Raw genomic sequence first — 56,815 nt, forward strand, 5'->3', positions numbered from 1 at the left:
ACCTCGACGACGAGACCGCCGAGATCGCCGACGAGCACGTCGCCGTCTTCGACGCGATCCGCGCCCAGGACCCCGACGCCGCCGCGGCCGCCGTCACCGGCCTGCTCCACACCCTCGCCCGATAGCCCAGCGGCTCCGGTCCAGGAGCCCTACCATCGCCGCATGATCGAGTTCGTCAAGCTGATCGTCGATGTGGTCCTCAGGGCCGTCCCGGGGATCGTCAGCAGGAACGAGCGCGACAGGGCGGCACAGCTCGGGGCGGACCTGTTCCTGCTCTACGTACAGATCAACGAGGTGCTCGTACGGGCGGAGCAGATCGTCACCGAGATGGAGCGCTACGACCGGTCGGCCGGCCCAGAGCTCGCCGGGGCGCGCCGGGCGCTGCTGCGGCTGGTGCCGGAGCAGATCGCCGACATCCAGGTGATCGCGGAGCGTCTCGACGGCCTGCGGTGGGAGCTCCAGGTGCTCGACGGCCAGTCCGCTCTCGCGCTCGACCTCCTCCTCGACCTCAAGTTCTCGGCGCTGGATCTGCTCTCGCACGCGCTCAGCCTCGACCACCTCCCGCTCGGAACGACGAGCGTGGAGGTCGACGACGAGGGGATCCGGTTGCCGCAGATCCGGCCGACCCACGAGGCCCGCTGGATGGTGTGCCGCAACCTGCGCGACGAGCTCGGCGGGGACCACCCCACCCGGGACGACGAGGCACGCCGCATCCGGGCTTATCTCGCGCACCGGCAGCCACGGGAGGAGATGCGGGCGATCCGGGAGAGCCTGGAGACGCTGCGCGAGGCGATCGCGGCCAATTTCACGATCCAGGACATTCTGATCCGGGCCGGCGACCCACGCCTCGACCGCAGGCGCCGGCGCCGGTTCCGCTAGCGGTCCGGGAGATCGACGCGGATGAACTTCGGCCGGTACAGGAGCGGGTTGCGCAGCACCGCTCCGAAGTCGGTGCTGTTGCGGCTGTAGGACACGATCACCGAGTCCGGCTCCTCGAGGATGTCGGGGTGGGCCAGCGGCATGTAGCGCAGCTCGCCACGTGCGACCCCGGAGGGCAGGGTGCCGACCGGGGGCTGTGCCCGGAACGGTCCCGTCGGTGACGACGAGGTCCAGAAGACCAGGTCGTCGCCCAGGAACTCGCCGCTCTTGCTGAACGCATACCAGCGCCCGCTGCGCTCGAAGACGCTCAGCGTCTGGGAGACGCCGTCGGCTGCAGGGATCAGCTCGCTCGCGGCGCCCGGCCGGCGGCCCCAGCGGGCGCCGTCCCAGTAGGTCCAGCGATCCGGCTCCGCGACGTGGTCAGGCTCGACCCGGGCGACGTGGAGCGAGAAGCCGGTGCCGAGCTCCGGGTCGGGCTCGCGGGCGGTGCCGTAGAGGTAGAGCCACTCCCCCGACACCGCCGCCGCGGCTCCCCACATCGGCCGGCGGGTGTCGGCGTCGTCGGCACCGACGTCGGTCACGGCGATCAGCTGCGGCACTCCCCCGTCCGGGACGACGAACTGGGCGATCGCCGGGCCGAGCGCCTCGAACCCGAACACGTCCTTCGAGGTCGTACGCACCCGCTGAGCGGCCACCACGACCAGGGCATAGCCGGGCTTGTCGAGCGTGGTCACCGACATCGGCCAGTAGCCCACGCCGTCGTCGCGGTCGGGGATGATGGCGCCGCCGGACTCCGGCAGGACGACGCGCAGGCAATCAGGCTCGACGAGCAGCATCGAGTTGCGTACGAAACCGGCCCCGGGGAGCTTCTTGTCACGCAAGGTGTCGCCGAACATCCAGATGCTCCGCCCGTCGGCCAGGGTCGCGCTGACCCCGACGTCACCGCCCTGCAGGGCCGGCTCGGCGCGCAGCCTGGTGATCCGGTTGAGGTCGTCGACGTCCTCGACCGGCCCCGACGGTACGCACTGGGTCGTCGAGGCGAGGCTGGCCAGCGGTCGCGGCACGGTCTCCGCGTGCAGTGCGGTGGTCAGCGCGGTCGCGGTCACCGTCAGGCAGGTGGCCGAGACCAGGACCACGCCGAGGGTCCTCCGCCACCCGCTGACCGAGACGGGATGGCCCTCGGGCTCGACGAGGCCTCGGACCAGCCACCGGCTGGCGACGAGCACGACCAGCCCGAGGAGCGCCGAACCCACGATGGTCACCACCGGTTGGGCGATGCCGGTCGGAGCCTCGACCGCCCACAGCAGCGACTCGGCAGCCCCGGCGATCGTCCATCGGGAGCTGGTCGCCCACGGCTCGGCGAGCAGCAGACGGTCGCCGGCGACGACGAGGGGCACCGGGCCGGCGACGATCACCGCGGCCGCGAACAGCAGACCCGGCAACCTGCCGATGACCTCGCAGGCGAAGGTCAACGCCCCCGCGGCGATCACCGTCGCCGCGAGCACCGATGCGACCAGCAGCCGCTCCCCTGCCGGTGCCGGCGCGGCGAGCAGCCAGCCCCAGACGCCCGCTCCCACGGCCAGCGCGGCGAGCGCGGTCAGGCGTGCCAGGAGCCGACGCAGCGTACGTGCCAGCGGTCCCCACACAAGCGAGACGACACACACCAGCAGGAAGCCGGCCAGCGCGCTCACGAACGTGATCCCGGTCCACGACCGCTCCTCGTGCCGGTCCTCAGCCGGGACGAGCGCGACGGTCCTGCCGCGCGTCTTCTCGATCCGCGTGACCTCGACGTGGATCGCGCGGGCGAGCTCGGGCCGGTGCGCGGCCGCGACCCGCAGGTCGTCGCGCGTCCCGGACAGATCGAGGTGGACCGCCGCGACCACGTCACCGCTCTCCAGCAGCTCCGCCGCCTCGGCCGGGTCGTCGACCGCGCCGGCCGTGAACGGGCGCCCGGGCACCGCGTTCACCTGCTTCACGAGCGGCGCGGTCACGACGTCGGGACCGACCAGCACCACCGGCGCCTCGTGCAGCTCACCGGAGTCGGTACGCAGCCCGGTGACGATCCACCCCAGGGCGATCAGCACCAGGACGGCACAGAGCACGACCTCACGACGACTCCCCGGCCGCACCGCTCACCGCCCTCCTCGGTCACCGCACAGCGCGGCGCTCATCGAGGGTCATGTAAGCAGTGCGACCGGGTCGCCCGCCACCGGCCTAGTTCGGAGTGGCGCGCCAGCGCTGCGAGCCGGCCGCGGAGTCGGTCTGCTGGATCACCAGTCCGTCGGCACGGGCCACGAGACTGAGACCGCTGTGCTTGGCGGAGATCTTCAGGGCAGCGCCGTCGGCCGCGATCACCCAGCGCTGGTTGGCCGTGCCGGTGCAGGTGTACTCCACGACCGGGTCACCGCTCGTCCTCGAGCTGTAGGCGACGTCGGCGCACAGCCCGGTGCCGGCGTTCTTCAGCTGGTAGCTGCCGTCGTCCTCGTTCCGGGTGACCACCCACTTCTGCGACGCCGCCGCCCCGACCGCCGACGTGGTCAGCTGGCCGTCGCTGGTCCCGGTCGCCGCGTCGAGCGCGAGCCCGGAGGCGGCGTTGCCGAGCGAGTACTGGCCGTCCGCCAGCGCCGGCGGGACGACCTCCTCGTCACCGACCGTCATCGCGAACACGTGCACCGCCGCGTTGGCGGGCAGCGTGACGGCCGCGATCTCCTTGGCGGGGTCGGTGCGCAGGGTCTTGGTGAACAGCCGGTAGGAGACGGTCGGGTAGGCCGGACCGCTCGGGGTGTTCTTCCCCAGGGTGGTGACGGCCACCTTGGCGCCGTAGCTGTCGGTCGCCGCGCAGCACCAGTTGGGGAAGCCGAGCGTCCCCGTGGACGAGGTGCCGTCGGCGTAGTGGACCGTTGCCTTCCCGGCTGCCGACAGGCTGGTGCCGGTCCCGAGGAACGCCAGCGCGTTGCCCCGTCCGCCGATCCTGATGGTCTCGCCGCCGGAGGCCACGTTGTCCTTCGTGCCCGGCACGGAGTCCGGCCAGGTGAAGTCGAAGCCGTTCGCACTCACCCTCGCTCCGGGGGTGACGCCCTTCTCGGCGAGCTTGCCGGCGAGGAAGCTGCTGCCCCCGCCGTCGATGTCGCCCGGGGCCGGGTCCTCGGCCCTGGTGACACCCACGTTGTCGAACGCCGAGGCCAGGTCCGGGTGAGCGACGGTGGTGGTGGCCGAGTCGGTCACCGCGTACGTCCGGTCGTGGGTCACGTACGTCGCGTTCACGTCGATCCGGACGCGCCCGGGTTCGGCGTCGGCCGGCGGAGTGACGCCGAAGGTCGCGGTGCGGGAGGCACCCGGGGCGAGACCCCCGGAGACCTCAGCGGCCGGGCGTACGTCCCAGCCCTCGGGTGCGGTGGCCGTGATCGACTCGAGCTGCACGCGGGAGCCGGTGTCGTTGGTGAAGGTGGCGCTGACCTCAGCCTCCTCACCGGCGACCGCGATCGCGGAGGTGGTGGCATCCAGGCTCACATTGCGGTCGCCCGGGTGGCCGCCGCCGACGGCCGAGGAGCCGTTGAGCGAGACCACGGCCGCCGCGGACGTGGACAGCTTCCCCGTCTTCACCGACGTGATGCCCGTCGCGGCATCGTGGAACCATCCGGTCGCGGCGCCCTCCAGCTCAGCGGCGGAGCCCCGCTGCGGCAGCTCCTCGCCGCCCAGCTCCACGCTGCCCGGCTCGGCATCGGCATGCACCGCGAGGCCGTACTCGCGCGAGGCCGGCTTGCCGGCGTAGGAGCCGTCGACCTTCCCCAGCCGCACCACGACGCGGCCGCGGCCCTCCTCGGGGGCGTCCACCTCGAACTTCTGGGTGGCGGACTCGCCCGAGGCGTGCGCCTGGCTGCGACCGTCGTCCTCGTAGTTCACGAACGACGAGGACCCCTGCGGGTAGATGTCCAGGTCGAGGCGGCCCGACTTCTTGCCCTGCTGCCAGTCGAGCGTGCCCTCGGGGAACTGCGGCACGACCGCCCCGGCGCGTACGAACAGCGGCAGGGTGTCCAGCGGGGCCTTGTAGCCGTCGATCGTGGTCGGCCCCTGGTGGACCCGGCCGCTCCAGTAGTCGACCCAGGTGCCTTCGGGCAGGTAGATCCCGTCGCGGGTCGTGGCGTCCTCGTAGACCGGGGCGACCAGGAAGTCGTCACCGGCGAGGAACTCGTACTTCACGTCGTCGCCCCAGGTCTTCGGGTCCTCGGGGTAGTTCAGGTAGAGCGGCTTGACCGCACCGACGCCGTTGCGGTGGGCGCGCATCGTGTGCGTGTAGAAGTAGGGCAGCAACCGCTCGTGCAGGCTCAGATACTTCCGGTTGATCGAGGTGTACGGCTCGCCGTAGCGCCACGGCTGCTTGTCGGAGGCCGCCCACCCGCTCATCAGGTAGGTCATCGGCAGGAACATCTTCCACTGCATGTCCCGGACGTACGTCTCGGCGCTGCCGCCGAAGATGCCGTCGACGTCGCCGGTGGCGAGGTGCTGGCCGGACATGGTGGAACCGGCGTACGTCGGGATCTGCCAGCGGATGTAGTCCCAGCTCCCGGACTGGTCGCCGCTCCACACCGCGGCGCAGCGCTGGGTGCCGGCCCAGCCTTCGACGGTGAGGACGGTCGAGCGGTCGGTGCTGTTGGTCTCGATGCCGTCGCGGGCCTGCTCGCAGGCGTCGAGCGCGAAGCGGTAGCCCGGACCGACCCAGGCGACGTCGGTCTTGCGGACGCGTACGCCGGCCTGGACCTCGCTCTCCTGCTCGGTGAGGTCGTCCTCGGTCCACAGGCCGAGCTCGGCGCCGTGATCGTTGAGCATGTCGCCGGTCTCGGCCAGGTCCTCGTAGCCACAGCCGTAGCCGTCGTTGACCAGCATCCAGCCCAGCGGCAGGTCGTGCTCGGCGTAGCCCTCGGCGATCGCGGTGGAGTCGCGCAGGGTCTCGCGCTCGCCACGGTTGGCGTTGTGGAGGTAGCAGTCGGCGTCGCCGACCTCGAGGGCGTACATCGGGACAGCGACCGGCCGGCCGGTCAGCTCGGTGTAGGAGTCGATGACGCGCTCGGCGTCACCGACGAAGTAATAGGCGTCGAAGCGCTGCTCGTCGTGGGTCGTCGTGGTCGGCGCGCCGAAGTCGTAGCTGCCGGGAGCGAAGGTGTTGCGCAGCACGCCGTAGCCGCGGGAGGAGACGTAGAACGGCACCGCGTTGGGGTTGCCGCCGTCGTTCCAGTTGAAGTCGCGCGAGATCTTGATCGTCTCGCCGCGGTGGCTGAACCGGCCGTTCTGCATCCCGCCGCCGAAGAATTGCTCCTCGGCACCGCGCTCCAGGTGCTGCGCCGTGCCGTTGTCGTCCCAGGTCAGTGGCGAGGACTCCGCCATCAGCACGCGTCCGCTCGGGTCGGTGAGACGCAGCGTGATCGGCCGCTTCGTCACGGTCAGCACGGCCTCGCCGGTGCTGATGACGTACGCCGCGTCGGTCTCCTTCACCTGCGACCGCCCGCCGGGGTAGTCGCGCTTGACGACGATGTCGGCGTCCGGAGCACCGGGGTCGGTGGGGTCCTCGTTGGCCGGGTCGTCGAACTCGCCGTTCGGGGCCAGGCGTACGCGCACCATGTCGGCGTCCTCGAAGGTCACGCGCAGTGCGGCCTCTCCGGAGGCGAAGGTGTAGCTGTCGCCGTCGTGCTCGAAGCCGGTGACGTCGCCGAGCTCGTTCGTCGCCTCGGCCGCCACCGAGCTCACCGGGCTGAGTGCGACCAGGCCTGCGGCCAACGCGACGCCCGTGACCAGAAACCGTCTGAATGATTGATTGAACATGATCACATCACGCCCTAATTAGTCAGAATCAATCGAAGCCGAGGGCGAGCGTAGCGTGGGTCACACGGCGCGGTCCACCCTCGGTCCACCGATCAGGGCGAGCAGGCGCGCGGCCTCGCCGGCGACCGCGTCACGGCCGGCGCCGAGGTACTTGCGGGGGTCGACCTTCGTCTCGTCCGTCAGCGCCGCGCGCACGGCTCGGGTGAACGTCGCGTTGAGGTGGGTCGCGATGTTGACCTTGGTCATCCCCGCGGCGATCGCCGCGACGATGCCCTCGTCGGGAACCCCGGAGGAGCCGTGGAGGACGAGCGGCACGTCGACGGCATCGGCGAGCCGGGCGATGAGCTCGTTGTCGAGCGAGGCCGTACGCGTCGTCATCGCGTGCGAGGAGCCGACCGCGACGGCGAGCGCGTCGACCCCGGTGGCCTCCACGTACGCCGCGGCCTCGTCCGGCCGGGTGCGGACCCCGGGTGCGTGCACGCCGTCCTTGCCGCCCACCTCGCCGAGCTCGGACTCGATGGAGGCGCCGCGCTCGTGGCACCAGGCCGCGACCTTGGCCGTGGCGGCCACGTTCGAGTCGTAGTCGAGCTTGGAGGCGTCGAACATCACCGAGGGACAGCCCAGCTCGACGGCCTCCTCGACGAGCTCGACGCGGGTCGCATGGTCGAGATGCACGCACACCGGCACCGTGGCCCGCTCGGCGATCGCGAGGGTCGCCCCCAGCAGCGGCCCGAGAGCACCACGGTAGTCGGCGGTGTTCTCGGAGATCTGCAGGACGACCGGGCGGCCGGCCTGCTCGGCGCCGGCCACGATCGCCTCGGCCAGCTCGAGCTGGATGACGTTCATCGCGCCCAGCCCGCGTCCGGTCCCGCGGGCGTTGTCGAGCAGCAGCGACATCGGTACCAGCGGCATGTCAGGGCTCCTTGTGGTCGATCCGTGCGACGCTGAGGCTTGCCAGGACCGAGGCGTACGTCTCGGTGTCGATCTCGCCGGCGACCGGCGTGGCCACCGCGGCGGCGCCCAGCGCGGCGGCATCGCGGAGGATCTCCGGCCACGGCCTGCCGTGGGCGAGGCCGCGGGCGATCCCCGCGGCGGTGGCGTCGCCGGCACCGGTCGGATTTCCGGCGATCCCGGCAGGCGGGCTCACCTCCCAGCAGACGCCGTCGGCGCATGCGATCAGCCCGAGGCGTCCCCGGGTCAGCACGATCGGTCCGCCGTGTCGGGTGGCGAGCTCGGTGACCGCTGCGACCGGGTCCTCGGGGGCGTGCCAGAGAAGGCGTGCGGCCTCGTCCTCGTTGGGCGTCAGCACGGCGCCGGTCCCGACCGCGGCCGCGAGGGCGGCGTCGTCGAGATCGAGGAGGACCGGGACCCCGGCGGCAGCGGCGAGGCGTGCGATCCGTGCCGGCAGGTCGACGGGCACGCCGGGGGCCAGGCTGCCGGAGACGGTGAGAGCCGTCGCGTCCACGACCCAGTCCCCAAGGAGGTCGAGCATCCGCAGGTCTGCGCCGGGCGCGGCCTGCCGGCCCGGCTCCCACAGCGAGGTCGTCGACCCGGTGGCGGCGACGACCACGGTGCGGCGTACCTCCTCGAGCTCGGGCAGGAAGGTGGAGGGCAGCTCGCTCGCCAGGGCTTCGGCGAAGGCATCGTCGGCAAGACCGACGGCATGCGTCGGCTCGCCCAGCTGGTGCAGCACCCGGGCGACGTTGACGCCCTTGCCGCCGAGGCGGCTGGTGACCTCGGCGACCCGGTGGACCTCGCCGACGGTCAGCCGGGGCAGCCGGTAGGTCACGTCGATCGCCGGGTTGAGCGTGACCGTGAGGATCATGGGTTCGTCCTCACCGCGGCCAGGGCCAGCCGGGCGGCACCGACCAGACCGGCTCGGCCGCCGAGGGCGGAGAGGCGTACGGGCGGGACCGCCGTGACGCCGGCCCGCTCGCGCATCCGGGCCTGCAGCGGGTCGAGCAGGGCTCTCCTGGCCTCGGCGACGCCGCCGCCCAGGATGATCTCGCCGGGCGCGAGCAGGGCACCGACCGCGAGGAACCCGTCCGCGAGCGCGGTGATCGCCGCGGACCAGACCTCGGCGGCGAGGCGGTCGTACTCCGCCCGCGCGACCAGCTCGGCCACGCCGGAGACCCTGATGTCGCCGCCCAGCGACGCATACCTCTCCAGCATCGCGCGCGCACCCACGTACGCCTCCACGCAGCCGCGCAGCCCACAGCCGCACCGCGGCCCAGCCGGGTCGACCACCAGGTGGCCGATCTCGCCGGCCTGCCCGGAGACCCCGAGGATCGCCCTCCCCCCGACGTACGTCACCGCAGCAACACCCGTCCCGAGCACGGCCACGAACGCGGAGGCCGGCGAGCCGGCGTCCTCCCAGATCGCACCCGCGGCAGCGGCCGTGTCGTGCACGACCGTGACCGGAAGACCCAGGCGCTCGGCGAGCGGGGCCGCCACGAGGGTGTCGACGAGACCGAGGTTGACCGCCCTGCGGGAGATACCGGCCTCGGCGTCGACGAGACCGGGGAAGGCGACCCCGACGCCGGCCACCTCCGCGCGAGCCGCGGGACTCAGGCCGGCGAGGAGCCCTTCACCCATCCGCGCGATGTCGTCGAGCACCGCCGGACCGGTCCGGGTGGCCACCCGCGACTCGGCGATCACCACGTCTGCGGCGCCGACCACCGCTCCGCGCACCGAGGTGCCGCCGACGTCGAAGGCCAGGGCGAGCGCCGGCATCACGCTGGAGGGGCGGCAGTCGGGTCGAGGATGATCGAGCGCGTGAGGTTGCGCGGCGCGTCGGGATCGAGCCCGGCTCGCCGGGCCCGCTCGACGCAGAGCAGGTGCACGCGCACCAGCTCGGCGAGCGGGTCGACCTCGTCGTGGATCAGGTCGGCGCCGGTGACCGCGACGTCCTCGGCGAACCCGGGCACCAGGTCACCGAAGGCCCACACGACCCGGCCGGGTGCGCTGATCGAGAGCGGACCGTGGCGGTACTCCATCATCGGGTAGGACTCGGTCCACAGCTGCGCGGACTCCCGCAGCTTGAGGGCCGCCTCCTGGGCCACGCCGTTGGTCCAGCCTCGGCCGACGAAGGTGAGCTGGTCGGCGGTCAGCGCCGGGCCGAACCCGCTGACGCCGGCGTCGATGATCCGCTGGGCCTGCTCGGCGGCCAGGCTCAGGTCGCGGCCGAGGTGCCAGCGCAGCATGGCGAGCGCGGTGGTCGCGAAGCGGGTCTGGACCACCGACTTCTCGTCCACCTCGGGCATCAGGATCGGCTCCGCCAGCTCGAGCGCCGGGGTGCCGGGCGAGGAGGAGATCACCGAGGCCGGGATCTTGCCGTTGACGCGGGTGAGCAGGTCGATGACCTCGGTCGTGGTTCCGGACCGGGTGATGGCGAGCAGCCGGTCGTAGCCCCGGTCGATCCGGGCCTCGGTCGGCGTCCAGGCGTCGGTGACGCCCTGGCCCTGCTCCTCCCGGAGCGCGGCGTAGGCCTGTGCCATGTAGAGCGAGGTGCCGCAGCCGACGACCGCGACCTTCTCCCCCGGCCGCGGCAGGGCGCCGGCGTTGCGTTCGGCGGTGCTCCTGGCGGCCATCCAGTTGGCGGGCTGGGTCGCGATCTCGGCAGCGAGATGTGTCGTCGGTGCTGGTCCGGTCATGGCTGAATCATCCAACGCATTGATCGTTTATGTCAATAACGGTGCTTAAATGATCATTTTCGCTCACCAGCAATCACGATCTCCGCCCCCTGCTCGGCCAGCGCCTTTGCTAGCGCCTCGGGCACCGCACGGTCGGTGACCAGCATGGAGACGCTGTCGAGGTCGCGGATGCGCGCGAAGGTCGGGTGCTCGAGCTTCGTGCTGTCGGCCACGACGATGGTGCGCTGCGCGGCCGCGATGAAGTCGGCGCTGATCTTGGCCTCGGCCGGGTGGATCGTGGTGAGCCCGGCACGGGTGCTGATGCCGTCGACGCCGAGGATCGCGGTGTCGATGTTGATCTTCGACAGCACGCCCTCGCTCAACGGGCCGACCAGCTCGTAGGACTGGGTGCGGGCGGCGCCACCGGTCACCACGATGTTGACGTTGGGCCGGATCGAGAGCTCGTAGGCGATGTTGAGCGCGTTGGTGACGACCGTGATGCTGTCGTCCTCGGCCAGGTCGGGGTGGCGCCCGATCGAGCGGGCCACCTCGCTGGTCGTCGTCCCGCCGTTGAGCGCCACGGTCTCGCCCGGCACGAGCAGGTCCGCGACCGCGGCCGCGATCGCCCGCTTGGCCTCCGCCTGGCGGCCGATCTTGTACTGCAACGGCAGCTCGTACGCCGAGCCGAGCGCCGTCGCGCCGCCATGTGTCCGGGTGACCAGCCGCTGGTCGGCGAGGTGCCCGATGTCGCGGCGGGCGGTCGCCGCCGAGACACCGAGCGCGCTCTCCACCTCCGCGATCGAGACGTGCCCGTGCTCGCTGATCAGCTCGAGCAGCTGGTTGAGTCGCTGTTGTCTCATGGGCCCCCTTCCTGGGTCCCGGACAGCCTACGCAGATCTCACCCTCCGCAGTGGAAGGTCGCGTCGGCCCAGTCGCCGTGGTCGTTGCCGTTCCCGTCGCCGGCATCGCCGACCACGAGGTCGACGTAGTCGGCGCCGGTGACGTCGGCGGTGATCGACGCGGTGGCGCTGGCCGGCCCGAGCGTGCCGGTCTCGGCGACCGTCCGGCCGTCCGCGACGACCGAGAACCTCACCGAACCCCGGGTTGTCTGGACGTCGTCGACCCCCACGTCGGCGGTGAAGCCGGTGCAGTTGCCGGCCAGGTAGTAGCGGACCGTCGAGACGGCGTGCGCGCCCAGCCCCTTGGCGTAGACCTTGCCGGCGAGCGTGATCGGCCCGCCGTCGCCGGCGGCGTTCTCCCCCACGCTGGTGTCGCGCTCGACCGGCCCCCAGCCGTTGCTGGCCGAGATCCAGCCGAGATCGCTGGCATAGGTGTCCGCGGCCGGCGGGGGCGGTGCGGTCTGCACCGTGGCCGCGCGCGTCACCGTGCGGGTCTTCCCACCGACGTCGTACGTCGCGGACGCATCGAGCCGATAGCTCGACTCGGCCGCATCGGCGGGCGGCGTGACCTTCCAGGTGACGGCATGACGCTCTCCCGGAGCGAGCGCGTCGAACGCCGCCGGGGTGGTGGCCTCCGCCGTCCACCCGTCGGGGACGTCGAGGGCGATCAACCCGGTGCCGGTCGCCGACGCCTCGTCGCTGGTCAGTGTCGTGGTGACCTCGGCGGCCGCGCCCGGCAGCAGCTTCTCCTCACCGGCGTCGACGGCGAGGGTGGCGCAGGCCGGCAGGTCGCCGGCCTCACCGAGGTCCTCGACGGTGAAGTCGTCGATGCTGATGTCGCCGCTCGCTCCGTTCTCGTCCGCGGTCCGCAGGCCGACCCAGTAGTCGCCGCAGCCGCCAGCCACGAGCTCGTCGCTGAACCGGGCCGTCTCGACCTGTCTGCCGATCGGGCGGGCAGCGACCTCGACCGAGCGCGGCTCGCCGCTCGCGACCGAGTCGTAGCCCGTCACCCACTCGTAGTCGTCGGCCCGCTCGGTCTGGTGGTCGAAGGAGACCCGGTAGCGGTGGCCGGGCTCGAGACGTACGGTCTGCGGGACCGTGCGGTAGACGAGGCCGCCGTTCTCGGCGTGCGACTTCAGCGACCAGTCGCCGCTGATCACGTCATCGGTGACCTTGCCGTTCCAGCCGCTCTGCGTGTACGGCTCGTGCCGCTCGGCCAGGTGGGTGCGCGGGTCGGTGACGCCGCCCGAGGTGCCCTTGACGAACGGCGACCACCCCTGGACGACCTCCTCGAAGTCCTCCTGGGCGACGACCTTCGCCCCCGGCGCGGCGGGCAGATCGCGGTCGATCGGGACGACGCGTACGTCATCGAGACGGACACGACCCGAGCCCGCCTCCGCGGAGATCTTGACGGTCGCGGTGCCATCGTGGGCGGCGTCGAAGGGCACCTCGACCCGCTGGAAGTAGGTGCTGTGCAGCTCGTCGGCGGCGACCAGGTTCTTCGCGGTCGAGCGCTCGACGCGGTTGGTGTAGGTCTTCCCGCCGGAGGTGACGGTGACCGTGGTGGCGCGGCTGTGGCCGGGCTCGACCTCGACCCAGACGCCCAGCGCGTTGCGGCCGCTGCGCAGGCCGGTCAGGCGCTGGCTGATCGCGGCCTTCCCGCCGGCGCCCAGGACGGCGACCCGCTGCCCGGTCGAGGTACGTCCCGTCGCGGCCGACCCGCTGGGGTGCCACGCGTCGAGGGTGCCGGCGTTGAAGCCGGGGTCGGCGATGTGGCTGCCCTGACCCCACTGCGGGTCGGGCGAGCCGCCGGGAGACTTCGTGAGGACGTACGCCGTCCCGGGCTTCGCGTCGAGCGTGACCTTCCCGGAACGGACCGGCACGCTGCCGGCCGCGACCCGGCCCTGCTCGGTGAGCCGGTAGACGTTGAGCCGGCTGCTGTCGCTCCACCCGTCGGTGAGGCTCCAGGTGGTCCGGCCGCCGTCGGTGTTGTAGTGGTAGAGCTTCGAGTCGTTCTTCCACGGGAGCAGGTAGGCGTCGCCGTCGAGGACGAGGTCGCCGTCCTGGTAGATCTTCCGGGTCGCCGCGGTCGTGCCGGTGTTGACGACGCGGACGCCGCCGTCCTGGACGACCTCGTCCGGGCTCCAGCGCAGGATCGGGTTCTGCTGGAGATACTTGGTCGGCAGGTTCGTCCGCCAGATGTTGTCGTAGAAGGCGTCGACGTCGTTCTCGCCGGTCCAGCCCTCGAACTCGACGATCTCGGTGTGCCCGAGCAGCTTGTCGGGGTTCCAGGTGTCCTTCTGGCCGTTGCGTACGAACCGGATCAGCTGGCTGTTCAGGCCCTTGTTGGTGGCACCACCGTAGGACTCGTCGTTGGCCCAGTGGGACCAGAGCGCGTCCTCCTCGAAGTGGTAGGACCACTCGGTGCCGATGTTCCAGCCCTGGCCGCGCAGCTCCCGGGCGAGCCGCTCCTGCAGCCAGCCGTAGGAGTAGTAGACGTCGATGTAGAGGAAGTCGAGGTTCGGGTGCGTCTCGCGGCGCAACTGGGCGAAGCGGTCGACGATGTTCTTCGTCGCGAGGTCGGTGCGCTGGTCGATGTAGTAGGACTGGTCGATCCAGTCCCAGCCGGGGCTGTTCTCGTTCACGAGGGTCTCGTCGAAGGTCTTGGCCTCGGGGTAGGCCTCGGTCGCGTTGACGTGGACCCCGAAGTCGGCGCCCCACTTCTCGCCCTCATGGGCGAGGGTGTTGAGGTCCTCGAGACCGCCGGCGCGGGTGTTGTAGTTGCCGCCGTAGTCGGGGTGCGCGGAGTCGTGGCCCTCGGAGCCGTAGCCCTTCAGCACCGCCAGCTGACCCAGCCCGTCGGTGGCCAGCGAGACCCGCTTGACGTCGTCGAGCGTACGCAGGAACGGATGCGTCGCCTGGCTGGCGAAGTTGAACGGGATGTGGGTGACCACCCGCTCGGGCGTCTCGTCCGCGCCGTTCACCGGCCGCTGGATGTCGCGGAGCGCGATCGCGCCGTCCTGCCAGTCGACCCGCTGGTCGTCGTTGGCGTCGGGGGTGATGGTGACCTTCGCCCACGGGAGCTCCTCGGTGTAGGGCGAGCCGGCCGCGCGGTAGGTCCACTGGCCGCTCCACAGCCCGACCCGGCGGCCGTCGTCGGTGGCACTCACGCTGCGCCAGATCCGGCCGCGCTCGTTGGTCGCGTCGCCACCGCTCTGGTCGTAGACCGAGTTGGTCTCGATGGCGGCGGCCAGCTGGTCGGTGTCGACGATGGCGTACGCCGATCCGACCGGCTTCTCGGTCGTGGCCAGGTCCGCGGTCACCTCGGTGTGGGTGTCGCCGTTCTTGGTGCGGTCGGCGCTGACGACGGCGGTGCTCACCGTCGCGCCGGCCTGGTCAGAGCTGACCGACAGGAGATCGTGTCCGGGGATGTCGAGGGTGCCGACCCGGTGCTCGGCGGTGTCGGTGATCTCGGTGACGGCGAAGGTGACGACGTCACCGGCGACCTCGAGCTTCGCGTCGAGCTCGACGCCGGGCACGTCGGCGAAGGTCAGCCGGTAGGTCGCGGTGTCGGCGTCGACCTGGGTGCCGGTCACGGTCGCGGTGTGCACGCTGCCGTTGATCCGTACGGAGGTGGGCAGCGTCGAGGCGCCGCCGACCTCGCCGCCGGCGGTGTGCCGGTAGCCGAGCACGGCCGGGAAGTCCTCGGCCACCTGGACGGTCAGCACGGACGAGGTCAGGGTGAAACCGCCCGCGGGGGCGGCGTGGCCTTCGGGCGCGACGGCGACCACGCCGGCGAAGGCCGTCACGGACGCGAGGAGGGCGGTGGGGAAACGCTTCGGCATCGAGACTCCCGAGGGTGGGGGTGGGCCTGAGGTTCCGTCCATCATGCAGAGTTTTGCGCGGATTGGCTACGTTATGAGCAAAAGTTGTCATAGCCTCGGGCGGGTGACCCCCACCTTGGCCTGGCAGGACGGCGAGTTCCTGAAGCACGGCGTCCAGCACCGGATCCTGTCCGGCTCGATCCACTACTTCCGCATCCACCCGGACCTGTGGGAGGACCGGCTGCGCCGGGTCGCCGCCACCGGCTTCAACACCGTCGACACCTACGTCGCCTGGAACTTCCACGAGCCGGACGAGGGGTCCCCGGACTTCACCGGACCTCGCGACCTGGCCCGTTTCGTCACGATCGCCGGCGATCTCGGGCTGGATGTGATCGTCCGCCCCGGGCCCTACATCTGCGCCGAGTGGACCAACGGCGGGCTGCCCTCATGGCTGACCGCGCGCACCCGAGCACCGCGCAGCAGCGACGCGGTCTATCAGGACGCGGTCGCTCGCTGGCTCGACGTCCTGCTTCCCCGGCTCGTCCCGCTCCAGGCCGGCCACGGCGGACCGGTCGTCGCGGTGCAGCTCGAGAACGAGTACGGCTCCTACGGCGACGACGCCGCGCATCTCGTCTGGCTCCGCCAGGCGCTCCTCGACCGCGGCGTCACCGAGCTGCTCTACACCGCCGACGGTCCGACCGACGTCATGCTCGACGCCGGCATGGTCGAGGGCACCCTCGCCGCGGCGACGTTCGGCAGCCGCGCCACGGAGGCCGCGACGAAGCTGAGCGCGCGACGGCCCGGCGAGCCGTTCCTGTGCGCCGAGTTCTGGAACGGCTGGTTCGACCACTGGGGCGAGAACCACCACGTCCGCTCCCCCGAGAGCGCCGCCGCGACGCTGCGGGAGATCGTCGACCTCGGTGGCTCGGTCAGCGTCTACATGGCCCACGGTGGGACCAACTTCGGGCTCTGGGCCGGGTCCAACCACGACGGCCGCCGGATCCAGCCCACGGTCACGAGCTACGACTCCGACGCGCCGGTCGGCGAGGACGGCCGGGTCTCGGAGAAGTTCCGGCTCTACCGCGAGATCCTCGCGCCGGCCACCGGGCGCACCGTCGACGAGCTGCCCGCGCTGCCACCCACTCCCGCGCGGCACGCGCAGGCCTCGGTGCCGCTCGTGCCCGGCGCCGACCTGCTCTCGTTGGTGACGCGCAAGCCGGCGACCCGTGCGGCGCGGCCGCTGAGCTTCGAGGAGCTGGGCATCGACACCGGCCTGGTGACGTACCGGTCCTCGGTCACGCTCCCCGGCCACGACGTCCATCTCACCGTGCGCGGGCTGCACGACCGGGCGTACGTCTTCCTCGACGGGGAGCCGCTCGGCATCCTCGAGCGCGACGACGCCGAGCCCGCGATGCTCACGCTTCCCGGCCTCGGCAGGGTCGCCGAGCTGACCCTGGTCGTCGAGGCGCTCGGCCGGGTCAACTACGGCCCGCTGCTCGGCGAGCACAAGGGCATCCTCGGCGGCGTCCAGGTGGACCGGCGCCTCGTCCACGGCTGGAACCACCACCTCGCTCCCCTCGACCGCTGGGACGACCTCGACGGTCTCCCCCACGCCACCTTCGAGGTCGAGGCGCCCGCCGACGGCTGGCTCGCCGTCCCGGGCGACGGTGACCGGTTCGTCTGGCTCAACGGCACCCTGCTCGGCCGGCTCTGGGCCCGCGGACCACAACGACGCCTCTACGCCCCCGCTCCCCTGTGGCGCGCCGGCGCCAACCAGGTCGCCGTCCTCGACCTCACCACCCCGGCGACCCACGTCGAGGTGCACCCGGACCCGGACTTCGGACCGAGCGAGGAGTACGTCGAGTCGCTGCCGACCGGCACTCAGCCCAGTCGCCGCAAGGCGGCCTCGGCCGCATGGAACCCGCCCATGCCGTGAACCCCGGCTCCGGGCGGCGTCGCCGAGGAGCACAGGTAGACACCGGGCACCCCAAGAGCGTAGGGATCGAGCGCCGGGCGCGGGCGCAGCGCGATCTGCCGAGCGGTGTTCGCGCCGGCGCTGATGTCGCCGCCCACCCAGTTCGGGTTGTACGTCTCCAGCTCCGCGGGATTGCGGGTGGAGACGGCCACGATGCGGTCGCGGAATCCAGGGGCGAAGCGCTCGATCTGGCCGATGATCGCGTCGGTGGCGTCCCCATCGTAGGCGTGCGGAACGTGGGCGTAGGCGTAGATCGGGTTGACCGAGCCCTGGGAGCGGGACGGGTCGGCGAGATATTGCTGGCCGAGCAGGACGAAGGGACGCTCGGCCATGGTGCCGCGGCCCGTGCGCTTCTCGACAGCCGCGATCTCGGAGGCGGTGCCACCCAGGTGCAGCGTGCCGGCGCGGCGGCAGGCCTCGTTCGTCCACGGGATGTCGCCCTCGACGGCGAGGTCGATCTTGAACGCCGCCGGGCCGTAGCGATAGCGCCCGAGCGCACGGCGGACGTGGCCGGGCAGTGCCTCGCCGACGATGTCGAGCACCCCGCGCGGTGCTGTGTCGAGCATGGTGACGTCGGGCGCGCCGCCCGCGAGGTCCCGCAGCTGGTCCAGGGAGGTGACCCGGACGCCGGTGACCATCTTGCCGCCGAGCTCCTCCAGCTCGGCCAGCAGCGCCCGGGTGATGTTCTCGGTCCCCCCTTCGGCCACCGGCCACCCCACCACGTGCGCGGCCGCGGTCAGCATCAGGCCGACCGAGCTGCTGAGCGGGGTGTCGAGGCGGCCGAAGGCGTGGGCGGCCACACCCATGAACAGCGCCCGCGCCGGGTCGTCGCGGAAGTGGCGCGCGGTCCAGGTCGCCGGCTGGAGGGCGCCGACACCGAACCGGCCCAGCACGACGGGGTGGCGAGGCAGGTGCAGGGCCGACTGGAACACCTCCTCGATGAGCGCCTCGAAGTTCCGGGTGGGGTTGTCGAACAGACGGTCCCACCGGTCGGCGTCCGCGCCGAGCGAGTGTCGGGTCAGCTCCCGGTCGCGGGCCGCGACTCCCGCCCGGCCGTCGTCGAGCGGGTGGGCCAGGTCGATCTCCGGCCACAGCCACCGCAGCCCGTGCCGTTCCAGCCCGAGGGAGGCGAAGAACGGCGAGGCGACACCTGTCGGATGGAACGCCGCGCAGTCGTCGTGGAGCACGCCGGGGACGGTGCGCTCGCTGGTCCGGGTGCCCCCACCGGGACGCTCGTACGCCTCGATGACGGTCACCTCGACCCCGGCCTGCGCGAGCCTGATGGCCGCAGCGAGCCCGTTGGGCCCGCTGCCCACCACCATAGCGGTGCTCATGCCATCATCTCCCTGCCGCTCGAAGGCCCGGCCGTCAGCGTACGCCGGCGACGGAACCCCGGCGCGCTCCAGGACACCTTCAGCGGGACCGGCCCGTTCGGCAGCCACGGCTGCTCGGCGACGCAGTCTTTTACGTTCCAGGTGCCCGTCTCCACCACGCCGAGGGCGGCGTCGATGACGCGGTAGGCCTGCGGCGGGTTGGCCCAGGGGATGGCCTGGGACTCGCAGTAGGCCACGACGAGGTCGCCGGGAGCCAGGTTCAGGCGCTTCTGGACGGCCGCGACCAGGCGTTCGTCGTGGAGGTGGCCGTCGCCGAAGTTCCAGCCGAGGACGGCGTTGCAGACGAATTCGCCATCACGGACCGTGCGCGTCTCGATGTCGTCCAGGTGCTCGTAGAGCACCGAGAGCAACCCTCGCCCCTGGCTGTGCATCGAGCGCCACGCGAGCACCTTCTGCATGGTCATCTCGGCGTCGTCGGGCTCGTAGGGCGTGGGCAGCATCCGCTGGAGCTGGTCGACCTGGTTCTCGACGAGCGGAAGCTCGTTGAGCCGCTCCTCGACCCCGGGCCTCATCGTCCAGACCGCGGAGGCCCAGTTGCCGGCGTACTGCCGCATCGAGGGCAGGAAGGACACCAGGTCCGGGCGCAGGTTGCCGAGCACCGGGCCGAAGCACAGCAGCGCGAAGATCGGGATCAGCAGCAGCGGCTCGGAGAAGTTCCAGATGTTGTAGACCTCGGCGTCGAACCCGCCGCCGAGCCCGCCCCACAGCACGATGGCGATGTAGCCGAAGTAGACGTTCCACTCCAGCGGCACGGCCAGCGGGAAGGTCGAGGTGATGTAGATGTGGAAGACGAGCATCGCGACCGCGCCGAGCAGGGCGACGGTGTTGTTCGTGGTCAGCAGCAGCACCAGCGGGATCAGGATCTCGACGGTCGTGCCGCCGACGTGTGCCATGAACCAGGCGAGCCGGCTGGGCCGGATGTCGTCCGGTGCGTCGCGGTAGTGCAGCCTCTTGACGAAGCCCAGCTGGCCGGGGCTGTTGGAGACCATCGGCGGCACCACGTTGATGAAGTGCTCACCGAGCTTGGAGACGCCGGCACCGATCCAGACGACGCAGATGATGATCTTGAACACGACCACGAGGTTCACGAAGGCCGCGCTGCCGGCGTCCTCGGCCATCACCAGCGCACCGAACGTCGCGGACATGAGCATGATCGGGAGGTACTGCTCGGAGCGCGCGGCGAGGAAGATCACCTTGTCACGCAGACCCATCAGGGGCATCACGATCAGGATCGGGACGAACGCCTCGGGCGGGACGAGCTCTTGCGGGCTGGTGCCCTCCGGGAGGAACCGGACCGGTTCGGCCCCGGCCAGCAGCGGGTAGGCCAGGCTCGCCAGCACCGCGACGTACAGGACGACGTCGAGGACCGTCCGCTCGTCGCCTCCGGTGCCGGGCACGTGTCGCCCCCATGGCGCCATCCGGATCGTGCCCGGTCGCAGCCAGTAGCGGATGTTGCCGAGCATGGGGGCGAAGTGACCGCACAGCGGCCCGAACGCGCCACCGAGACCGATCACCTCGAGCAGCATCAGCCACACCGCGAGCTTCTGGTAGACGACCACGTTGTCGAACCAGGACGCGGGGTCGGTGAAGTGCACGTGGTCGGTCGTCCACGAGGTGATGGCGAGCCCGAGCGCGAAGTAGAGGCCCAGCATCTTCAGGATGTAGACCACGTGCAGGACGCGCGGGGTCCCGAACCCGTCCTCGACCCAGTGGGCGGCGAGGATCCGGATGCGGTCGCGCAGGGGCAGGCGTACGAAGTCGGCCGGCGGCACCGGCTGCGGCGAAGGGGTGAGGAATCCCATCTCAGGCTCCTTGGAGTGCGAGCTCGGCGCGGAGCGCCGGCTTGTCGGTCTTGCCGACCGGGTTCTTGGGAAGCGCCTCGCGCACGGTGAGCGAGACCGGGACCTTGATCTTCGTGAGCTGCTCGCGGCACAGGGCCAGCAACTCGTCCTCGGTCGCGGTGCGCTCCGGGTGCAGGGCGACGTACGCCACCGGCACCTCGCCGTAGGTCGGGTGCGGCGCGCCGACGACGGCCGCGTCCAGGACGGCCGGATGGGTGTGGAGGACGGTCTCGATCTCCTTGGGGTAGATGTTCTCCCCGCCTCGGATGATCATGTCCTTGATCCGGTCGACGATGGCGAGGTAGCCGTCCTCGTCGAGGATCCCGACATCGCCGGTGTGCAGCCAGCCGTCGCCGAGCGCGTCCGCGGTGGCGTCCTCGCGGTTGAGGTAGCCCTGCATGACGTTGGCGCCCCTGATCACGACCTCGCCGCGCTCCCCCGGCGGCAGCAGGCGGCCGCCGGGGTCCATGATCGCGACCTCCTGGCCGGGGAGGGCCACGCCGACGGTGCCGGCCTTGCGCGGACCGTCCACCGGGTTCGCGGTCGAGGCGCAAGTGCCCTCGGTCAGCCCGTACCCCTCGATCAGCGGAAAGCCGAACCGTTCCTCCGTCGCCCGGATCAGCTCCTTGGACGCGGGTGCTGCACCGCAGAACGCGAACCGGACCGAGCCGGTGTCGCGTACGACCGCGGCGGGGAGGGAGACCAGATGGGAGTAGATCGTCGGCACCGCCGAGAAGTACGTCGGGCGCAGCCGCTCGATGGCGTCGAGGAACTCGACCGGGTGGAACCGCCCCAGGATCGTCAGCTGTCCCCCACCCAGCATCGTGGCGATGAAGCTGACGCAGATCGCGTTGACGTGGAACAGCGGCAGGACCAGCAGACAGTGGTCGCGCTCGGTGAGCGTGAAGGCCTGAGCCATCGACTCCGCCATCGCGGCCACGTTGGAGTGGCTGAGCATCACGCCCTTCGGCCTGCCGGTCGAGCCGCTGGTGTAGATCAGCAGCGCGAGGTCGCCGCTCGACGTCGCCGGGCGCAGCAGCGCGCTGCCGGCGGGAGCCGTACGCAGCTCGTCGACGAGGAGGCTGCGACGGCCGCCGTCCGGGGCGTCGGGCGACGCCTTGATCACGAGCGTCGCCCCCGCGTCGTTGATCTGGTAGTCGGCCTCGTTCGCGGTGAAGACCGGGTTGACCGGTGTCGCCACGGCACCGAGACGCCAGGCGGCGACCAGGCTCACCAGCAGCTCGACCCGGTTGGGCAGCATCACCGCCACGACCGAGCCGGGCCCGACACCGTGGTCGGCGAACTGCTCGGCGGCGCCGTCGACGCGGGTGGCGAACTCGGCATAGGTCAGCTCGACCCGGTCATCACGCATGCAGGGTCGGTCCGCCCGGTGGTCGGGCTGGTTCCAGGGCACATAGTCGAGGTCCATCGTCGCGCTCCTCAGCTGCTGGGCGGGTGTGGGACCAGACGATAAGAACGAAGGCCGGTTCGGCGTTTGGTTCCTGAGCACAAAGATCCATCGCACTCTTGTGACAGGCTTCACACCATGGGACGCATGAATGGGACCCCCGCGGAGCTGGAGGTCAGAGCAGCAGCTCGGGCGGCGGAGACCACCAGGCGGATGGGCACCGGGCTCACCGCGATCGCGACCGCGCTGCACACCGAGATCGCGGATGCGGTCCCCGAGCTGGGCGGCGACGACGTCATCCTCGAGCTGCTCCGCGCCAGCGTCGAGAGCAACGTCGAGACGTTCTTCCACATGCTCCAGCACGGGATCGCGACCGAGGAGATCGGGGCTCCGCCGGCGGCGATCGAGTATGCCCGGCGACTGGCCCAGCGCGGCATCTCCTCGAACGCGTTGGTGCGGGCCTATCGCATCGGCCAGAGCCGGGTCCTCGACCTGGCCATCGCGGAGGTCACCCGCCACGAGCCCGACCGCGAGGTCGCGCTGGCCGCGACCCAGATCCTCCAACGTGGTGGCTTCGCCTACGTGGACCGGGTCGCCGAGCAGGTCGTGGCAGAGTACGAGTCCGAGCTCGAACGGTGGCTGGCCAACCGCAACACCGTCCGCGCCAGCACGCTCGCCAGCCTCCTGGCCGGCAGTGACATCGAGCTCGGTGTGGCGGAGAACGCGCTCGGCTACCGGCTGCGGCAGCACCACCTCGGCCTCATCGTGTGGGACGCCGACGGCGACGGTGCCGCCTGCGGGCTGCGGCTGCTGGAGTCGCTGGTCGCGGAGGTGGGTGAACAGGTCGGGGCCGTCGGGCAGCCCTTCTTCATGCCCCAGGACAGCAGTCACGCCTGGGCGTGGATCCCGTTGGGCAGGGCGCCGCGTACGGACCCGCTGAACCTGCAGGCGATCGTCGAGCTGGTCACCGCGACCGCCGACGGCGCCAGGATCGCGATCGGTCGCCCGCGTCCGGCCGTCGCCGGGTTCCGCACCTCCCACGAGGAGGCGGTACGGGCTCACACGGTCGCCGCCATCGCCAACGAACGTGCCGGAGCTGTGACGGTCTACGACGACCCGGGCGTCCAGGTCGCCTCGATCCTCGCCCACGACCTCGATGGGACCCGACAGCTGGTGGCGACGTCCCTGGGACGTCTGGCCGTCGACGACGAACCGCACCAGCGCCTCCGCGAGACCCTGCTCGCCTTCCTCGGCGCCAAGAGCAGCTATCTCGCCACCGCCGAGGTGCTGCACGTCCACAAGAACACCGTGAAGTACCGGGTCGACAAGGCCGCCGAGGTGCGTGGCCGCGCGATCGACGAGGACCGGTTGAATCTCGAGCTCGCGCTGACCGCGTGCAGGTGGCTCGGCGCCGCGGTCCTCGTCAGCGGCGACCGCGACGGCACTGGCCGGCCCTGACGGCCGGCTTGTGCCGAGGGAACAATCGGTCGGTCGAACTTCGTCGTCCCGTGCGTGGATGACCGCTGCCGGCGGTTGGCATGGTCCCCCCATCCCGACCTTCGTGCCGTAAGGAGCTCCGTCATGGCCGATGCGCTGACCACCTGCCTGCCGATGATCGCCTTCATGTTCATCCCGGTGTGGATCCCGATCATCGGCACTGCCGTCGGCGGTCTCGTCGACCGGCTTCGACCACCGGTCTCCTCGCCCGCCGAGCGCGCGGTGGCCGCGGCGAAGAGGCGATCCAGCGAAGCACGCAGCGCGACTCAGCCCGCTGCCGCTGCGACAACCACCTGATCACGGGCAGCCCAGCTGATTCGCGAAGCTCCGGCCCGGCGATGCCGACCTCATCGAGGTCACCACGCGGTTAGCCTCGTACCTGTGAACCCACCAAGCCCCGACACACCTGACATCAAACCCAGGTCGCGCGCCGTCACCGATGGCCTGGAGGCCACCGCCGCCCGAGGCATGTTGCGGGCCGTCGGCATGGGAGACGACGACTTCGCCAAGCCGCAGATCGGTGTCGCGTCGTCGTGGAACGAGATCACCCCGTGCAACCTGTCCCTCGACCGGCTGGCCAAGGCGGTGAAGAACGGCGTCCACGCGGCCGGCGGCTATCCGCTGGAGTTCGGCACCATCTCCGTCTCCGACGGGATCTCGATGGGCCACGAGGGCATGCACTTCTCGCTGGTGTCGCGCGAGATCATCGCCGACTCGGTCGAGACCGTGATGAACGCCGAGCGGCTCGACGGCTCCGTGCTGCTCGCCGGCTGCGACAAGTCGTTGCCCGGCATGCTGATGGCGGCCGCTCGCCTCGATCTCGCCTCGGTCTTCCTCTACGCCGGCTCGATCATGCCCGGGCAGCTCGACGGTCGCGATGTCACGATCATCGACGCCTTCGAAGCGGTCGGCGCCTGTATCGCGGGCAAGATGAGCCGCGACGAGGTCACCCGTGTCGAGAAGGCGATCTGCCCCGGCGAGGGCGCCTGCGGGGGTATGTACACCGCCAACACGATGGCAGCCGTCGCCGAGGCGCTCGGCATGTCGTTGCCCGGCTCGGCCGCTCCGCCCGCGGTGGACCGGCGTCGCGACGGCTTCGCCCACCGCTCCGGCGAGGCGGTGGTCGGGCTGCTGCGGAAGGGCATCACCGCGCGTCAGATCATGACCAAGGATGCCTTCGAGAACGCCATCGCCGTCGTGATGGCCCTCGGTGGCTCCACCAACGCCGTGCTGCACCTGTTGGCCATCGCCAACGAGGCCGAGGTCGACCTGACTCTTGACGACTTCACCCGGATCGGAGACAAGGTCCCCCACCTCGCCGACCTCAAGCCCTACGGCAAGTACGTCATGAACGACGTCGACAGGATCGGCGGGATCCCGGTCGTGATGAAGGCGCTCCTGGACGCGGGCCTGCTCCACGGCAGCTGCCTCACGGTGACCGGGAAGACCATGGCGCAGAACCTCGCGGAGCTGAGCCCGCCCGCACTCGACGACGACGTGATCCACTCCTTCGAGCGGCCGATCCACCGCACCGGTGGTCTCACCATCCTGAAGGGCTCGCTGGCGCCCGAGGGTGCCGTCGTCAAGACGGCCGGCTTCGACGACACGGTCTTCCGCGGCACCGCCCGGGTCTTCGACGGGGAGCGGGCCGCGATGGACGCCCTCGAAGCGGGGCTCATCGTCGCGGGCGACGTCGTCGTCATCCGGAACGAGGGCCCGAAGGGCGGCCCGGGCATGCGGGAGATGCTCGCCATCACCGGAGCCATCAAGGGCGCCGGCCTCGGGAAGGATGTCCTGCTGATCACCGACGGCCGGTTCTCGGGAGGAACCACGGGCCTCTGCGTCGGCCACATCGCCCCCGAGGCCGTCGACGCCGGCCCGATCGCCTTCGTCCGCGACGGCGACCCCATCGTCCTCGACGTCGTCAACCGCACCCTCGAGGTCGAGGTGGAACCCGAGGAGCTGGAGCGGCGGAAGGTCGGCTGGGAGCCGCTTCCCTCGAAGTATCGTCGCGGCGTGCTCGGCAAGTACCGACGTACGGTGCAGTCAGCCGCCGTCGGCGCCGTCACGAGCTAGCTGGCTGCCCGGGCCGGCGGGCCGTCGAGATCATGACGCGAGGTCCGCGAAGGCATCCTCGAACGCCCGCCGGACGACCGCTCCCGGCGTACGGTCGAGGATCCCGAACACCACCTGCTCGAAGGTTCCTTCGAACCGGCCTCCTGGACCGAGCAGGTCGCGGAACGACCCGGCGACCATCGCCGGGTCGTTCTGGAACACCCCGCATCCCCAGGCGCCGAGGACCAGGCTGCGATAGCCGTTGGCCGCCGCGGTCTCCAGGACCCGCTCCGCGCGTCCGGCGAGCACGGCCGGGATCTCGTCCACACGCTCCGGAGCCTTCTTGCGGATGACGCCTGCGTTCGGCGCCGGCGAGGTCAGGAAGCCGACCTCGAACGGCTCGTCGAGCAGCTGGCCGCGGTCGTCGCGGAAGACGGGCACGCCCGGCGAGTGGATGACGCGGTCGCTGTAGAACGGGTCGCGCATGGCGCGATGATGCACGTAGTAGGCGGGGGCCTCCAGCAGGCAGGTGTAGAGCGCCGAGGCCCGGCACAGCGCCTCCTCCTGAGCCTGAGCTCCGTTGACGTACCCGCCTCCGGGGTTCCTCGCCGAGGCGAAGTTCAGCACCGCGACCGGCCCCGGCAGCCGCCGCGCCTCCCACAGACTGCTGCCGCCGGTGACCGCGAACCGCGTCTGCACCGGCTCGGTCGCAGGCACCTCGACCGGCTCCGGCCCATACAGCCGGGTTCCTTCCCGCGCCGCCCGGACGGCTTCGCCGATGACCACCTTCGTGCCATCCGTACGCCGGTAGGAACCGGCCTCGATGAGGTGCTGGTTCTCCCGCGCGAGCGCGCGCAGCCGCGCGCTCATCCGGTCACCCTCGTGGTGACCGCCGTCGCCCCTGCGACGGCCCTTTCGATCTTCACGGTACGCATCGTCCGGTCCTCGAGGTTTCCATTGCAACCAGGTTTCTTCGACCGCCTAGGGATCCATCACCACGATGTCGAGCCCGTGGGCGAGCATCTCCGTGGCGGTGAGTCCGAACATCGCCCGGAAGGTGTCGCTGAAGTGGCTCGGGGAGGCGAACCCCGCGTCGCTGGCTGCCGTCGACAGGTCCGCACCCTGGGCGACAGCCGTTGCCGCACGACGCATCTTCGCCCACAGACGATAGCGACGAAAGCTGGTGCCCGCATAGGCCGAGAACAGGTGCAGGAAGCGCGACTGCGACAGGTTGACCGAGGCGGCGAGCTCGGCCGCGCTCCCCCACTCCCCCGGCCGGTCGCGCAGGAGCTGCAAGGCGACGCGGATCCGCTCGTCGGCCGCTTCGGGCTCCCCGGCATCGAGGAGACGTCGTCGCAGCATCTCCGGATCCGTCACGGGACCCTGGCTCCATTCTGTGATCAGCGCTGCCTCCTCGCGATGCCGGTAGGCGATCGCGTCCGCGCGATCGGTCATCCGGTCCAGCAGCGGCGCCGTCCGCGAGGCACCCGGGTCGACGTAGAAGAAGAGCATCCTGTCCCCCTCGGCGGCGACGATCTGATGAGGCGTACGCGCCGGGATCAACGCGCTCCGCACCGACCGTGACTCCCGCCCTGATCGCAGCACGAAGGGCGCATCCAGCCCCAGCGCGAAGCAGGTGACCGACCCGGAGTGAGTGCCCAGGCGCAGCGACGGACCCCGATACGCCGCATGCCCCGACCAGAGCCACACCGTCGGCCGCTCGTCGTCGCAGCACGAATCCGGAAGCGGCTCGGTCGCCATGCGCGTCATGATCCCACGGTGAGCACCGTGGCCAGCCTGACCATCGCCGTCGTCGGCGTCTTCTTCCTCGCGATGGGGACGTACGCCCTGATCTCTCCGGCCGCCCTCGTCGCCCCGTTCCGTCTTGCGGCGCAGTCACCTGAGTCCCGCTCCGAGATCCGAGCGGTCTACGGCGGCTTCGGCATCGCCATGGCCGCTGTCCTCGGCACCGCTGCTCTCGACATCGGCGGCATCCGGACCGGTGCGGTCACCGCCGTCGGTCTCGCCCTGATCGGGATGGCCGGAGGTCGGCTGGTCTCGCGCCTGTTCGACACGGCCGTACGCTTCTATCCGATCTGGTTCTACTTCGGAATCGAGGTTTTGACCGGAACGGCCTTGCTTGTGTGCGCCTGAGGTCGGCTGATTCGGCTATGCTCGCGCCCGTGGGATCTCGGCCAACCATCGACGCGTCTGTACAACCGCCACGTCCTCGCTCCCCTGAGGTGAGCAGCACGGGCCGACGAGTCGACTGGCACAACGATCCCTCGGCCCCCGAGGTCAACACCATCAGGCCGAGCGCCAGCGTCTTCGTACTCGACGACCCGGGCCGGATGCTGCTCGTCCGCCGCGACGACACCGGCAACTGGACGATGCCGGGCGGCGCGATGGACCCCGGCGAGTCGCTCACCGCCTGCGCGGTCCGCGGGACGTTTCAGGAGACCGGCATCACCATCGAGGTGACCGGCCTGGTCGGGATCTGGACCGATCCCCGCCACCGCATCGAATACACCGCCAACGGCGAGGTGCGCCAGGAGTTCAGCATCATCTACGCCGGCCGCTACCTCGCCGGCGAGCCCACCCCCTCGGCCGCGAGCACCCACGTCGAGTGGCTCTACCCCGAGAGCGTCCCCAGCCTCCAGATGGACCGCAGCCAGCGCATGCGGATCGACTGGGCCCTCAACCGCAACTTCCCCCACCTCGACCCCAACCCCTGATCACCTCGGCCGCGGCTGCCGCGCGAGCGATCTTCTCCTCCGGCGCACCGCAGATCCGCAGGCAGGTCGCCGCGATCGCCTGCCCATGGGCACCGGTCACCTCGTCGCCGCGGGACCGGATCCTGGTCACCACCTCGACCACCTGAATCAGCAGCCCACCCAGCTGGTCCACGCCCACCGTCACCGCAACAGGGCTGCTGACGACAGCAGCACCCAACCGGCCGTACGCAGCGACCAGCTCGCGAAGGGCAGGCTGGAACTCCTCGAAGACCTCGCTGCTCCTGACGTCCGGCATCCGGTAGAGCCGGCCGATGTTGTGCGGCACCGTCGCGAGCGTGTCCGCGTCGATCAGCGCGAGCAGGTAGAGCGCCGCCTCCGGGACGTCCGCCGGGCACTCCCGCTCGATCCTCTCGACCTGGTCGAGGCTCGGCCGCACCGAGAGCTCGAGGAGCTCGGCGAGGATCCCGGGCTTGCCCGCGAAGTGGTAGTACAGCGACGCCTGCCGGATCCCCACCTTCTCCGCGATGTCCCGCGTCGAGGTCGCCGCGAACCCACGGATGACGAAGAGCTCCGCCGCCGCGTGGAGGATCTCCTCCCGAGGAGCACGTGCGCTGGCCAACCGCGGGATCACCCGAGGCCGGCCCGGTCGGGTTGCGGTGGCTAGCGCGTACTGGCTCATCGCGATCCTTTCGCCGAGGTCTTGTCACACTCACGATTGCCGCGGACGACCGCGGCTGGGAGAGAGCAGCTGGGGAGCACCGCCGTTGATCCCAGTGGTCCCCCGGTCCTCGGCGTTCGTTGTTAGGTTGGTGCGAGTCGTCCTGTCGCCTCGGAGCGCGCGACGAGACACCGAACGCACCGGGAGGCCGGATGGCTGAGCAGTGGCACGAGAGGTTGATCCGTCTTCAGGCCGCCAAGGGCTGGAGCAACCGGGAGACCGCGATGCACTACATCGCTCTGTCGCCGTTCCACGAGGAGACTCAGCTCGACTCCGTGCTCGCGATGTTCAAGCGCTACCGGCGCGGCGAGATCGCCAACCCGTCCCCCGAGACTCAGCAGGCCATCGCCGCGATGTTCGACCTGCCGGTCGCCGACCTCTTCGCCCAGCGTCCGCTCGCGAACCAGAACGTCCCGGACCGGTTGAGCCCGACCGAGTTCACCGACCTGGTGGCCGCGCTGCGTATGCCGAAGGTGGGCGAGGCTCATCTCGCTCAGGCGGAAGCTGAGGTCGAGCGCCTGTGCACGGCTTATTCAGCCCAAGACGCCCGCTCGCTGACCATCGAGGTCGACGACTGGCTGAAGGAGCTCGCCTCGCTGGTGCATGAAGGGCGAGTGTCCCTCGCCGGCCACGAGCGAGTCATCCACCTCACCGGCTGGTTGTCGCTTCTCCGGGCTTGCCTCATGTGGGACCAGGGCGACGAGCAGGCCACCCACCAGGCCCGCGTCGCTGCCGAGGGTTTCGCGGCCGACCTGGGCGACAACGTCATGGCCGCGTGGACGTGGGAGATCCGTGCCTGGATGGCACTGACCCAAGGCGACATGCCCAACGTCATCGCGGCCGCCGACGCCGGCATCCGCTGCGCCCCCAACGCCTCGGTCGCTGCGCAGCTCCACGCGCAGAAGGCCAAGGCGTACGCCCGGATGAAGGACAGTCACAAGACCGAGGTCGCCCTCGACCGGGTCCGCGAGGTCCTCGACGGCAACGACCTGCCGTCGAACGTACGCAACCACTTCACCGTCGACCCGACCAAAGCCTCTTTCTACGCGATGGACGCCTACCGCACCCTGCACGGCCGTGAACGCATGGCCGACGCCATGGCCGACACCGTCATCGCCACCAGCACTCGTCCGGACGGCACCGTCATCAGCCCGATGCGACTCGCCGAGGCACAGCTGACCAAGGCCGTCCTCGCCGCCCGCGACGGCAGCCCGGTCACCGCACTCGAGCTCGCCGAGACCGCGCTCAACCACGAACGGCGATCGCAGCCCAGCCTGCTGCTCGTCGCCAGCGAGGTCGCCCACGAGCTCGAGTACCGCTCCCCCGCCGACGGCGCCGAGTTCCGCAGCCACCTACGTGAGCTCAACGGGCGAGCATGATCAGGCCGTACGCAGCAGCCTGAACTCGTGCTTCTGCAGAACCTGCAGCACCAGCTTGGCCGGATAGCCGAAGGCGTCGCGCCCGGCCTCGGAGGGATAGGGCTCGATCGCGGACACCTGATGCCACTGGCCGTCGACGAACACCTCGCAGCGCCCGGCGGCGACGATGTTGCGATACCAGTTGACGTCCTCGCCGTAGGTCAGCTCCGCGATGAACCCTTCCGGCACCCGTGCCAACATGATCGGCGTCTCGTACGTCTTCCCCGACTTCCGCCCGACGTGCCGGACCAGCGAGAACGGACCGTGTCCCGAGCGGGCCACCCGGATGGTCACCCGGTTGAGCGTGTTCTTCATAAACCACAGCCACTTGCGACGCATCTCAGTCTCCTATGAGCTTCAGGTTCACCATCGGCAGTCCGTCTACCTCATGGCCGACCGCCGTCTCGATCGCGCCGTGCAGGCGCTTCCAGGCCCTCGGATGTGCCCGCTGATAGCGACCCAGCGCGGCGGCGGACTCCTCCTCGTCGAGGAACCGAGCCTGTGCCGTGACGCTGGTTCGTGTCCCGATGCTGACGCGGCACGACGGCTCGGCCAGGAGGTTCTGGTACCACTGCGCACCCGCGCCGAACCCACTCACCACCACGATCTCGTCCGCGGTCGGCCGCTCGACCACCTCGAGACACACGTACCGCGCGACACCTGATCGGCGACCGACGTGCTCGAGCATCAGCATCCTGGACCCGAAGAGCCAGCCGGCGTTGTGACGGTAGAGCCAGATCGGCGCACGTACGACGGCCCGGGCCCGCAGCAGCCGGGACACGATCGAGTCGATCATCGACGTCACGAACCGACCTTACCGACCGGCTCGGTCGATCCGCCCCGATCTGGCGGCACCGGAGTTACGCTCCAGGAATGGCAACGCTCGAAGACCTCGCCCGGATCATCGGCGAGCTGCCCGAGGTCACCGAGGGCGAGCGGCACGGACACCCGACCTGGTCCGTACGCGGCAAGAGCATCGCCTGGCTGCGGCAATTCAGCAAGGCCGACATCAAGCGCTTCGGCGACCAAACCCCGCCGTCCCCGCCGATCCTCGCGGTCAACACCGCCGACCTGCACGAGAAGGAAGGCGTCCTCGCCGCCGCCATCGACGGAGTCTTCACGATCGAACACTTCAACAACTACCCCGCCGTGCTCATCGAGCTCAGCGTCATCGCCCCAGGAGATCTCCGCGACCTGCTGGTCGATGCCTGGCTTGCCGCCGCCCCAGCCGAGCTTGTCGAAGGGTTCGACGGCTGAAGCGCTGACTCAGCGTGACCACGTGAGTGACAGCGCGCGACATACCGCCCAGAATGACCCGGTTCACTTCGCCGTCTCGAAGTACTCGAGGATGAGTCTGTTGCCACGAAACCAGGAACATGCGACTTCGGACCAACTGGCTACTGGGAACTGTCCGTCGATGCGGAAGAGTTTGCGGTATCTATCGCCCTTGCCTCGGGTCCGAAAGCCCTGCTGTGACGTTGGGTAGCCAGCACCCGCAAATGCCTTGACTGCGCCGTCGCAGTGTACGAAGGCCTTCGTCTCGGTGTCTCGGATTGCGTGCAGGTACCGAGCGAAGACCCATTCATTTCCAGGCTTCGGCGGCGGCATGAATTCTTCGATCTCAACACCCTTGAGCGGTCCGTCGGCGGTCCACCGGACGGATAGGCCCGCGTAGGGGTGTAGCCAAGAGGTTCCTCCGTCCCGGTCGCCGTAGAACGTCTCCCCCACCGCCGAGAGGTTGTCGAGATCCTCATCAGCAAGGCTGCGCCCGTACCAGAAGTCTTTCTCCTCCCACTCCTGGTACTCGTCCTTGTAGCGGAGGCGCCGGTCGTCGAGTGCGAACCGGGCGATGAGGTCATGTTGCTTGGCTAGGCGGAGAACTGTGCCGATGAGTTCGTAGTGAATGTTGGAGCTGTATCCGCGTCGAAGGAGTTGGTGATACTGGAAGGCGTAGTTGCCGGTGTGAAGACCCCATGGACGGGCGTCGAGGTCGGTGACGGTGACGAGTCCGCTCTCGTCGAGCAGGGGGACGAGATTCGGAGCGGCTGCGAAGACTCTGGAATCAGAACTCGGGTTCTCGAAGAGATCAATCGACAACTTGGACTGCGTTGCCCAGGTGACGGCCACCAGGAGCGACTCGGACACCGACGGCGTCTGGAAAACGTCCATGAGTCGGTCGAAGATGCCTGCGACGACGTCGGGCACCTCAATGGCCCACCGGTCGAGGGCCGTCACGGCTTTGTCACGGACCTCCACGAGCCTTGGAGTCTCCGTCGAGAACAGAAAGATGGGGGCCGCGTCGACGTCGAGCATCACCTGGTGCAGTTCATCATTGAGGGGACCAAGTCTCCCCCGGATCGCTGCCATGTCGCTGATGTTCAGGTCGTCTGCCATCATCCCTCCGATGGTTCCCTTGCCGGCAAGATTGCATCATTCCGGACACTGTCGGCGGCCGATGCGGATCGGACAACTCGTCCGGACCCGGCCGCCGGCTTCACTCCGCCGCTTGTTGGGCGTACTCGTGGGTCGAGGTCGAGACGTGAAGGACACACTGGCCATTAAACACACACCCCCGCGGTGAGAAACGCCGTCGACGTCCATGAGGCCGACGAGGTCTGGATCAACCACCCGTCTCTGGTTCGTCAGGCGTAACCGATGGCCCGCGTTTCCCCGACATGTCGGTGCCACGTTCTACGCTGCCTGACATGAGCCAAGACGAGGGAAAGCACGTCTTTGTGTCGTACGTGCACGAGGACAACACCGAAGTCGACAAGCTGTGCGCAGTGCTGGAGGCAGCCAAGATCCCGTACTGGCGTGACCGCAACTCGCTCGGTCCTGGGGACGCTTGGAAGGCGAAGATCCGCGAGGCCATCCGGGGCGGCTCCCTTGTGTTCCTAGCCTGTTTCTCGGACAACTCGCGGGCCAAGGAGAAGTCGCACATGAACGAGGAACTGACGCTCGCGGTCGAGGAGTACCGCAAGATGCCTCCGGGCCGGACCTGGCTGATCCCGGTCCGCTTCGACTCCGACGACGTCCCAGAGTGGGACCTGGGTGCAGGTCGAACTCTCAGCGATCTCAACTACTCCGACCTCTTCGGCGAGGGCTACGCCGCGCAGGCCGCAGCTCTCGTGACCACAGTGCACGGCGTAATGGGCCAGAAGCAGCTCGGCCCCGCCGCTGCCCTGGAAGCGGTAGAGCAGGCAACGTCCGCCGACCGCGCCGACCTCCTGAAGAAGCTCACTAAGGAGATGCTGGTCGACCCCACGCGCCGGATCGAGCTGGACGACCTCGTCTCGCAGGAAGTCCAGCGCGTCTTGAAGGCGATCAGCGACCCCGACCGGGTGAACAAGCCCTTCGGAGGGACCGGCAACGAGCAGATGATCTCTCTCGCCACCCAAGCGCGGGAACTGTGGGAGCTCACCAAGCCGTTCTGTGCGTCGCTACAGGTGGCCGCCAGGTGGGGTTCGCCTGATCTACTCGCCCCGTGGACGAACGGGCTGCGGTCGTTCGTGCAGGCGCCGCTCAAGGCCCAGGGAGGGGTCACGGCGCTGCTGGAGCTGAGGCACCTGCCGGGCATGGTGTCGCTGATGACTGCGGGACTGGCCGCTGGGTCAGCTCGAAAGTGGGAGAACCTGAAGGCGTTGGTCGCTGACCTCTCGGTGCGGGATCGCTACGAGGCTAAGCCGCAAGCGCTCCTCGAGGCGACCAACCCATGGGCACCGTTCGACCACGACGGCTGGACCGCCAACATCCTTGCCAAGAGTGAGCTGGCAGCGAAGCCTTTCGATGAGGCTCTCGCGGACTTCACTGAGAACCGCGTGGGCAAGTACCACACGCCGGTCGGGGAATGGCTCCACGCCATCCTGCGCCCGATCTTCCTGGATCAATGGCCGGACGATGACGCGTACGCCGCCGAGTTCGACCGGGCAGAGGTCGTGCTTGGAGTGCTAGCACAGGATGCTGTGAACGTGCGGATTGCCGCTGCGACTGACGGTCGAGGCTGGGGGCGGTCGCGCTGGTTCGGACGGTCGACCTGGAGATCGGCGCACTCGTACGGTAACCCTGTGGAAGACCTGCAGCACGAACTCGCCACCGAGGGTGCGCTTTGGGGACCGCTACGCGCGGAGCTATTCGGGGGCGACCTTGGCCGCGCGCAAGCAGCGGTGGAGAAGTACGCGGAGAGCTTCGCCGAGACCGCCCGGCATCGCTTCTGAGGGGCTCAGCATGGACGTCCTCGCGCTGGTTCTCTCTGGTCTGCCCCTGGCCGATCAGTCTGACCTACTGGCGGGAGCCCGACCCGAATTCAGTAGAAGCTGGCAGCAAACGACGGATCAGTCGTCGATGTTCATCCGGGCACTGCGCAGGACATCCAGTGCCAGACTCGGTACCTCGACGACTGCGGCGGCCAAGAGTTGCTCGACTGCAGACGCCTCATCGTGACGGTCGATATCGAGGAGCTTGACCCAGGCATCGGGGTGATAGCGAGCGAGTGATGAGAGCACCAGCAGGACTGCCCACCAGAGCGCGAGCGGGTGATCTGGCGTGCCACAGCCGTCAACATCCGGGTGAACGAACAGTCCTCCGTTGAAACGCTGCGCAATCCGCGTCGGCATGTCTAGGTTGTGCTCGCCCTCATGCAGGGGAAGCTCAAGCGCAAGCGCAAGGCCACCTGGTTGGTGACGCACGATCGGAACCGTGGCAGCGGTGTTCATGTTGAAGCGCCAACCCGACAGCCCTGGATACTGATCGAGCAGTCCAGTGAGCGCCTCGCGAGCGGTGACTTTGGAGGTGCCGACAAGCGGCTGATCCAAAGGCGTGCTGACACCCTGTGGGGCGAGATTGCGTGGCACAGGGTGGACCACAAACCGTACCATCGCCGGCCCCTGCGTCATCCACGGGATGGCACCAGCACCGACAGCGCCTGGATCATCGAGAAGGAACGGATGGAGTGTGTCTTCAGGGAGAGTGTCACTGCGCAGGAACGTCTGGCCGATAGGGATGCGAGCGATCAGGTCGTCGAGACGACGCCCACGGGATAGGTCACAGCAGCCGAGCACACGAGCGAGCGATCCCAGGGACGAACGCGCGTCGCCATCTCCCATCACAGACATCCTGGCGAGACTGACCGGACGCTCATCCAAACCCCGCGGGGTGGCGCCGTGGCCCGCGACTCGGGCTTGAGCGTTGGGAATCTCCGGCGAGGCCGCCACGATCGCTCGACCAAGCTGAGCCGTGCCGTAGAAGAGCAAGATGGGACTCGTAGCCACGCCGACGCGCTCGGCAGCCGAGAAAAGCTGCTCGGCCTGCTCCAGCGCCGCCCCGTAGATGCTGGCGCGATTGCCGGAATCGCGGGCAAATCCTGGGCGCGCGGCCCTGGTGGCGCGCAAGTCGTTCCATGTCATGAACTCTCCAGTCAGTGAGTCAGGCGGCGGCGGCGCCGTGGGTCGAGGAGTCAGGCGACCATCGCCTTCATTCAAGCGCCTTCGCGCCGACCAAGACCATCGGCCAGCGAAGGGCCATTCGTTGAGAAGGAAAGCTGTGATCGCAGAACCTGAATCATTCCGCCGCTAAGCGGCGCCGTGGCCAGAACTTCGGCGGTTCGGTCGATCGGGTCGATAGTGGGCAGCGCGCGCGTCGCCCATAGCAGGTGGCGCATGGACCCGACGAGATCCCGACGAGATCCCGACGCCACCGGGTGGCTTCTCCGGCTTGGCCCGGGTCCGCCTTTTGGCAACCGGCCACCCAGCCGTAGGACCGAACCTCACGAGGTTGAGAACGCCTCCAAGTCCTGAGCGGAATGGCCCATGGAAAGTACGGGACGAACGTGAGCAACGCTTCGCACCGACTTAACTGAACGGACCGATTTCACGCTCTTGACCGGCGACACGCTGACCACAACCGGAGAGCGCGCGCCGATGAACCCGATGCGGCCGCCCCGACCGTCGTACATGACGCCGTCGACAAACCACCCGAGGTGATTGCCGCGCCAGCTGTAGACCTTGTCATGCACCAGGTACGCGACTGCCCTTCCTCGCCAGGTGTAGATGGTCTCGCCGTCGTCGGCAATGTAGACGCGCGGCTTTCCTCGTCCGTCGTAAATCGTCGTTTCACTCACGCCCTCCACTGTAGGTGTGGGCACCGACATACCTATCCGCCATCGCGTCATTCCGCCGCGAGTCGGCGTGATCTCGAAGCGCGCTTACGTGCCGGGAAGGGCGAGGGCTCCTGGGCGCGGCCGTGGTTGATCTTCACGTCAATGTGACGCCAGGTGTTTCCAGATCCGCACAGCTGCAGCATCAAGCCTACGCGGACGCTAGCGTTCAGGCATGGCCTACGATCTCCATCTCTTCCGCGGCGACGATTGGTCTGATCCGGAGCCGTTCTCGATCGAGGAGTGGGAAGAGTTCGTCGCTGCGACGAGCGACGTGCGTAGGACTGGGCTCGTGGAAACAACCTCCCCGACAGGTGAGGCGATCCGAATGGAGGATCGAGGTCTGACCGAGTGGACAGGTCATAGTAGCCGCCAGATCATCCTGCTGTTCCGCAACAACAGGATGACGGTCACGAACCCCGATGACGAGACGATCGCGTGGCTCATCTCGATCGCCAACCCACTCAGGGCGCGCGTCCAGGGCGACGAAGGCGAATTCTATTCCGACGACAGTGATACCGATTTCCGAGTCGCCGCGCGCGGTTGGTTACACCGTCTCCGCCGCCGTACATGACCGACGTGAGCACGGCCCAACCGCGCGAAGCCCTCTACGAGTGCTCAAGCGCTTTCGCCGTCGTGGCCCCTCGCGGGATCATCGAAGCCGTAGGGCCGATGTCTTGCCTCCAGGATCTACGACGTGGTGCCGCTTCCGTCCCTGCCCCTCTCCCCCCGTTGCGACGATCCGTCGGGCGCGTCACACCGCCGCCTGACGGACACCTTGATCTGCAGCGAGAAGCTACTCAGCCGGTCGCAGGTGTCGCTCCAGCACCTGCGCCGTTGCGTACGGCCCGTCGCCATCAACGTCGCGTTGCGGCTCGTCGAACCGGATCCACCACATCCGCTCGATACCTCGTCGAGTTTCGACAACACTGAACGGCTCGCCTGAGGGCAACGCCGTGATCTGGCCAGTCGGCTCGGCTGGCCACGGTCCTGGGCCGAAGTCCGGGTCCTGCATCACTTGGACGCGCGATCCTGTCTCGTACGTGGACACGGTGAGGAGTTTGACATGGACCCTTTGTAGGGCAGGTCTTAGCCCGATGAGTCCGTCATTCCGCCGCGTTTGCCGACGATCCTTCGGAGACCTGGCCCGCCCACTGCTGCCAGCGTCAGGTCCCCGTACGGTTCGACCGTGGACATTGCGACCTGGATCGGCCTTGGAACCGGCCTTGGAACCCTCGTCACCGCCATCATTGGATTGAGATTCGTCGGTCGGCAGCTCCGCGAACAGCAGCGGACGCTGCGGGCGGAGTTGGGGAACCTCTACATCGAACGCTACTGGCAGATCGATGATGATCTACTCCTCGAGCGCAAGGGGTCGAAGCGGCACCGACAGCACCGGCACCGCTACCTACGCCTCTTCGAGGACGAGTTCGATGTCGCGAAGCTCGGGTTCCTAGACCCCGAACAGTGGCGAGCTTGGCACGGCGTGCTAAGCGACGAGGGCGCTCGTGAGCTGATCAGGGACGACCTTCGCGTATGTGATCCGAAAGGTGACTCGTTTCGTCGACTAAGGGCATGCATCACCCAGCGCGAGCGGGACGGCGCGGACCACGATGTGCGCCATTGTGAAGGTAACTACGCAGAGTAGCGTCAGGGATGGATCTCTCCCGGACCGGGTGCTTTCGGACCTCAAACTCCGCCGCGATCTCATGCCGTCGCGCTAATCCGCCACAGGGCGTCACCCCAGACCCGAGCCAAGTCTCCGGTTAGCTTTCCTTCGTGAGATTCCGTGAGCCGATGCCGCTGTTCGAGGTTCCCGCCGGCGCGCGCCGCTGACACCTCAGCTGAACGTCCCTTCCGTGCCCCGATCCACTCGCGCAGTGGTGCGTCACACCGCCGCGCCTGATCGCCCAGATTGTCGCGGGCTGGATCGAACCGGTCGAAATCTGGTGTCACCCGCGGTGACGATTGGCCTGTGGGCAGGCCCGGACTGGCGATAACATGGCGACGTGCCAGGGATGACAAGTGAACCCATTGGATTGCCAGACGATGGGCCGCCCGAAGGGTACGAAGGCCACTCGTCGATTGGCTTCGACTGCCTAGTCTGCGGTGCCCACGTGAAAGCCAAGCACGTTCGCCGTCACTCGGAATGGCACGAGAAGGTGGAACACCTCATACGGCGCATCCGCGGTGAGGGCTGACCGTCCGGCCTGTGCCCGGAGAGGTCAGCATGCATCGCATCATCGGAGAGGCCGTCTCGCCTCAGCCCGGTAATGATGAAGCGGTGCCCGGGCAGTAGTTCGCCGCAGTCGAGTGCGATGCTCATGACGCTCCTCCCCACGGTCCTCGCGGTCCACCAACCTGTTCTGGTCCTTGCATTAAACCGGTAGCGAGACTCGGCGGGAAGGAACGGGTGCCTGACATAGCACGGACATGCCGCGGTCCGGTCGGGCGGCGAAACGTCCACTCGTGCCGCAGGTCATGTGCTTCAGAGGTACGTCACTTCGCCGCGAGCGCGCTACATCGCCGCGATGGATCAGCCACCGAAAGGGGGCTGTCGAGGTCTCCCTTTCCTACGGCGTCGTCGTGGCGAGGAGGCGTCGCGCACGACGACCCAGATCGCTCAGATCCACGCGACCCTCCTCAGCCGCGGCCGCCAGACGCGCGGCGAGGTCCATTGCCTCGTCGAGCTCGGGTGCGGTGACCGCGGACTCCTGGCCCATATCGCGAAGGATCGTGATCTCGGTCCTGGACGCGATCAAGGGGTCGGTGACCCCGTCGATCCAGACTCGAGTGCGGCGGCCATCGCCGCGTTCCTCCCCGGTGATGCGCTCCAGGGCGAAGATACGGTCGGCGCGCGCGAACTTTCCGAAACCCAATGCCACCATCCGGGAGTCCGATGCCATGTTGTCATCTTGCCATCACGCATCGAACTTTTGATCTGGCGTGCAACCCCGGCCGGCGCGTCTACTTGATGGGACTATCCCAACAGGAGGTTCCGAGATGCCGCGTCAGATCATCACGACACCGAACGCACCGAGCTCGCCGCTTTTCAGCCAGGGAGTCAAAGCCGGCTCCCAGGTGTTCATCTCGGGAACCACCGGCGTCGACCCGAGCACGGGTCGCATGGCCGGCGACAGCATCCAGGCCCAGACCCGCCAGGCGCTGGCGAACTGCGAGGCCATCCTGCGGGAGGCGGGTGCGACCCTCGACGACGTCGTTGAGGTAGGCGTGCTGCTGACAGACCCGGGGGACTTCGCAGGAATGAACGAGGAATACGCCCGCTGGTTCCCGTCTGATCCACCAACTCGCTACGCGGCCAAACTGGGAGCCGAGATACCAGGACTACGTGTCTCGATTCGCATGACGGCGTGCGTTGCCTGACCAAGCCTCATCCCGCTCACGTACACGACCTTGTGGCTCACTGGCATCGTCCTCTCCCCGGGAATGATGATCTGCCACCTCGGGCCCGACCACTCCCGACGAAAACCACTAGCGTCGCGAGCGGGGAACGGGGGGCGCGATGGCGCGGAGGCGGTGGGTCGGCATCGCGACAATGGTCGCGATCGCAGTGCTTGCCTCGACCGGCTGCGGCTCCGACGACGCTCAGGGCAGCGAAACCCCCGACACTTCCCCGACGTCCGTGACATCGCCGGAGGACGAGTCGTCTCTTCCTAGCGCTGCGTCAGAAGAGGTGCGGTGCCCCAGCGAGGAACTCACCGAGCTGTACGTCCCGCAGGACTGGACAGCCTCGAGCATCAACGTGTGCCACGACGTCGGCCAGAGCAAGGTGCTGGTCATCAACGTGTCGGCGGTCTTCCTCAGAGTTGCTCCGGGTGCGGGTTCCGCACTCGCCTCATGGGGTCACGCCGAGACCGGCTCCTTCGAGAGCATGGTCTACGACGAGATCGTTGCCAGCTCCGACACAACGGATGCGTGGCTGATCCCTCCTGGTGGCTGGGTGGTGGTGAACGGTTCTCCAGCCTCGGCGACTGTGGGCCTACCGCTGACCGAGCTCGCAACCGCGTACGCATTGGACAAGCTCGTCGGTTATGTCCTTTCCAAGCTGACCAGTCCTGACCTCGCTGCCGCCCAGCGCGTGTCGGCATGCGCTGTGGAATTCGGCGTGACCATCGCCAACACGCAGGACCCATCCGTTGACCTCGATTACCTGCTGGCCGACGCGATGCTGGGGGCCGGCGTTCAATGCGGGCCGTTGTTCCGGGAGCTTGCCACCGAAACGCCACCACCGGCTGCGCTCCAGGACGAGCTCGCCCGCTTCCGCAGCAGTATGAAGGCGAGCGTGGCTGACGATCTGATCCGGGCAGCGCGGAACTCTGTCCAAGTGCTTCGGTGAACGCAGAGTGGGTATGGCATCCACGCGCCTAGAGGAGTAGACAGGGAAGAACCGGCGGTGCCGGTTCGGGCACTGCCCTGTCCTAGAAAGGAGCGGGCTGTGTACGCACGTTCCACTACGTTCCACGGGAGTCCCGGCAACATCGACGCGGGCATCACGTTCGTCAAGAACGAGGCCGGGCCCATGCTCGACAGCATCGAGGGCTGTCGCGGCCTGTCGATGCTGGTCGACCGCGAGTCCGGGCGATGCATCGCCACGAGTTCGTGGGAAGACGAGGCGACCATGCGCGCCAGCGATGGGCAGCTTCGTGCGCTACGCGATCGAGGGAAGGACATCCTCGGTGGCGACATGCAGATCGACGAGTGGGAGATCGTCGTCATGCACCGTAGCCATCACGGCGAGTGCGCCCGGGTCAGCTGGCTGCAGGGTGACGTCGACGCCATGGCCGAGATCTTCCGGGTCGGGATCCTTCCCGAGCTCGAGCAGACCGATGGGTTCTGCAGCGCCAGCCTGCTGGTGAACCGGTCCTCCGGATTGGGGTGCGCCACCACGGCCTGGGAGTCCCGCGCCGCGATGGAAGCCAGCCGCCCGGCGGCCGACGACATGCGCAACCGGGCCGCGAGCGACGCGCGCGGCGAGATCGTCGACGTGCAAGAGTTCGACCTCGCGTACGCCCACCTGCACGTCCCCGAGATGGCCTGAGTCCACGTCTCTTCGCCGAGCCCGCCCCGCCGTGGCCCGGGCTCGGCCAAGCCATCACGCGTCTCGCGCCAGCGTCCCGTCCGATGACCTCAGGTGATGCCGAGCATCGCAACGTCCAGCTCGGGCAGGGCGGACATCTCCGCGGCGACCTCGGCCGCGCGCTCGCGGACCGTCTCTGAAGCCATCGTCTCGGCGACGAGCTCCTGCAGCCGTTCCACCTCGCCGCCCTGAGGAACGTGGAAGGCGGAGGCTCCGGAGCCGGGCAGGGCGGTCCCCACGCCTGCCTTCACGATGGCAGAACCGTTCGCGCCCTGATCGGCGAAGAGGGGCACGATCACCTGCGGGACGCCGGCGGCGAGCGCGTCGAGAACAGTGCCCGAGCCGCCGTGGTGGAGGATCACGGCCGCGTGGGAGAGGACGTCGGCGTGGTCGGCCCACGGTTCGATCCGTACGTCGGGGGCAGCGGCGATCTGTGCGGGGTCGAGGTCGTGGCCGATGGTGAAGACGGCTCTGACCGGAAGAGCGCCGAGAACCTCGGCGACGATGTCGAACCACGGTCGCATCGGGAGCATCGTGGGCGCGACGGTGCCGAGGGTGGCATAGACGAAGCGTGGGTCGACGTCGCGTACGAGGGGCTCACCGACCCGGTAGCGCACGACAGCGGAGAACGGTGAGGGGTCGAGGCTCGCCGGGAACCTGGTCAGGACCGGCGACTCGACGATCTCGCGGTGCAGCCCTGGTCGCCAGTCGTCGAGCACCGGTGCCGCCGTGCTTTCGAAGAACGCGATCTCCGAGCAGAGACTGACGCCGAGCCGCGCCTGGGGAACGCCCGCTTCGGCGGCGGCCAGGGCAGAGGCGTACTCGGCAGGATCTCGCAGGACCAGGTCGGGCCGGAGATCATCGATCGCGGCGCGAACGGCCGGGATCATGGCCCCGGAGTTGACCCGCGCGAAGAGGTCCCGCAGCACCAGCTCCCGCGACACCTCCATCGGCGATTCCGCCACCCGTTGCCAGATCGCTGCCACCGACGCCGGGTCAGGCGCAGCCCCGGCCCGGAAGTCGAACCCGCTGGCGGCCGCAGCCAGCCCCGGCGGCCCCACCACCGTGACCTCGTGCCCGTGCTCGGCGAGGCGTTTCAACCACGGCTTCATCGGGTTGAAGTGGCCCGCGCCTGCCGTCGACACCGCCAGGACGCGCATGCTGGGCACCGTGCCGGGCACCGGCGCGGTCCGGTCGGCGTCTGTCCCCGTCATCAGATGGGTCGGCCCTCGCCGGTCTGCGCTCCCACGGGAACGCGGATGGAAGCCACGATCTCCTCGTCGGGGTCGTCCGAGTCGAGCGTCTCGTACCCGCGGACCCGGTGGATCTTCACCAGGACGTCCGTGTAGTCGTCCGTGGCGCTCGTCTGGAACTCCAGGAAGTGCTTGAAGAACGGCGGCTCGTCGAGCGAGTAGATCTCGGAGACGAACCGCTGGATCGGACCGAAGGGCGGGTTCAGGCCGGGGAAGGCGATATAGGCGCGACGCTTCGCCCACCAGCCGACACCCACGACCGCTGCCGGCTCGGCGCCGACCCGTTCCCGCTCGGCCTTGATGATCTTCTTCGCGTCCTCCTCGCTGATGAACCGCTTGTAGGCACCCGGACCGTCGCGGTAGGGGCCGTCGAACCACGCCTTGGGGTCGACGAACAGCGAGTACGCACCGAGGAACACGAGGTGGGCCAACATGATGGAGAAGGCGACGGCGACCGTGATGACGACGGCGGCGCCGACGGCGACAGCCGGCCAGGACGTACGCAGCCACTGCGCGATCCCGCTCGGCACATCACCGGCGAAGTCGAGCAGGCCAGGCACGGCCGCGCCCAGCAGGAGCGTCCCGGCGACGAGGAGTCCGACGACCGTCAGCAGCCTGTGCCACGACGGGTGGTCACGACGCATCCAGTCGCTGACGAACAGCCAGACCGCGGCAGCCACCGCGAGTGCGGGAAGCCCGAAGGCGGCCCGAAGCACCGCAGCCGGCGCCGTCCCGATCCACTCGCGCACCGACGGCAGGCCGACCAGGTAGGCGGCCACGACCCAGAGCGTCATCACCACCGGAGCCGCGGCGAGGATGGCGCCCCGGACCCACCCTCGATAGCTGATCCACGTGCTCCGGCGGCGTACGAGATCTTCGATACCGCGGGTGCGCCGATCCGGGAGCAGCACCAGCCACACGACCACTCCCCCGATCACGACCAGCGGGAGCAGGCCGAGCAGCCCGCTCCAGAACAGCAGCGGCGGCAGGTCGTGGTCGCTCATCACGCGCAGCATCTCGCCCAGGACGACGGCCGCCTGCGCGCCGGTGGCCCACCAGACCGAGTGGTTGAGCCACCTGGCAGCGTCATCATCGAGCACGTTGTCGACCCTGCGGCCGCGGAACCACCCCCACAGCATGATGGCGAGGTAGACGACGAGGGCCACGACCAACGGCCAGACCTCCCGGCCCGGCGGCTCGGAGCGTACGGAGTCCAGCACCGTCGGGATCGCCGCCGTTGCCGCGAGCGCTGCCGTGGTGAGCAGGAACGCGACGTCCCTCAACCCGCCGGCGGCCGCGTCGACGGGGTTCCACCAGCGCGTCACGCGTAGCACCCACGCGTTGAGGCAGACCCAGAACGTGCAGGTCGCGTAGAGCCACAGCATCGCCGTGGCATCGTCGCCGTCCGGCAGGACGTGATGGACGAAGAGCGTCGCCAGGACACCGGCGACCAAGGAGTCGAGCCGAAAGAGCAGCCGCCACCAGAAACGCGTACGCCCCGGGCGTCTCGGCAGCAGATGGAGCATCACCAGCGCCGTCATCGCCAGGACGGCGGCGCCACCGGGACCGACGGGAGGGCCTGACGGATACAGCGTCCACCGAGCCCAGCCACCGTGGGCGAACCACGTACCCAGCGCGACGCCGGCGCCGAAGAAGATGGCGCTGAGCATCAGCCGCCAGATGCTCGGGACGAGCTGCTGGGCGAAGAAGGACAGGGACTCGTGCGACCGGGGAAACAGCATCTCCTTGGCCGGCATGACCGTCGTCTCCGCCCGCGGGTCCGGCTCCGCCGTCTTGATCGGGTGGGTGGCGTGGGTGTACGCCCCGCCGCCACCGCTGACGATGTGCCACAGTCCTCTCCGGACGCCGGTCTGCTTGTCCTTCGGTGGTTCGTACAGCTGGAAGTTGTGCGTGTCGCCACCGACCGTGGCGATGAACCCGTGATCCGGGTCGGACACGAAGCCGTGGATGGGGTCCGCAACCTTCTCCCGCTGGCCGGGCACCGTGCACTTCCGCACCGCACCGTTGACCACCAGCGGCTTGCCGGTCATCAGGATCTTCGGCTTCCCGTCGCCGAGCGACTCCAGCCACGCCATCTGCTCGCGATCGATCGCGCCGTCGATGCCGGTGTCGAGGCACACCAGCCGCACGTGCTCGGTCTCGATGAGGAAGTACGGGGCCGGCTGCAGCGGCTTCTCCTTCGCCGGATCCCCATCGTCGGTCGGCTTCCCCCACCGCGCCGGCGCGGCGTTGCCGACCGGCTCGCTGGGTGTGCGCCACATGATGCGGCCGAAGCGGTCGCGGAACAGCTGCCACCGCCCGAACGTCCCGTCGAACGACGGCGCCAGGAGCTCGCCGGGCCAGGTCGGCCGGCCGTCCGCCGGATACAGGAACTGGTGGGCGAAGCCGTAGAGGCCGTCGTACCAGTCGTGGTTGCCCGGGATCGCGTAGACCGGGACGTTCTCGGGGAGCGCGAACTTGTCCCGCACGTCTGTGGGCGCGTTGAGGCCCAGCACCCGGTTCGAGCGGTACGGCTTGTAGAAGCCGTCCACGTAGTCGTTGACGTTGCCCGACGGGTAGATCACGTCGCTCAGCACGAGCACGAAGCCAGCCTGCTCCCGGTCCGAGCGGGCACGCGCGGCTCGCGCCAGGGCAGGCGCGACCACGTACTGCGACGGGTCCTGCTCGCCGGTGTCGCCGATGACCAGGAACCTCGAGACCTTCGTGGCGCGGATCGTCAGGTTCTCGCGCGTCGTCCAGTGCGCACGCAGGCTCTCCACGAGCCCCTGCGTACCTTTGCCCAAGATGTCGTTGACCGAGTCGATCAGGGTGCGAGCGGTGATCCAGGAGAGGCTGTTCCACTTGGTCGGGTCGTGCTGCAGATACGCCTTCGTGCGGCCCCAGTCCGTGCTCCCGGTCTCGGCGTCATCGCCCTGAGCCATGGACATCCCCTCTCCCGGACCGGAAATCGTCAGCTTGGACCCGTGCAACCGCATGCAACAGGTCTAGACAGAACCCCACGCGGCGCATCGATAGCACGTGGGACTCCCCCAGATTGGCGTATGACAACCCGTCGGCGCCGACTGATGATGAAAATGCAAGCCCACACGACATCTCGGCCTTCCTGGCCAAACGTCCGGTCGAGCGGAGACGCCGACCGAAGCTCGGTGCCACGGCAGGTCAGGTCAGGGGCATCGAGACGGAAGGAACAGAGGTCATGAAGTTGTTGATGAAGAGCTGTGCCATCGCGGCCGGGCTCGTGCTGGCCGGAGCCGGGGCCGCGAGCGCGGCAGAGGTGAACGGCAACGGCGAAGACATCCCCGCGCCGGACCGCGCCTCCTCGGAGTGCGTGTTCTCAGGTCAGGACACCGCCGACTCCATCGAGGGCAACCCGCCGGGCTTCGACGACGACGCCCTGGCCGTACGCGGCAACCAGAGCCCCGGCGGCGAGGACCGCTACAACGGGGTGCAGAGCTACGGCATCTTCGTGCGCGCCGGGCTCAAGGAGTTCGTGCCGTCGCCGGGCGACGCCTGCAGGGGCAACCACTGACGCCTCGTAGGCTCGGCCGCCCGGATCGGTCCGGCTAGCGCGGCGGCGAGTTCCGGAACTGGAACTGGACCCGTACGTCGTCGTCCAGCCGGACCAGGATGGTGGTGCCGCCGGCGCTCCAGGTGTCGGGCACGAGGAACATCCGGTCATCGCCCTGGATCAGGAGCCTCAGCCGCCAGTAGCGGAAGCGGTAGTCGTCCTCACCGGCATCGGGACGTACGACCTCCTGGACCCCGGCGGTGGCCGGGATGTGCATGCGCTCGCGGGTGTCGAGGACGACGCTGGGCAGGCTGCGCAGGTTGCGGGCCTGCTCCATCGCCAGGCCTCGGCCGGTCCACTGCGCGGTCGTGGCCGTCGCCCAGACCACGCAGGCGGCGACGCCCACCCAGAGCAGGGCGACGCGCGGCTCGAACCTGCCGCGCAGCCGGAGGGCGTACGCCACGAGCGCTGCCCCGACCCCGAGCACGACCGGCGTCACCAGCGAGTAGTAGGCCCAGCCGCCGATCACGGAGTACGCCGCCAGCAGCACCGTTCCGGCCGCCAGCAGGACCAGTCCGGTACCGAGGACGGTGCTGACCGCCCGACGGAACCAGCTCTCGGTGTCGTGCCGGCCCACCCAGCGGTGGAGTGCGACGACCGCGACGCCACCGAGCACCAGGACCAGCATCGGGGTCAGCAGCGGCTGCGGGCTGCGCATCACGTAGGCGCGGGTGCTGAGTCCGATGACGTCCACGTCGAGGCCGAAGTAGTCGTACTGGGCGCGGGCCGCGACGTACCCGAAGTAGAAGAGGACGCCGCTGATCAACGTCACCGGCGCGACGAAGCTCGTCGCCAGGCTCACCCAGCGGTCGATCCCTGCCGGCGGCGTCTCGGACATGACTCAGCCCGACTCGGTCGAGTCGGTCGAGTCCGTCGTCTCCGTCGACTCCTCCGACTCCGTCGGATCGGTCGGCTCGGTGTCGACCTCCGGCGCCTCCAGGTCCACCTCGATGTCGCCGTCCTCGACGTTCTCGAGCTCGCAGGGCTCGGCCGGGCAGGTCATCTCGCCGCCGAGCCGCAGCACGGCATCCTCGCCCTGCTGCTCGTCGGTCCAGGGCACCAGCGAACGCATCGGGATCTGGCAGCCGGTCGAGCCGCTGGTGAAGACGAACCCGTCCAGGCAGGACGCGCCGTCGCACGCCGCGGCCGTCGCCGGCTCGAAGACCTCCGGCTCGACGACGTAGTCGGTCACCCGGACCGAGATCCCCTCGGGGACCGATGGGTTGTTGCCGTCGGGCCAGAGCCAGCTGACGTCGGCGCAGACCACGCCGGGAGTGCCGTCGAGCGGGTAGGACCCGCCGCCGATCGGGAGCGTCGGCACGGACACCACCGGCTCGTCGGGATCCGTCGGATCGTCGGGATCGGGGTCTACGTTCCCTGTCGTCGTCGAGCTCGCATCGGCGACGTCCACCTCCGAACCTCCCGACTCTTCGTCGGTCGAACCGCAGGCGGCAAGGAGAAACAGTGTGCTGGCAATGCCAGCGAGGAGTGAACGACTCATCCACATGATCAACACCTCCTGGTAACAAGGAGGTACGGCCGCCGGGCACTGATACCCGCGCCCCGTGGCAGGTGACGCACATCAGGACCGTTCATCATGCGCTCAGCTCAGGTGAGCTCAGCGAGCCGCGCGAGTCCGGGCTTGGTGTGCTTCGCCAACCGTTCGCGTGCGTCGTCGAGGGCCGCGGACGCGGGATGGCCGGGCGGCACCCGGGCCGGGTTGAGTGCGACCCCGTCCGACCAGGCCTTGATGTCCGGCTCGGAGGAGAACGACATCGCGGCCTGGGTGCCGAGGACGTTCATCCGCGCCCAGCTCGCCATCGTGTCGGGGAACGGGCTCGGCGGGCAGAGCCGGTTCTTCTCTGCGTCGGAGTGGCGTGTCGCCTCCACATAGCCGGTGACCGCGGCGCCGAAGCAGGGGAAGCCGGCCCGGATCGGCTGCAGCGTGATCGCCTCGGGGCCCCACACCGGGACCAGGGGCGGGTATTTCAGGGCGTCCGCGGCGCAGTGGACCACCAGCGCGTCGGAGGCGACGGCGACGGACCCGTCGGCGAAGGTGAGGGCACCTCGGTCGACGTGCTGGATGTGGCCGCGGCGTACGACGTTCTCGAGCGTACGCAGCTTCTCGAGCTCCCACGTCGCCAGCGTCGGCGCCTTGGCCATGGTCGGCACGACCGTGCGGTCGATGCGAAGCATGATGCCGGCGTCCTCGAGCCGGAGGAACAGCTCCTCCGCCGAGGTCGACCGCTCCGCGGCCTGCATCGTGTCGGCGGCCATGCCGAGGAAGATCGCCGGGTCGGGCTGGATGACGGCCCGGTTGAGCATCCACGGGTCACGCGGCCGCACCCAGCAGATCGCGTCGGGGTCGACGCCCCGCGAGAGCAGCCAGATGCATGCGTCGGTCGCGGTCTTGCCGGAGCCGACGACGACGTACTGGCTCGGCGCCTCATCGAGCCGCGCGAGCTCGTTGACCGGCACCACCCGGGCGTCCTCGGCGACGCCGAACGGTGGCGGCTTCTCGGCGGGGATGCTGGGCGCCAGGTAGCGGGCGTCGACGACCCGGGCCCCGGGCATCTCGAACCGCTCCCCCGAGATGTGCGAGACGACGGTGTTGTCGCCGACGTACTCGCTGTTCGGGAAGAACTCGACCTGGCCGGACTCCACCATCCGGTCGAGGGCTCGGGCGTAGTAGGCGCAGATCTCCGCCTGGGTGGCCCGCTCCTGCAGCCCCTTCTCGGGCCCGCGCTGCTGCAGCTGCCCGCCACCGAGCAGCGTCGAGGCGACGCCGTAGAAGGCGGAGGCCTGGTGCAGACGTACGAACGGGTACGCCTCCAGCCAGTGCCCGCCGACGCCGTGGCGGCGGTCGACCAGGGCCACCCGCACGTCGGCATGCTCGGTCAGGGCGTCCGTGAACGCCATCCCCATGGCGCCGGCTCCCACCACCAGATAGTCGACATCGACCGTGCGGCTCATGGCTCCACCAAAGCACGGCGATCACCTCGGTGGTCAATAGGCAACCGGGGCTATGCCGCAGACGGGGTAGGTCAGGCTCCCTGGGCCGCCTCGATGGCTCGTTCGGCGAATCGTCTGATGTCGCGGTCGGTCACTGGCTCGCCGGTGATCAGCAGTCGAAAGTAGATCGGGCTGGCGGCATGTTCGAGGATGGATCGTGCATCCGCACCAGCCGGGAGCTCACCCCGACGGATGGCTCTCTCGATGATCACCGAGCTGCGATGCATCCGTTCGGCCCAGAAGCTCTGCCGAGCCTCCTGATCGACCGAGCCTTCCAGGGATGCCCGCACCATGGCCTGCATGAGTGGGGTTCGAAGCAGCTCGGCGACGTCCTTCAGCAGTGCGACGAGATCACCGAGGAGGTCACCCGTGTCGGCTCGAGGGAGATCGTGGTCGCTGAGGCTGAGGAGCAGGTCGGTCACGAGGTCACGCTTCGTCGGCCAACGTCGATAGACCGTCGTCTTGTTCACGCCGGCACGTGCGGCGACGTCAGGCAGCTGCAGGCCTTCGTATCCGACCTCGGTCAGAAGCTCTCGTGCGGCGTGATGAACGCGCGCAACCACGCTCGCGGCGCGACCCCCGGATCTTCGAGTCGGAGCGCGTTGGTGCGCGCGAGCCGGGTCCATGAGCGTTCCCTTCGTGGTGCGAGGTGCGGTTGACGTGCTGGCCTGTTGTTGTCATCTTATAGCAACTACAGTTGCGATTAGGTCGACGACCAGAACGGGGCTCGAAATGACAGCGGTCGACGTACGTGCGGTGATCGGCGGCCAGGACGTCTCACGCGCAGAGATCCTCGTGTGGGAGGCAGACCGGTTGCCGAAGGCGGCGAGCCGCATCGGGCTCGCCGTGCCGCCGGGCGGGTTGAGGGAACAGCGGCTCAGGTTTGCCGAGGCGAAGCTCGCTCTTGGGCACGACGAGATCCGACGCCGGCTCTCGCGGTCGTTGCGGGTGTCCGACCTGTCCGGTCGAGCCACGGCCCGGGCGTCGCGCGGAGGCCGCGTCACCAGCACGTGCGACCTCTACGTGACCGGAGGTGACGCGGCCGCGTTCGTCGCCTGGTTCATGTCCACGGAACGCCTCGACTACGAGCTCAGCATGCTGGCGGCCAATCCTGACCACTTCCTGATCACGACGACGCCCCGGGGACAACAGGAGGTGATCGAGACGACCGGTGGGAGTCCGCTGCCGTCGAGGTTTCTCATCGACTACCAGGACCTGACGTCGCTGCAGACCCCACTCGATCCGACCTACGGCGCAGACGCGTCAGGCGTTGCCCGGACCGAGTCCGGGCTCGCGATCGGCGGGGTGCGCCATCAGTTCCGAAACACCGACTCCGGATTCCACGCCCACCTGATCGTCGAGTTTCCCAGGCTCCTGCCGTCGCGCCTGGTCCGACAGCATCAGTGGCACCTCGCCGCCGAGTTCTCGAACTGGATCGAGTCTGCCTTCCCCGGCTCCGCGGACTCGTAGAAGATCGGTGCTCAGGCGTCCTGTACCCGGTCTCGGGCACACGCGATGAGCTCGCCGAGGTCGAGACCGTAGGTCGGCCCGGCCCCCTCCTCGTACGCCACCAACCGCCGCGCCGCGCGCTCGATCAGCCGCGAGGCGCCGACGGCGTTGCCGCGCTCGTGGTGGGTCAGGCCGACACACAGCTGGGCCAGGCCCTGCCACAACTCGCGCTCCTCCTCCGGGCACGACTTCCACCGCACCTCGAGCGCCTCGTGGGCCGCGAACGGGCGCCCCGCGTCCAGGAGCTCGCGGGCGTAGGCGAGTGTCTCCTCCGGCGGGAGCGGCTCCTCGGAGATCGGCTCGACACCGACCTCGCCGTAGGGCAGCGGGCGTCCGAGCGCGTCACGCGGGCGAGCCTGTTGCGCCCGCCCCTGCTCGTTCCGATCCCGATCGACCACCACGCCTGCCTCCTCGGCTCCCACCTTAGGACCCGTCGGCATAAACCGATTGCACGGGAGGCCGCAGCCCGTGACGCTCAGGCCCATGGAGTTCTTCTGCTACCACCGCGACCGCCCGGGATCGACGCCGCTGCGAACCCGGATGGTGGAGGAGCACTGGGCCTACATGGACACCTTCGCGGAGACGATGATCGCTCGCGGTCCGACCTTCGCGGACGACGACACCCTCACCGGCAGCGTTCACATCCTCGACCTCCCGGATGCGGCAGCCGCCCGGGCGTTCGCGTTCGAGGAGCCGGGCTACCAGGCAGGGGCGTATCGCGACGTGATGCTGCGGCGCTGGCACAACTCGCTCGGACGGACGATGTGGGACTTCGACGGCCGACCCGACGCCCACCGCTACCTCGTCCTCGGGTTCACGGAACCGACGCCGGACCGCATCGACCTGCCGCACGGGGACACGCTGGTCGCTGCCGGGCCGCTGTTGTCAGACGACGGAGCCACGATGCTCGGCGCGGCCGTACTGCTGGAGGCGGCCTCGGAGAGCGCCGCGCGGGACGTCCTCTCCCCCGACCACTACGTCGCGATCGAGGTACATCGATGGACGTTCGGCGGACGACCCGCGTAGGAAGCGTCCCGTACGCACGAAGGGCCCCGACCGCAGCAGCGGTCGGGGCCCTTCGTGGTGAATCAGGAGACGCGGACGTTCTCGGCCTGCGGGCCCTTGGGGCCCTGCGTGACGTCGAACTCGACCTTCTGGTTCTCGTCGAGCGACTTGTAGCCGTTGGACTGGATGGCGGAGAAGTGGACGAACACGTCCTCGCCGCCGCCGTCCTGCGCGATGAAGCCGAAGCCCTTGTCAGCGTTGAACCACTTGACGGTGCCCTGAGCCATGATCTTTTCCTTTGTTCGGTGCCAGGGCACTGTGCCCCGAGCCGCTGAAGACATCCATCTGTGCTGATGTCCAGCGAACCGAAAACCAGGAGTAAGAGATACAAGCCGCGACGTCTTGTGCGGCCAGGACGGCTTACAGAGCCGTCCCTTCAACATGACCCACGGTACGCCATCGAGCGCCGGTTGGTCGTTTCGCCGAGACCTTCGGCTCGGCGGGTCAGACCCGCGCCGCCTCCTCGCGCGGAGCGTCGGCGTCGAGCAGCCGGATCGCCTCGTCGAACTCGGCCTCGATGTCCGGGTTCTCCTTGTACGTGGCCAGGCTGACTGCCACGGCGACGACCGTGTTGAGCACGAAGCCCGGCACGATCTCGTACATCTGCGAGCTGAGCGCCTCGATGTTGCCCCACACGACGACGGTCACGGCACCGACGACCAGACCGGCCAGCGCGCCGGACGCGGTGAGCTTCCGCCACCACAGCGCCAGCAGGATGATCGGGCCGAAGGAGGCACCGAAGCCCGCCCAGGCGTAGGCGACCAGGTCGAGCACGGTGCCGGTCTTCGGCCAGGCCAGCACGGCCGCCACGACCGCGATCCCGAGCACGGCGAGCCGGCCGAACAGGACCAGCTGGCGGTCCGAGGCGTCGTTCTTGAAGACGGCCTTGTAGAGGTCCTCGACCAGCGCCGAGGAGGTCACCAGGAGCTGGGAGGAGATCGTGCTCATGATCGCGGCGAGCACGGCGGCGAGCATGATGCCCGCGACCAGCGGGTGGAAGAGGATCTGTCCCAGGACGATGAACACGGCCTCCGGGTCGTTGAGCTTCGCGTCGGGGTTCTGCTGGTAGTAGGCGATGCCCACGAGCGCGGTGCCGACCGCGCCGAAGAGGCTCAGCAGCATCCAGCCGATGCCGATGCGTCGCGCGGAGGCGGCCTCCCCTGCCGTACGCAGGGCCATGAACCGGACGATGATGTGCGGCTGGCCGAAGTAGCCCAGGCCCCACGCCGCCGCCGAGATGACGCCGAGGGCGGTCGCTCCTTCGAGCATGCTCAGCCGTGACGGGTCGACCGCGCGGATGCTGTCGAGGGTCTCGGCCGGCCCGCCGGTCACGAAGACGCCGACGAGGGGCACCAGGACCAGGGCGAGCAGCATGATCGCGCCCTGCACGAAGTCGGTGTAGGAGACGGCGAGGAAGCCACCGAAGAGCGTGTACGCCACGACGACCGCGGCCACCACCAGCATGCCGGTGTGGTAGTCCGTGTTGAACGAGCTCTCGAAGAAGACGCCGCCGGCGACCATGCCCGAGGAGACGTAGAAGGTGAAGAACACCAGGATGACGGCGCCGGAGGCCATCCGCAGCAGCCGCGAGCTGTCCTTGAGCCGGTTCTCCAGGAAGCTCGGCACGGTGATGGAGTCGCCCGAGACCTCGGTGTACGTCCGCAGCCGCGGCGCCACGACCTTCCAGTTGAGCCAGGCACCGACGGTCAAGCCGACGGCGATCCAGCCCTCCATCAGCCCGGTCGCGTAGATCGCGCCGGGCAGGCCCATGAGCAACCACCCGGACATGTCCGAGGCACCCGCGCTCAACGCACTCACCATCGGGCCGAGGTCACGCCCGCCCAGCATGTAGTCGTCGAGGTTCGAGGTGCGCCGGTAGGCCCAGGCGCCGATGCCGAGCATGGCGACCATGTAGGCCACCAACGCCAGCATTTGATAGGTCAGGTCTGACATCAAAACTCCATATTCGGGGGAAACGCCGCCGCAGAACCTAACCCGTAGACCGCGTTTGCCTGTGATCGGCGTCGTACGCAGGTAGCGTGACCGGCATGACCGGAACACCAGGCATCGACGTCACCGTGCGGCCGTCCGGCAACGGATGTGCGGAGTGCCTCGGCAGCGAGGCCGGGTGGTGGTTCCACCTTCGGCGGTGCGCCGAGTGCGGCCACGTGGGCTGCTGCGACAGCTCTCCGGCGCAGCACGCCAGCCAGCACTTCCGCGAGACGGGCCACCGCTACATGCAGAGCTTCGAGCCCGGTGAGTCCTGGTACTGGGACTTCGAGAACCAGCAGGCGCTCGAGGGCCCAGCGCTGGCCGAGCCGACGAGCCGGCCCGAGGCGCAGTCCCCGCCCGCGCCGCCGGATCGCGTCCCGCAGGACTGGCAGAAGCGCCTGCACTGAACTGTGCGATCACCATCCCCGCCGGCCACGTCCGGGAAGGGTCGATCACCCCGATCAACTCGGTGAGGCTTCTCCCCTGGAGTCACCGCGCGCCCGCGCCCATTCCTCGTACGGCACCGGGTCGGCGTCCTCCTCGGCCTGGCCGACGATGCTCTCGGTGAACCAGGTACGCAGCGACACCATCTCCGGCGTGGAGCGCAGGGTGAGCAGCTGGTGGGTCTCGCTGATCTCGTCGGCCAGGTTGTCCGCGGCCAGCAGCTCGGGCAGCAGGGAGGCCATCTCGCGAGGCAGGGTCATCTCGATGTCGACGTACTCGAGCCCGGCCGCGGCCGCGTCCAGAGCGATCCGACGACCCATGTGACGCGCGAAGGCCGGTCGGGTCACCAGCCGCTCGATGAGCTGGCCGAGCTCGCGCGGCGGGGTCGGGCCGTCGTCGGAGTCGATGAGCTGCAGCTCACGGACGAGGTCGTCGAGGCGCTGGTCGATCTGGAGCCCGAGCCGCACCGGGCAGGCGGGCAACCGGACGGTGACCCAGTCCGCGGGCAGGACGATCGGCTCCGGCATCGCCTGGTCGCCGTACTCCACCCTGGGAGGTCGTACGTCGTGCTCGACCCCGTCGCCCGCGAGGTCTGCCCAGATCCGCCGGCCGTCGACGCGCTCCTCGATCCCCCATGACTTCGCCAGCACCGACACGATCGCCAGCCCGCGCCCGGTGGTGCCCTGACTCTCGATCGGCGGCGGAGCAACGGCGGGGAGCGGGATCAGCGCGCCGTCGTCCTCGACGCTGAGCCGTATGCCCGGCTCGAGGTCACGCATCCGGACCTGCATGTAGGGGCTGCCGCTGTGCAGTGCGGAGTTCGCCGCCATCTCGGTGATGCACAGCGCCGCGTCGTCGACGAGATGCGGGCGGTCCCACTCCAGGAGCCCGTCGGTGACGAACCGGCGCGCACCGGGCACGCTGGCGGTCTCGGCGGCGAGGCGCACCCGCAGCTCAGGACGGCCTCTGTCGGGCACAGAGATCATGGGGCCAGTCTGCCCCGCGTCTCCCCCGGACGTCACTGAACTCGACAGGCCGATCAGTCGACGGTCAGGGAGCGTCGGGCGCGATGACGACGGACCGCGGCCCGGTTGGCGCAGCGGACCGAGCAGTAGCGCTGGCGTCCGTTGCGGGTGACGTCCACGACCACCGCGGTGCACGGGTCCCCCTCGATCTGCCCCGCGGCGCACCGGCTCAGGCGATGGATGCCCCGAGTGGTCAGGTGCAGCGCCGTGCCCACGCTGATCACCGCTCGCAGCACATCGGGAAGCGAGTCGTTGGTGTCGTCACGGAAGTGGATGTGCCACCCCTCCTGGTCGTGGTCGGTCAGTCTCGGGTACGCGGTCGCCTGCGCCATCAGCTCGTTGAGCAACCGCGCCCGTTCCGCCGGCTCCTGCGCATCGACCACACGAAGCCACTCGTCGATCACCTCCCGAGTACGCCGGTGGTCGTCCGGCGACTCACCGAAGTCCATCGTCATCCCGAACTCCCGGGTCCGGGCCTCGATCCCGGCGCGGTCCTCGGGCCAGTCGTCGGCGAGCGAGCCGGCCATCAGCACGGCGTACTCGCCGTAAGGGTTGAGATGCATAAGACCATTACAGCAAAGTGGCAGCCATGACCGACAGCGCGACCGAACAGTCCCGGGGCGTGGACGCCCTCCACGAGCACGGCTGGCTCACCGAGTCCAGCCATCAGACGTCGGAGGGTCGAGTTCTCTACGTGCGCTGCGCGCACTGCGGCGTACGTCGCGTCGATCTCCAGCCGCACCCGCTCCTGCCGCCGCAGTCATTGAGCCGCGAGCAGAGGTGATGCCATCGCTCCAGCACGAAGAGAGCACGCACCCAGCAGTCACCAGATGACGAAAGCCTCAGAACTGCAGAACGTTGCTACAATGAACTTTCAGTTCATGTAGAGCGAGGGAGTGCTGAGTATGCCGGACGCGATGAAGCCGTCGGCGGAACAATCCACCCGCACCGAGCGGCGCAAGGCTCGCACTCGTGCGAGCCTGGTTCGCGCCGGTCAGCAGCTGATCGCACAGGGGCGCACGAGCGTCGCGATCCTGGAGATCACCCAGCTCGCCGACGTCGGCATGGGCTCGTTCTACAACCACTTCGAGAGCAAGGAAGAGCTCTTCGACGCTGCCGTGGACGATGCGCTGGAGCGCCATGGCGCCCTCATGGACGAGCTGACGGCAGACCTCGACGATGCTGCCGAGGCCTTCGCGCAGAGCTTTCGCCTCACGGGGCGCCTCCATCGCGCCTACCCCGAGCTCAGCAAGGTGCTGATCTCCACGGGCGCCCGTCTGGTCACCTCGAAGCGGGGTCTGACTCCGCGAGCGCTGAGAGATATCGCCCGCGGGGTCGAGACGGGGCGGTTCACCATGGTCGACCCGGAGATCGCTCTCGTGCTGGCAGGAGGGTCCGCACTCGCACTGGGTCAGCTGCTGCACGATCACCCGGAGCGCGACGACGCGAAGGCCACCGACGAGACGACCGAAGCGCTGCTTCGTACCTTCGGACTGACCACCGAGGAGGCTGCCGAGATCTGCGCCCGACCGCTGCCTGACGTCACCGTTCCCCTGGATGGCTCGGCCGCCTGAGCCCCGAGGCT

General features: G+C 69.2%; 54 protein-coding genes and 1 pseudogene (1 of these 55 running past the window's edge). 23 read left to right on the top strand and 32 right to left on the bottom strand.

The genetic code is table 11. The annotated features are described in order from the left end of the window. Positions 1-125, top strand: the 3' portion of a protein-coding gene (locus HD557_RS15520) for a FadR/GntR family transcriptional regulator (protein ID WP_196874539.1). 556 nt of this gene lie to the left of the window's left edge; the window shows 125 of its 681 coding nt (coding positions 557-681); its start codon lies beyond the left edge, outside the window; its stop codon occupies positions 123-125. A gap of 37 nt (positions 126-162) precedes the next feature. Next, positions 163-879, top strand: coding sequence for a hypothetical protein (locus HD557_RS15525; RefSeq protein ID WP_196874540.1), 717 nt, complete (start codon positions 163-165; stop codon positions 877-879). Here the strand turns inward: HD557_RS15525 and HD557_RS15530 are convergent. The 8 genes from HD557_RS15530 to HD557_RS15565 all read right to left on the bottom strand — a co-directional run bounded on the left by HD557_RS15530 (position 876) and on the right by HD557_RS15565 (position 15,072). Then, complete coding sequence (locus HD557_RS15530; RefSeq protein ID WP_196874541.1) at positions 876-3,008, bottom strand: hypothetical protein; 2,133 nt, start codon at positions 3,006-3,008, stop codon at positions 876-878. The two genes, HD557_RS15525 and HD557_RS15530, sit on opposite strands and share 4 nt — an antisense overlap. An 85-nt stretch (positions 3,009-3,093) precedes the next feature. Continuing rightward, positions 3,094-6,621 carry a TIM-barrel domain-containing protein gene (locus HD557_RS15535; RefSeq protein ID WP_307785632.1) on the bottom strand — a complete coding sequence of 1,176 codons (3,528 nt, stop codon included), beginning with the start codon at positions 6,619-6,621 and terminating at the stop codon, positions 3,094-3,096. Positions 6,622-6,756: 135 nt separating this feature from the next. Then, positions 6,757-7,608 carry a class II fructose-bisphosphate aldolase gene (locus tag HD557_RS15540; protein WP_008361618.1) on the bottom strand — a complete coding sequence of 284 codons (852 nt, stop codon included), beginning with the start codon at positions 7,606-7,608 and terminating at the stop codon, positions 6,757-6,759. Position 7,609: 1 nt separating this feature from the next. Continuing rightward, positions 7,610-8,521, bottom strand: coding sequence for a 1-phosphofructokinase family hexose kinase (locus HD557_RS15545; RefSeq protein ID WP_196874543.1), 912 nt, complete (start codon positions 8,519-8,521; stop codon positions 7,610-7,612). After that, entirely contained in the window at positions 8,518-9,429 is a 912-nt protein-coding gene (locus HD557_RS15550; RefSeq protein WP_196874544.1) for an ROK family protein, read from the bottom strand. The genes HD557_RS15545 and HD557_RS15550 overlap by 4 nt, the downstream gene beginning before the upstream one ends. After that, positions 9,429-10,349 carry an SIS domain-containing protein gene (locus HD557_RS15555; protein ID WP_196874545.1) on the bottom strand — a complete coding sequence of 307 codons (921 nt, stop codon included), beginning with the start codon at positions 10,347-10,349 and terminating at the stop codon, positions 9,429-9,431. The genes HD557_RS15550 and HD557_RS15555 overlap by 1 nt, the downstream gene beginning before the upstream one ends. Positions 10,350-10,402: 53 nt before the next feature. Next, positions 10,403-11,188: a DeoR/GlpR family DNA-binding transcription regulator gene (locus tag HD557_RS15560; protein WP_196874546.1), complete on the bottom strand. Its 786-nt coding sequence runs from the start codon at positions 11,186-11,188 to the stop codon at positions 10,403-10,405. A gap of 38 nt (positions 11,189-11,226) precedes the next feature. Then, a complete protein-coding gene (locus tag HD557_RS15565) occupies positions 11,227-15,072 on the bottom strand; it encodes an endo-alpha-N-acetylgalactosaminidase family protein (RefSeq protein WP_231380312.1) in 3,846 nt (1,281 codons plus the stop codon). A gap of 103 nt (positions 15,073-15,175) precedes the next feature. Here HD557_RS15565 and HD557_RS15570 point away from each other — a divergent pair, with 103 nt between their 5' ends. Further along, complete coding sequence (locus tag HD557_RS15570) at positions 15,176-16,987, top strand: glycoside hydrolase family 35 protein (RefSeq protein ID WP_196874548.1); 1,812 nt, start codon at positions 15,176-15,178, stop codon at positions 16,985-16,987. On the opposite strand, the gene HD557_RS15575 is transcribed toward HD557_RS15570, so the two are convergent. From HD557_RS15575 to HD557_RS15585, 3 genes are read right to left on the bottom strand one after another with little or no spacing between them, the layout of a single operon-like run. Next, positions 16,933-18,360, bottom strand: coding sequence for a phytoene desaturase family protein (locus tag HD557_RS15575; protein WP_196874549.1), 1,428 nt, complete (start codon positions 18,358-18,360; stop codon positions 16,933-16,935). The genes HD557_RS15570 and HD557_RS15575 overlap by 55 nt on opposite strands. Next, on the bottom strand, positions 18,357-20,222 hold the full coding sequence (locus tag HD557_RS15580; RefSeq protein WP_196874550.1) for a DUF3556 domain-containing protein: 1,866 nt from the start codon (positions 20,220-20,222) through the stop codon (positions 18,357-18,359). Before HD557_RS15580 ends, HD557_RS15575 begins: the two co-directional genes overlap by 4 nt. Before the next feature lies 1 nt (position 20,223). Further along, positions 20,224-21,690 (bottom strand): class I adenylate-forming enzyme family protein, encoded by a 1,467-nt coding sequence (locus tag HD557_RS15585; protein WP_196874551.1) that lies wholly within the window; start codon positions 21,688-21,690, stop codon positions 20,224-20,226. A 126-nt stretch (positions 21,691-21,816) separates the two neighbouring features. Between HD557_RS15585 and HD557_RS15590 the strand changes: the two genes are divergently transcribed. The 3 genes from HD557_RS15590 (at position 21,817) to ilvD (ending at position 25,242) form a co-directional block, all read left to right on the top strand. Then, complete coding sequence (locus HD557_RS15590; RefSeq protein ID WP_231380314.1) at positions 21,817-23,127, top strand: PucR family transcriptional regulator; 1,311 nt, start codon at positions 21,817-21,819, stop codon at positions 23,125-23,127. A 123-nt stretch (positions 23,128-23,250) separates the two neighbouring features. After that, positions 23,251-23,463, top strand: a complete 213-nt coding sequence (locus tag HD557_RS15595) for a hypothetical protein (RefSeq protein ID WP_196874552.1) — start codon at positions 23,251-23,253, stop codon at positions 23,461-23,463. A gap of 84 nt (positions 23,464-23,547) precedes the next feature. Beyond that, entirely contained in the window at positions 23,548-25,242 is a 1,695-nt protein-coding gene (gene ilvD, locus HD557_RS15600; protein ID WP_196874553.1) for a dihydroxy-acid dehydratase, read from the top strand. Between the two features lie 30 nt (positions 25,243-25,272). Here ilvD and HD557_RS15605 read toward each other — a convergent pair whose 3' ends face one another. Further along, a complete protein-coding gene (locus HD557_RS15605; RefSeq protein ID WP_196874554.1) occupies positions 25,273-26,091 on the bottom strand; it encodes a TIGR02452 family protein in 819 nt (272 codons plus the stop codon). A 111-nt stretch (positions 26,092-26,202) separates the two neighbouring features. Continuing rightward, positions 26,203-26,991 (bottom strand): helix-turn-helix domain-containing protein, encoded by a 789-nt coding sequence (locus HD557_RS15610; protein WP_196874555.1) that lies wholly within the window; start codon positions 26,989-26,991, stop codon positions 26,203-26,205. 9 nt (positions 26,992-27,000) lie between these two features. Here HD557_RS15610 and HD557_RS15615 point away from each other — a divergent pair, with 9 nt between their 5' ends. Then, on the top strand, positions 27,001-27,375 hold the full coding sequence (locus tag HD557_RS15615; protein WP_307785633.1) for a DUF4345 family protein: 375 nt from the start codon (positions 27,001-27,003) through the stop codon (positions 27,373-27,375). Positions 27,376-27,464: 89 nt separating this feature from the next. Continuing rightward, on the top strand, positions 27,465-27,956 hold the full coding sequence (locus HD557_RS15620; protein ID WP_008361638.1) for an NUDIX domain-containing protein: 492 nt from the start codon (positions 27,465-27,467) through the stop codon (positions 27,954-27,956). Here HD557_RS15620 and HD557_RS15625 read toward each other — a convergent pair. After that, entirely contained in the window at positions 27,919-28,635 is a 717-nt protein-coding gene (locus HD557_RS15625) for a TetR/AcrR family transcriptional regulator (protein ID WP_231380315.1), read from the bottom strand. The two genes, HD557_RS15620 and HD557_RS15625, sit on opposite strands and share 38 nt — an antisense overlap. Before the next feature lie 191 nt (positions 28,636-28,826). On the opposite strand from HD557_RS15625, the gene HD557_RS15630 reads away from it, so the two are divergent. Further along, positions 28,827-30,053, top strand: coding sequence for a hypothetical protein (locus HD557_RS15630; protein ID WP_196874557.1), 1,227 nt, complete (start codon positions 28,827-28,829; stop codon positions 30,051-30,053). Here the strand turns inward: HD557_RS15630 and HD557_RS15635 are convergent, their stop codons facing one another. Further along, entirely contained in the window at positions 30,054-30,431 is a 378-nt protein-coding gene (locus HD557_RS15635; RefSeq protein ID WP_196874558.1) for a nitroreductase family deazaflavin-dependent oxidoreductase, read from the bottom strand. Between the two features lies 1 nt (position 30,432). Then, entirely contained in the window at positions 30,433-30,888 is a 456-nt protein-coding gene (locus HD557_RS15640) for a nitroreductase family deazaflavin-dependent oxidoreductase (RefSeq protein WP_231381241.1), read from the bottom strand. Positions 30,889-30,965: 77 nt separating this feature from the next. Here HD557_RS15640 and HD557_RS15645 point away from each other — a divergent pair, with 77 nt between their 5' ends. Continuing rightward, positions 30,966-31,349 carry an MmcQ/YjbR family DNA-binding protein gene (locus HD557_RS15645; protein WP_196874560.1) on the top strand — a complete coding sequence of 128 codons (384 nt, stop codon included), beginning with the start codon at positions 30,966-30,968 and terminating at the stop codon, positions 31,347-31,349. Positions 31,350-31,412: 63 nt separating this feature from the next. On the opposite strand, the gene HD557_RS15650 is transcribed toward HD557_RS15645, so the two are convergent. Further along, entirely contained in the window at positions 31,413-32,486 is a 1,074-nt protein-coding gene (locus HD557_RS15650; protein WP_196874561.1) for a hypothetical protein, read from the bottom strand. Between the two features lie 311 nt (positions 32,487-32,797). Between HD557_RS15650 and HD557_RS15655 the strand changes: the two genes are divergently transcribed. After that, positions 32,798-34,306: a toll/interleukin-1 receptor domain-containing protein gene (locus HD557_RS15655; protein WP_196874562.1), complete on the top strand. Its 1,509-nt coding sequence runs from the start codon at positions 32,798-32,800 to the stop codon at positions 34,304-34,306. Between the two features lie 117 nt (positions 34,307-34,423). Here HD557_RS15655 and HD557_RS15660 read toward each other — a convergent pair whose 3' ends face one another. After that, positions 34,424-35,494 (bottom strand): YaaC family protein, encoded by a 1,071-nt coding sequence (locus HD557_RS15660; protein WP_196874563.1) that lies wholly within the window; start codon positions 35,492-35,494, stop codon positions 34,424-34,426. 359 nt (positions 35,495-35,853) lie between these two features. Further along, positions 35,854-36,207: a 4-fold beta flower protein gene (locus HD557_RS15665; RefSeq protein ID WP_196874564.1), complete on the bottom strand. Its 354-nt coding sequence runs from the start codon at positions 36,205-36,207 to the stop codon at positions 35,854-35,856. A gap of 211 nt (positions 36,208-36,418) precedes the next feature. Here HD557_RS15665 and HD557_RS15670 point away from each other — a divergent pair, with 211 nt between their 5' ends. From HD557_RS15670 to HD557_RS15680, 3 genes are all read left to right on the top strand, one after another. After that, a complete protein-coding gene (locus tag HD557_RS15670) occupies positions 36,419-36,817 on the top strand; it encodes a hypothetical protein (protein WP_196874565.1) in 399 nt (132 codons plus the stop codon). Positions 36,818-36,940: 123 nt separating this feature from the next. Continuing rightward, the gene (locus tag HD557_RS15675; protein ID WP_196874566.1) at positions 36,941-37,189 is read left to right on the top strand and encodes a hypothetical protein; all 249 of its coding nucleotides are present in this window, start codon (positions 36,941-36,943) and stop codon (positions 37,187-37,189) included. Positions 37,190-37,432: 243 nt separating this feature from the next. Then, positions 37,433-37,891: a hypothetical protein gene (locus tag HD557_RS15680; RefSeq protein WP_196874567.1), complete on the top strand. Its 459-nt coding sequence runs from the start codon at positions 37,433-37,435 to the stop codon at positions 37,889-37,891. A 925-nt stretch (positions 37,892-38,816) separates the two neighbouring features. Here HD557_RS15680 and HD557_RS15685 read toward each other — a convergent pair. Beyond that, positions 38,817-39,149 (bottom strand): hypothetical protein, encoded by a 333-nt coding sequence (locus HD557_RS15685; RefSeq protein WP_141793738.1) that lies wholly within the window; start codon positions 39,147-39,149, stop codon positions 38,817-38,819. 97 nt (positions 39,150-39,246) lie between these two features. On the opposite strand from HD557_RS15685, the gene HD557_RS15690 reads away from it, so the two are divergent. From HD557_RS15690 to HD557_RS15700, 3 genes are all read left to right on the top strand, one after another. Next, complete coding sequence (locus tag HD557_RS15690) at positions 39,247-39,627, top strand: RidA family protein (protein ID WP_196874568.1); 381 nt, start codon at positions 39,247-39,249, stop codon at positions 39,625-39,627. A gap of 172 nt (positions 39,628-39,799) precedes the next feature. Then, complete coding sequence (locus HD557_RS15695) at positions 39,800-40,600, top strand: hypothetical protein (RefSeq protein ID WP_196874569.1); 801 nt, start codon at positions 39,800-39,802, stop codon at positions 40,598-40,600. A gap of 99 nt (positions 40,601-40,699) precedes the next feature. Next, on the top strand, positions 40,700-41,302 hold the full coding sequence (locus HD557_RS15700; protein WP_196874570.1) for a hypothetical protein: 603 nt from the start codon (positions 40,700-40,702) through the stop codon (positions 41,300-41,302). Positions 41,303-41,391: 89 nt separating this feature from the next. Here HD557_RS15700 and HD557_RS15705 read toward each other — a convergent pair whose 3' ends face one another. Both HD557_RS15705 and HD557_RS15710 read right to left on the bottom strand, forming a co-directional pair. Then, positions 41,392-42,555, bottom strand: a complete 1,164-nt coding sequence (locus tag HD557_RS15705; RefSeq protein WP_196874571.1) for a glycosyltransferase — start codon at positions 42,553-42,555, stop codon at positions 41,392-41,394. Further along, positions 42,555-45,536: a metallophosphoesterase gene (locus HD557_RS15710; protein WP_196874572.1), complete on the bottom strand. Its 2,982-nt coding sequence runs from the start codon at positions 45,534-45,536 to the stop codon at positions 42,555-42,557. Before HD557_RS15710 ends, HD557_RS15705 begins: the two co-directional genes overlap by 1 nt. 275 nt (positions 45,537-45,811) lie before the next feature. Here HD557_RS15710 and HD557_RS15715 point away from each other — a divergent pair, with 275 nt between their 5' ends. Then, on the top strand, positions 45,812-46,144 hold the full coding sequence (locus tag HD557_RS15715) for a hypothetical protein (protein WP_196874573.1): 333 nt from the start codon (positions 45,812-45,814) through the stop codon (positions 46,142-46,144). A 34-nt stretch (positions 46,145-46,178) separates the two neighbouring features. Here HD557_RS15715 and HD557_RS15720 read toward each other — a convergent pair whose 3' ends face one another. The 5 genes and pseudogenes from HD557_RS15720 to HD557_RS29180 all read right to left on the bottom strand — a co-directional run. Beyond that, positions 46,179-47,021, bottom strand: a complete 843-nt coding sequence (locus tag HD557_RS15720; RefSeq protein WP_196874574.1) for a hypothetical protein — start codon at positions 47,019-47,021, stop codon at positions 46,179-46,181. A 3-nt stretch (positions 47,022-47,024) separates the two neighbouring features. Continuing rightward, positions 47,025-47,594, bottom strand: a complete 570-nt coding sequence (locus HD557_RS15725) for a hypothetical protein (RefSeq protein WP_196874575.1) — start codon at positions 47,592-47,594, stop codon at positions 47,025-47,027. Positions 47,595-47,791: 197 nt separating this feature from the next. Then, complete coding sequence (locus HD557_RS15730; RefSeq protein WP_196874576.1) at positions 47,792-49,156, bottom strand: NAD(P)-binding protein; 1,365 nt, start codon at positions 49,154-49,156, stop codon at positions 47,792-47,794. 71 nt (positions 49,157-49,227) lie between these two features. Further along, positions 49,228-49,617, bottom strand: a complete 390-nt coding sequence (locus HD557_RS28280) for a TetR-like C-terminal domain-containing protein (RefSeq protein ID WP_307785634.1) — start codon at positions 49,615-49,617, stop codon at positions 49,228-49,230. A 6-nt stretch (positions 49,618-49,623) separates the two neighbouring features. Then, positions 49,624-49,821: pseudogene (locus HD557_RS29180) on the bottom strand (helix-turn-helix domain-containing protein); the annotation flags it as partial. Between the two features lie 106 nt (positions 49,822-49,927). On the opposite strand from HD557_RS29180, the gene HD557_RS15740 reads away from it, so the two are divergent. Continuing rightward, positions 49,928-50,665, top strand: a complete 738-nt coding sequence (locus HD557_RS15740; RefSeq protein ID WP_196874578.1) for a hypothetical protein — start codon at positions 49,928-49,930, stop codon at positions 50,663-50,665. 11 nt (positions 50,666-50,676) lie between these two features. Here the strand turns inward: HD557_RS15740 and HD557_RS15745 are convergent, their stop codons facing one another. Next, positions 50,677-51,105, bottom strand: a complete 429-nt coding sequence (locus tag HD557_RS15745; RefSeq protein ID WP_307785635.1) for a DUF309 domain-containing protein — start codon at positions 51,103-51,105, stop codon at positions 50,677-50,679. A 67-nt stretch (positions 51,106-51,172) separates the two neighbouring features. Here HD557_RS15745 and HD557_RS15750 point away from each other — a divergent pair, with 67 nt between their 5' ends. Further along, complete coding sequence (locus tag HD557_RS15750) at positions 51,173-51,730, top strand: YciI family protein (protein WP_307785636.1); 558 nt, start codon at positions 51,173-51,175, stop codon at positions 51,728-51,730. Between the two features lie 62 nt (positions 51,731-51,792). On the opposite strand, the gene HD557_RS15755 is transcribed toward HD557_RS15750, so the two are convergent. After that, on the bottom strand, positions 51,793-51,996 hold the full coding sequence (locus HD557_RS15755; protein ID WP_008361680.1) for a cold-shock protein: 204 nt from the start codon (positions 51,994-51,996) through the stop codon (positions 51,793-51,795). Between the two features lie 217 nt (positions 51,997-52,213). Next, positions 52,214-53,722: a sodium/proline symporter PutP gene (gene putP / locus HD557_RS15760; RefSeq protein WP_196874580.1), complete on the bottom strand. Its 1,509-nt coding sequence runs from the start codon at positions 53,720-53,722 to the stop codon at positions 52,214-52,216. A gap of 95 nt (positions 53,723-53,817) precedes the next feature. Between putP and HD557_RS15765 the strand changes: the two genes are divergently transcribed. Continuing rightward, positions 53,818-54,168: a UBP-type zinc finger domain-containing protein gene (locus HD557_RS15765; protein WP_040756277.1), complete on the top strand. Its 351-nt coding sequence runs from the start codon at positions 53,818-53,820 to the stop codon at positions 54,166-54,168. 54 nt (positions 54,169-54,222) lie between these two features. Here the strand turns inward: HD557_RS15765 and HD557_RS15770 are convergent, their stop codons facing one another. Both HD557_RS15770 and HD557_RS15775 read right to left on the bottom strand, forming a co-directional pair. Next, complete coding sequence (locus HD557_RS15770; RefSeq protein WP_196874581.1) at positions 54,223-55,191, bottom strand: ATP-binding protein; 969 nt, start codon at positions 55,189-55,191, stop codon at positions 54,223-54,225. 53 nt (positions 55,192-55,244) lie between these two features. Continuing rightward, complete coding sequence (locus HD557_RS15775; RefSeq protein ID WP_196874582.1) at positions 55,245-55,793, bottom strand: CGNR zinc finger domain-containing protein; 549 nt, start codon at positions 55,791-55,793, stop codon at positions 55,245-55,247. Positions 55,794-55,819: 26 nt separating this feature from the next. Here HD557_RS15775 and HD557_RS15780 point away from each other — a divergent pair, with 26 nt between their 5' ends. After that, complete coding sequence (locus tag HD557_RS15780; protein WP_050800949.1) at positions 55,820-56,014, top strand: hypothetical protein; 195 nt, start codon at positions 55,820-55,822, stop codon at positions 56,012-56,014. A 121-nt stretch (positions 56,015-56,135) separates the two neighbouring features. Then, entirely contained in the window at positions 56,136-56,804 is a 669-nt protein-coding gene (locus tag HD557_RS15785; RefSeq protein WP_196874584.1) for a TetR/AcrR family transcriptional regulator, read from the top strand. The last annotated feature ends 11 nt before the right edge of the window (positions 56,805-56,815 follow it).

Source organism: Nocardioides luteus, assembly GCF_015752315.1.
Lineage (GTDB): Bacteria > Actinomycetota > Actinomycetes > Propionibacteriales > Nocardioidaceae > Nocardioides.

Coding starts and splice junctions, on each gene's coding strand:
- HD557_RS15785 (WP_196874584.1), top strand. CDS start 56,136: ATGCCGGACGCGATGAAGCCGTCGGCGGAACAATCCACCCGCACCGAG.
- HD557_RS15710 (WP_196874572.1), bottom strand. CDS start 45,536: ATGGCTCAGGGCGATGACGCCGAGACCGGGAGCACGGACTGGGGCCGC.
- HD557_RS15560 (WP_196874546.1), bottom strand. CDS start 11,188: ATGAGACAACAGCGACTCAACCAGCTGCTCGAGCTGATCAGCGAGCAC.
- HD557_RS15695 (WP_196874569.1), top strand. CDS start 39,800: ATGGTCGCGATCGCAGTGCTTGCCTCGACCGGCTGCGGCTCCGACGAC.
- HD557_RS15645 (WP_196874560.1), top strand. CDS start 30,966: ATGGCAACGCTCGAAGACCTCGCCCGGATCATCGGCGAGCTGCCCGAG.
- HD557_RS15690 (WP_196874568.1), top strand. CDS start 39,247: ATGCCGCGTCAGATCATCACGACACCGAACGCACCGAGCTCGCCGCTT.
- HD557_RS15740 (WP_196874578.1), top strand. CDS start 49,928: ATGACAGCGGTCGACGTACGTGCGGTGATCGGCGGCCAGGACGTCTCA.
- HD557_RS15550 (WP_196874544.1), bottom strand. CDS start 9,429: ATGCCGGCGCTCGCCCTGGCCTTCGACGTCGGCGGCACCTCGGTGCGC.
- HD557_RS15580 (WP_196874550.1), bottom strand. CDS start 20,222: ATGGGATTCCTCACCCCTTCGCCGCAGCCGGTGCCGCCGGCCGACTTC.
- HD557_RS15755 (WP_008361680.1), bottom strand. CDS start 51,996: ATGGCTCAGGGCACCGTCAAGTGGTTCAACGCTGACAAGGGCTTCGGC.
- HD557_RS15655 (WP_196874562.1), top strand. CDS start 32,798: ATGAGCCAAGACGAGGGAAAGCACGTCTTTGTGTCGTACGTGCACGAG.
- putP (WP_196874580.1), bottom strand. CDS start 53,722: ATGTCAGACCTGACCTATCAAATGCTGGCGTTGGTGGCCTACATGGTC.
- HD557_RS15565 (WP_231380312.1), bottom strand. CDS start 15,072: ATGCCGAAGCGTTTCCCCACCGCCCTCCTCGCGTCCGTGACGGCCTTC.
- HD557_RS15545 (WP_196874543.1), bottom strand. CDS start 8,521: ATGATCCTCACGGTCACGCTCAACCCGGCGATCGACGTGACCTACCGG.
- HD557_RS15770 (WP_196874581.1), bottom strand. CDS start 55,191: ATGATCTCTGTGCCCGACAGAGGCCGTCCTGAGCTGCGGGTGCGCCTC.
- HD557_RS15630 (WP_196874557.1), top strand. CDS start 28,827: ATGGCTGAGCAGTGGCACGAGAGGTTGATCCGTCTTCAGGCCGCCAAG.
- HD557_RS15660 (WP_196874563.1), bottom strand. CDS start 35,494: ATGACATGGAACGACTTGCGCGCCACCAGGGCCGCGCGCCCAGGATTT.
- HD557_RS15575 (WP_196874549.1), bottom strand. CDS start 18,360: ATGAGCACCGCTATGGTGGTGGGCAGCGGGCCCAACGGGCTCGCTGCG.
- HD557_RS15640 (WP_231381241.1), bottom strand. CDS start 30,888: ATGATCGACTCGATCGTGTCCCGGCTGCTGCGGGCCCGGGCCGTCGTA.
- HD557_RS15650 (WP_196874561.1), bottom strand. CDS start 32,486: ATGGCAGACGACCTGAACATCAGCGACATGGCAGCGATCCGGGGGAGA.
- HD557_RS15775 (WP_196874582.1), bottom strand. CDS start 55,793: ATGCATCTCAACCCTTACGGCGAGTACGCCGTGCTGATGGCCGGCTCG.
- HD557_RS15715 (WP_196874573.1), top strand. CDS start 45,812: ATGAAGTTGTTGATGAAGAGCTGTGCCATCGCGGCCGGGCTCGTGCTG.
- HD557_RS15780 (WP_050800949.1), top strand. CDS start 55,820: ATGACCGACAGCGCGACCGAACAGTCCCGGGGCGTGGACGCCCTCCAC.
- HD557_RS15605 (WP_196874554.1), bottom strand. CDS start 26,091: ATGAGCGCGCGGCTGCGCGCGCTCGCGCGGGAGAACCAGCACCTCATC.
- HD557_RS15590 (WP_231380314.1), top strand. CDS start 21,817: ATGAATGGGACCCCCGCGGAGCTGGAGGTCAGAGCAGCAGCTCGGGCG.
- HD557_RS15720 (WP_196874574.1), bottom strand. CDS start 47,021: ATGTCCGAGACGCCGCCGGCAGGGATCGACCGCTGGGTGAGCCTGGCG.
- HD557_RS15610 (WP_196874555.1), bottom strand. CDS start 26,991: ATGACGCGCATGGCGACCGAGCCGCTTCCGGATTCGTGCTGCGACGAC.
- HD557_RS15625 (WP_231380315.1), bottom strand. CDS start 28,635: ATGAGCCAGTACGCGCTAGCCACCGCAACCCGACCGGGCCGGCCTCGG.
- HD557_RS15595 (WP_196874552.1), top strand. CDS start 23,251: ATGGCCGATGCGCTGACCACCTGCCTGCCGATGATCGCCTTCATGTTC.
- HD557_RS15685 (WP_141793738.1), bottom strand. CDS start 39,149: ATGGCATCGGACTCCCGGATGGTGGCATTGGGTTTCGGAAAGTTCGCG.
- HD557_RS15670 (WP_196874565.1), top strand. CDS start 36,419: ATGGCCTACGATCTCCATCTCTTCCGCGGCGACGATTGGTCTGATCCG.
- HD557_RS15585 (WP_196874551.1), bottom strand. CDS start 21,690: ATGGACCTCGACTATGTGCCCTGGAACCAGCCCGACCACCGGGCGGAC.
- HD557_RS15635 (WP_196874558.1), bottom strand. CDS start 30,431: ATGCGTCGCAAGTGGCTGTGGTTTATGAAGAACACGCTCAACCGGGTG.
- HD557_RS15555 (WP_196874545.1), bottom strand. CDS start 10,349: ATGACCGGACCAGCACCGACGACACATCTCGCTGCCGAGATCGCGACC.
- HD557_RS15525 (WP_196874540.1), top strand. CDS start 163: ATGATCGAGTTCGTCAAGCTGATCGTCGATGTGGTCCTCAGGGCCGTC.
- HD557_RS15730 (WP_196874576.1), bottom strand. CDS start 49,156: ATGAGCCGCACGGTCGATGTCGACTATCTGGTGGTGGGAGCCGGCGCC.
- HD557_RS15705 (WP_196874571.1), bottom strand. CDS start 42,555: ATGACGGGGACAGACGCCGACCGGACCGCGCCGGTGCCCGGCACGGTG.
- HD557_RS15765 (WP_040756277.1), top strand. CDS start 53,818: ATGACCGGAACACCAGGCATCGACGTCACCGTGCGGCCGTCCGGCAAC.
- HD557_RS15540 (WP_008361618.1), bottom strand. CDS start 7,608: ATGCCGCTGGTACCGATGTCGCTGCTGCTCGACAACGCCCGCGGGACC.